Source organism: Acrocarpospora pleiomorpha (assembly GCF_009687885.1).
Taxonomy (GTDB): domain Bacteria; phylum Actinomycetota; class Actinomycetes; order Streptosporangiales; family Streptosporangiaceae; genus Acrocarpospora; species Acrocarpospora pleiomorpha.
The window spans coordinates 1-57671 of record NZ_BLAF01000050.1 but is presented as its reverse complement, the minus strand read 5'-3'; the positions used below and the strand labels follow the sequence as shown (position 1 = coordinate 57671).

The 57671-nt window shown below is 70.4% G+C and carries 40 protein-coding genes (1 of these 40 running past the window's edge); 19 read left to right on the top strand and 21 right to left on the bottom strand.

Translation table 11 applies throughout. The features are described 5' to 3' along the window. The 8 genes in view from Aple_RS35665 to Aple_RS35630 are tightly spaced (at most 47 nt apart) and all read right to left on the bottom strand, a layout consistent with a single transcriptional unit that may run on beyond the window. Nucleotides 1-495, bottom strand: the start of a protein-coding gene (locus Aple_RS35665; protein ID WP_155349157.1) for a non-ribosomal peptide synthetase. It extends 6600 nt beyond the left edge of the window; only the first 495 of its 7095 coding nucleotides appear in the window; the start codon lies at nucleotides 493-495; the stop codon falls past the left edge of the window. Beyond that, nucleotides 495-1256, bottom strand: coding sequence for a thioesterase II family protein (locus Aple_RS35660; protein ID WP_170321823.1), 762 nt, complete (start codon nucleotides 1254-1256; stop codon nucleotides 495-497). Before Aple_RS35660 ends, Aple_RS35665 begins: the two co-directional genes overlap by 1 nt. Beyond that, nucleotides 1253-8059, bottom strand: coding sequence for a non-ribosomal peptide synthetase (locus Aple_RS35655; RefSeq protein WP_155349155.1), 6807 nt, complete (start codon nucleotides 8057-8059; stop codon nucleotides 1253-1255). The genes Aple_RS35660 and Aple_RS35655 overlap by 4 nt, the downstream gene beginning before the upstream one ends. Further along, nucleotides 8056-11541, bottom strand: a complete 3486-nt coding sequence (locus tag Aple_RS35650) for a non-ribosomal peptide synthetase (RefSeq protein WP_170321822.1) — start codon at nucleotides 11539-11541, stop codon at nucleotides 8056-8058. The genes Aple_RS35655 and Aple_RS35650 overlap by 4 nt, the downstream gene beginning before the upstream one ends. Continuing rightward, complete coding sequence (locus Aple_RS35645) at nucleotides 11538-17150, bottom strand: non-ribosomal peptide synthetase (RefSeq protein WP_155349153.1); 5613 nt, start codon at nucleotides 17148-17150, stop codon at nucleotides 11538-11540. Before Aple_RS35645 ends, Aple_RS35650 begins: the two co-directional genes overlap by 4 nt. Continuing rightward, on the bottom strand, nucleotides 17147-18058 hold the full coding sequence (locus tag Aple_RS35640; protein WP_373869672.1) for an LLM class flavin-dependent oxidoreductase: 912 nt from the start codon (nucleotides 18056-18058) through the stop codon (nucleotides 17147-17149). Before Aple_RS35640 ends, Aple_RS35645 begins: the two co-directional genes overlap by 4 nt. A gap of 47 nt (nucleotides 18059-18105) precedes the next feature. Beyond that, entirely contained in the window at nucleotides 18106-18309 is a 204-nt protein-coding gene (locus tag Aple_RS35635; RefSeq protein ID WP_155349151.1) for an MbtH family protein, read from the bottom strand. 25 nt (nucleotides 18310-18334) lie between these two features. Next, a complete protein-coding gene (locus tag Aple_RS35630; protein WP_155349150.1) occupies nucleotides 18335-23779 on the bottom strand; it encodes a type I polyketide synthase in 5445 nt (1814 codons plus the stop codon). A gap of 189 nt (nucleotides 23780-23968) precedes the next feature. On the opposite strand from Aple_RS35630, the gene Aple_RS35625 reads away from it, so the two are divergent. Together Aple_RS35625 and Aple_RS35620 are read left to right on the top strand one after the other, a co-directional pair. After that, nucleotides 23969-25255, top strand: a complete 1287-nt coding sequence (locus Aple_RS35625) for an MFS transporter (protein WP_155349149.1) — start codon at nucleotides 23969-23971, stop codon at nucleotides 25253-25255. After that, entirely contained in the window at nucleotides 25236-26039 is an 804-nt protein-coding gene (locus tag Aple_RS35620) for an alpha/beta fold hydrolase (RefSeq protein WP_155349148.1), read from the top strand. Before Aple_RS35625 ends, Aple_RS35620 begins: the two co-directional genes overlap by 20 nt. Here the strand turns inward: Aple_RS35620 and Aple_RS35615 are convergent. Beyond that, the gene (locus Aple_RS35615) at nucleotides 26026-26262 is read right to left on the bottom strand and encodes a helix-turn-helix domain-containing protein (protein ID WP_155349147.1); all 237 of its coding nucleotides are present in this window, start codon (nucleotides 26260-26262) and stop codon (nucleotides 26026-26028) included. The genes Aple_RS35620 and Aple_RS35615 overlap by 14 nt on opposite strands. An 84-nt stretch (nucleotides 26263-26346) precedes the next feature. Further along, the gene (locus Aple_RS35610; RefSeq protein ID WP_155349146.1) at nucleotides 26347-28203 is read right to left on the bottom strand and encodes an AfsR/SARP family transcriptional regulator; all 1857 of its coding nucleotides are present in this window, start codon (nucleotides 28201-28203) and stop codon (nucleotides 26347-26349) included. A gap of 233 nt (nucleotides 28204-28436) precedes the next feature. Between Aple_RS35610 and Aple_RS35605 the strand changes: the two genes are divergently transcribed. The 3 genes from Aple_RS35605 to Aple_RS35595 are packed head-to-tail and all read left to right on the top strand — an operon-like array spanning nucleotide 28437 to nucleotide 31252. Further along, nucleotides 28437-29465, top strand: coding sequence for a pyridoxal-phosphate dependent enzyme (locus tag Aple_RS35605; RefSeq protein ID WP_155349145.1), 1029 nt, complete (start codon nucleotides 28437-28439; stop codon nucleotides 29463-29465). Continuing rightward, nucleotides 29462-30520 (top strand): ornithine cyclodeaminase family protein, encoded by a 1059-nt coding sequence (locus Aple_RS35600; protein WP_246264988.1) that lies wholly within the window; start codon nucleotides 29462-29464, stop codon nucleotides 30518-30520. The genes Aple_RS35605 and Aple_RS35600 overlap by 4 nt, the downstream gene beginning before the upstream one ends. A 33-nt stretch (nucleotides 30521-30553) precedes the next feature. Next, nucleotides 30554-31252 carry a rhomboid family intramembrane serine protease gene (locus Aple_RS35595; RefSeq protein WP_155349144.1) on the top strand — a complete coding sequence of 233 codons (699 nt, stop codon included), beginning with the start codon at nucleotides 30554-30556 and terminating at the stop codon, nucleotides 31250-31252. On the opposite strand, the gene Aple_RS35590 is transcribed toward Aple_RS35595, so the two are convergent. Then, nucleotides 31249-32430 carry a DUF418 domain-containing protein gene (locus Aple_RS35590; protein WP_246264987.1) on the bottom strand — a complete coding sequence of 394 codons (1182 nt, stop codon included), beginning with the start codon at nucleotides 32428-32430 and terminating at the stop codon, nucleotides 31249-31251. The two genes, Aple_RS35595 and Aple_RS35590, sit on opposite strands and share 4 nt — an antisense overlap. 214 nt (nucleotides 32431-32644) lie before the next feature. Between Aple_RS35590 and Aple_RS35585 the strand changes: the two genes are divergently transcribed. Genes Aple_RS35585 through Aple_RS35550 form a run of 8 tightly spaced genes read left to right on the top strand, consistent with a single transcriptional unit; the run spans nucleotide 32645 to nucleotide 40625 of the window. Next, nucleotides 32645-33187 carry a methylenetetrahydrofolate reductase C-terminal domain-containing protein gene (locus tag Aple_RS35585; protein ID WP_155349142.1) on the top strand — a complete coding sequence of 181 codons (543 nt, stop codon included), beginning with the start codon at nucleotides 32645-32647 and terminating at the stop codon, nucleotides 33185-33187. Further along, nucleotides 33184-34116, top strand: a complete 933-nt coding sequence (locus Aple_RS35580) for a methylenetetrahydrofolate reductase (protein ID WP_155349141.1) — start codon at nucleotides 33184-33186, stop codon at nucleotides 34114-34116. The genes Aple_RS35585 and Aple_RS35580 overlap by 4 nt, the downstream gene beginning before the upstream one ends. Further along, nucleotides 34116-35594 carry a hypothetical protein gene (locus tag Aple_RS35575; protein ID WP_155349140.1) on the top strand — a complete coding sequence of 493 codons (1479 nt, stop codon included), beginning with the start codon at nucleotides 34116-34118 and terminating at the stop codon, nucleotides 35592-35594. The genes Aple_RS35580 and Aple_RS35575 overlap by 1 nt, the downstream gene beginning before the upstream one ends. 3 nt (nucleotides 35595-35597) lie before the next feature. After that, nucleotides 35598-36644 carry a hypothetical protein gene (locus tag Aple_RS35570; protein WP_155349139.1) on the top strand — a complete coding sequence of 349 codons (1047 nt, stop codon included), beginning with the start codon at nucleotides 35598-35600 and terminating at the stop codon, nucleotides 36642-36644. Further along, on the top strand, nucleotides 36641-37864 hold the full coding sequence (gene metK, locus Aple_RS35565; RefSeq protein ID WP_155349138.1) for a methionine adenosyltransferase: 1224 nt from the start codon (nucleotides 36641-36643) through the stop codon (nucleotides 37862-37864). Before Aple_RS35570 ends, metK begins: the two co-directional genes overlap by 4 nt. A 7-nt stretch (nucleotides 37865-37871) precedes the next feature. After that, nucleotides 37872-38777: a formyltetrahydrofolate deformylase gene (purU, locus tag Aple_RS35560; protein WP_155349137.1), complete on the top strand. Its 906-nt coding sequence runs from the start codon at nucleotides 37872-37874 to the stop codon at nucleotides 38775-38777. Nucleotides 38778-38796: 19 nt separating this feature from the next. After that, nucleotides 38797-39798: a carbohydrate kinase family protein gene (locus Aple_RS35555; RefSeq protein ID WP_155349136.1), complete on the top strand. Its 1002-nt coding sequence runs from the start codon at nucleotides 38797-38799 to the stop codon at nucleotides 39796-39798. After that, the gene (locus Aple_RS35550) at nucleotides 39795-40625 is read left to right on the top strand and encodes a bifunctional 5,10-methylenetetrahydrofolate dehydrogenase/5,10-methenyltetrahydrofolate cyclohydrolase (RefSeq protein ID WP_155349135.1); all 831 of its coding nucleotides are present in this window, start codon (nucleotides 39795-39797) and stop codon (nucleotides 40623-40625) included. The genes Aple_RS35555 and Aple_RS35550 overlap by 4 nt, the downstream gene beginning before the upstream one ends. A gap of 46 nt (nucleotides 40626-40671) precedes the next feature. Here Aple_RS35550 and Aple_RS35545 read toward each other — a convergent pair whose 3' ends face one another. Next, nucleotides 40672-41103, bottom strand: coding sequence for a hypothetical protein (locus Aple_RS35545; RefSeq protein ID WP_155349134.1), 432 nt, complete (start codon nucleotides 41101-41103; stop codon nucleotides 40672-40674). A 256-nt stretch (nucleotides 41104-41359) separates the two neighbouring features. Between Aple_RS35545 and Aple_RS35540 the strand changes: the two genes are divergently transcribed. Continuing rightward, a complete protein-coding gene (locus Aple_RS35540; RefSeq protein ID WP_308805534.1) occupies nucleotides 41360-43732 on the top strand; it encodes a HelD family protein in 2373 nt (790 codons plus the stop codon). 12 nt (nucleotides 43733-43744) lie between these two features. Here Aple_RS35540 and Aple_RS35535 read toward each other — a convergent pair whose 3' ends face one another. Further along, a complete protein-coding gene (locus tag Aple_RS35535) occupies nucleotides 43745-44092 on the bottom strand; it encodes a hypothetical protein (RefSeq protein ID WP_155349133.1) in 348 nt (115 codons plus the stop codon). Nucleotides 44093-44103: 11 nt separating this feature from the next. Then, nucleotides 44104-44676 (bottom strand): DUF6232 family protein, encoded by a 573-nt coding sequence (locus Aple_RS35530; protein ID WP_155349132.1) that lies wholly within the window; start codon nucleotides 44674-44676, stop codon nucleotides 44104-44106. A gap of 621 nt (nucleotides 44677-45297) precedes the next feature. On the opposite strand from Aple_RS35530, the gene Aple_RS35525 reads away from it, so the two are divergent. Beyond that, complete coding sequence (locus Aple_RS35525; protein WP_155349131.1) at nucleotides 45298-46173, top strand: oxygenase MpaB family protein; 876 nt, start codon at nucleotides 45298-45300, stop codon at nucleotides 46171-46173. 78 nt (nucleotides 46174-46251) lie between these two features. After that, complete coding sequence (locus Aple_RS35520) at nucleotides 46252-47139, top strand: hypothetical protein (RefSeq protein ID WP_155349130.1); 888 nt, start codon at nucleotides 46252-46254, stop codon at nucleotides 47137-47139. 670 nt (nucleotides 47140-47809) lie between these two features. On the opposite strand, the gene Aple_RS35515 is transcribed toward Aple_RS35520, so the two are convergent. The 3 genes from Aple_RS35515 to Aple_RS35505 form a co-directional block, all read right to left on the bottom strand. Then, a complete protein-coding gene (locus Aple_RS35515; RefSeq protein WP_155349129.1) occupies nucleotides 47810-50827 on the bottom strand; it encodes a tetratricopeptide repeat protein in 3018 nt (1005 codons plus the stop codon). Between the two features lie 176 nt (nucleotides 50828-51003). After that, nucleotides 51004-51618, bottom strand: coding sequence for a hypothetical protein (locus Aple_RS35510; RefSeq protein ID WP_218038665.1), 615 nt, complete (start codon nucleotides 51616-51618; stop codon nucleotides 51004-51006). Between the two features lie 54 nt (nucleotides 51619-51672). After that, nucleotides 51673-52584, bottom strand: coding sequence for an alpha/beta fold hydrolase (locus Aple_RS35505; RefSeq protein WP_170321820.1), 912 nt, complete (start codon nucleotides 52582-52584; stop codon nucleotides 51673-51675). Nucleotides 52585-52630: 46 nt separating this feature from the next. Here Aple_RS35505 and Aple_RS35500 point away from each other — a divergent pair, with 46 nt between their 5' ends. Next, entirely contained in the window at nucleotides 52631-53197 is a 567-nt protein-coding gene (locus Aple_RS35500; protein ID WP_170321819.1) for a TetR/AcrR family transcriptional regulator, read from the top strand. 62 nt (nucleotides 53198-53259) lie between these two features. Here Aple_RS35500 and Aple_RS35495 read toward each other — a convergent pair whose 3' ends face one another. Both Aple_RS35495 and Aple_RS35490 read right to left on the bottom strand, forming a co-directional pair. Beyond that, nucleotides 53260-53880: a vitamin K epoxide reductase family protein gene (locus Aple_RS35495; protein WP_155349127.1), complete on the bottom strand. Its 621-nt coding sequence runs from the start codon at nucleotides 53878-53880 to the stop codon at nucleotides 53260-53262. A gap of 11 nt (nucleotides 53881-53891) precedes the next feature. Further along, nucleotides 53892-54647, bottom strand: coding sequence for a DsbA family protein (locus Aple_RS35490; protein ID WP_155349126.1), 756 nt, complete (start codon nucleotides 54645-54647; stop codon nucleotides 53892-53894). 377 nt (nucleotides 54648-55024) lie between these two features. Between Aple_RS35490 and Aple_RS55765 the strand changes: the two genes are divergently transcribed. Continuing rightward, nucleotides 55025-55153 carry a hypothetical protein gene (locus tag Aple_RS55765; protein ID WP_281361637.1) on the top strand — a complete coding sequence of 43 codons (129 nt, stop codon included), beginning with the start codon at nucleotides 55025-55027 and terminating at the stop codon, nucleotides 55151-55153. Nucleotides 55154-55170: 17 nt separating this feature from the next. Beyond that, nucleotides 55171-56643, top strand: a complete 1473-nt coding sequence (gene cysK / locus Aple_RS55760) for a cysteine synthase A (protein WP_155349125.1) — start codon at nucleotides 55171-55173, stop codon at nucleotides 56641-56643. On the opposite strand, the gene Aple_RS35480 is transcribed toward cysK, so the two are convergent. Together Aple_RS35480 and Aple_RS35475 are read right to left on the bottom strand one after the other, a co-directional pair. Beyond that, nucleotides 56633-56812, bottom strand: a complete 180-nt coding sequence (locus Aple_RS35480) for a hypothetical protein (RefSeq protein WP_155349124.1) — start codon at nucleotides 56810-56812, stop codon at nucleotides 56633-56635. The genes cysK and Aple_RS35480 overlap by 11 nt on opposite strands. After that, nucleotides 56809-57671: multicopper oxidase domain-containing protein (locus tag Aple_RS35475; protein ID WP_155349123.1), on the bottom strand; the 863-nt coding region annotated here is incomplete at its 5' end. The genes Aple_RS35475 and Aple_RS35480, both read right to left, overlap by 4 nt.

Sequence of the window (57671 nt, the reverse complement as noted above, 5' to 3'; positions counted from 1 at the left end):
CAGCACGTGGTCGCCCTCGCCGAGCCGGATCAGCTCCACCCGCCACAGCGGCCCTTGGTCGAGCCGGTAGGGGCGGGCACCGGTCTCGTACGCGCGCTGGTAGGCCAGCCGTTCCGCAGCGGCGGGCTCGGCGCGAGAAAGATCCACCAGCGGGATCTCCACCGGGACTGAGGCCGCGATCCGCATGACGGGCTCGCCGTCGCGCTCCGCCACGGTCATCCGCATCGCGTCGTGCCGGGCCACGATCGCGGCCAGCCGCCGCCGGATCTCGGCCAGGTCCACGTCCATCCGCAGCCGCCCGGCGATGACCAGGTTGAACAGCGGCACGTCGCCGGCCAGCCGGTCCATCAGCCAGACGCGTTCCTGGGCGGGCGAGAGCCGTACCGGGCCGTCGTCTTCGCGGCGGGGGACGCGGCCGCGCGGCGGGCCCGCGGAACCGGCCGCCAGGCGGGCCAGCAGGCGGCGCTTGACCTCCGACATCGGCGCTTCGATCATCAGCGGTTCACCGCCCGTACGGCGAGCAGGTCGGCGGCGATGGAGCCGGTGAGGCGGCGGCGGGACGCGGTGAAGAAGGAGTGGTCGCCGGCCAGCACCCGCAGGGTGAACTCGCCGCTCGTCTCGGCCCGCCAGGCGGCCAGCTCTGGCACGGTGACGCTCGGGTCGGCGGCGCCGCCGAAGACGGTCACGGGAACCGTCAGGGGCGGTTCGGCGCGGCGCGTCCAGGTCTCGAACACCTCGTAGTCGGCGCGTACGCCGGTCTCGAACATGGAGAAAAGACCCGGGTCGGCGAGGATCGCGTCCGGGATGACCCCCAGGCCGCGCAGGTGCGCGGTCAGCTGCTCGGTCGGCAGCCGGTGCACCAGCGTCGGCTCGACCAGGGCCGGGGCGGGGAAGGCGAAGACGGCGAGCAGTTCGGGCGGGCGCCGTCCCGACCTGGCCAGGAACGCGGCCAGCTCCCAGGCGACGAGAGCCCCCGAGCAGTAGCCGAGCAGCGCGTACGGCCGGGCGAGGTCGTCGGCCAGACCTTCGGCGAGGGCGGGAACGAGCTCGTCCATCCGCAGGTACGGCTTTTCGCGGAGGCGGCTCTCGCGCGCCGGGAATCGTACCCCGCACAGGTCGATCTCCGGGGGCAGGTCGTCGGCCCAGTCGCGGAAGGTCGCGCCGCCGCCCCCCGCGTGCGGGAAGCAGATCAGCCGGATCGCGCCGTCTCCGGCCGGGCGGAATCGGGCCAGCCAGGGGTTCCTCGGGTCGGTCACGGCTTCTCCTCCAGCGTCCGGTCCTGCGGCGTCCGGTGGGCCGCGACTTCCGGCGACCGGCTCATGGCGTGCACGGTCGGATGGTCGAAGGCCCAGCTCAGCGGCAGCTCGACGGCCAGCTCCGCGGACAGCCGCCCGACCAGTACGGGCGCGAGCAGGCTGTGCCCGCCGACATCGAAGAAGTCGTCGTGCCCACCGACGTCACGGCCGAGCACCTCGGCCCAGACGGCGGCGATCCGCCGTTCCAGCGGGGTGGCGGGGACGGCTTGGACGGGTTCCTGGGCGGGAAGGGGGTCCTCGGCCAGGGAGCGGCGGTCGATCTTGCCGGTGGCGGTGCGGGGCAACTCGTCGCGGAGCACGACCTGGGCAGGGATCAGATGCGCGGGCAGCCGAGCGGCCAGGGCCCGCCGCAGCCCGTCCGGGGTGCAGCTCCCAGCCGGCACAACATACGCGACGAGCCTGTGCCCGATGTCTTCGTGCCCGACGTTTCCGTCGCCGGCGTTTACGTGCCCGCTGCTTTCGTGCCCAGCGTCTTTGTGTCCGGCGACTTCGTGTCTGGCGGCCTCCGGCACGGCCACGACGGCGGCTTGGGCCACCTCGGGGAGTTCTTCGAGGACGGTTTCCACCTCGCCTGGTTCGACCCGCACTCCGCGGATCTTGACTTGGTGGTCGGCCCGGCCGAGCAGCTCTACCTGCCCGTCGGTACGAACCCTGGCCAGGTCGCCGGTGCGGTAGAGGCGCTGTCCCGATCCCGCCGGGTCCGGGAGGAAACGTTCGGCGGTCAGTGCGGGCCGTCCCAGGTAGCCCCGGGCCAGGCAGGCGCCGCCGACGTACAGCTCGCCGGGAACGCCCATCGGCATGGGGTTTCCCCGCCGGTCGAGCACGCAGGCCCGGACGCCCGCGATCGGCCGCCCGACCGGGACGCTGCTCGCCGTCCCCGGCTCGCCCGTGGTGCCATCCGGACAGAGGGCGTCCCAGGCTTCGGACGCGCCGTACAGGTTGACCAGGGCGCGGCCCGGCATGACCTCGCGGAACAGACGATCCAGTTCGTGCGAGAGCGGCTCGCCGCTGCTGATCCAGCTCGTCAGGTACGGCAAACGCGCGGCCAGGTCGGGGACGGTACGAACCAGCACCCGCAGCAGCGACGGCACGAGCAGGATGCGGCTGACCCGGTTGGCGGCGAGCTCGGCGACGAGTGCGTGCGGGTCGCGGGACACCTCGGGCGTGAGGACGACGGTGGGCACACCCGCCAGCGCCGGGCCGAGCAACTCCCACAGGCTGTCGACGAAGGCGATGGGAGTCTTCTGGCAGGCCACCTCGCCTGGAGCGAAGGGCAGGTCACGATGCATCCAGGCGAGACGGTTGAGCAGGGATCGCCCGGTGATCGCCACTCCCTTAGGGCGGCCAGTGGACCCAGAGGTGTAGACGATGGCCGACAGCGCCTCCGGATCGGCACCGGTGACGACCATGGTCGCGTCGCCAAGGTCACTCAGGCCGTCCAGCTCGTGCAGGTCATGCAGCTCGGGCGGGCAGTCCAGTTCGTCTTGCTTCTCCAGCTCGTGCAGCTCGCCCAGGCCGTCCAGCTCGTCTTGCTTGTCCAGCTCGCGCGGGCCGTTCAATTCGCCCTGCTCGCCCTGCTCGTCCAGGTCAGGCAGGTTGTGCAGGTCAGGCAAGTCGTGCAGGTGGTCAAGGTCGTCGATCTGGATGATGTGCCGCCGCGTGGAAGGCGTCCAGGTGCCGTCGGTGATGATCACCTGGGCGTCGGAGTCGTCGATCATGTAGTTCAGACGGTCGTCGGGGTTGCTCGGGTCGAGTGGTAAGTAGACGGCTCCGGCGTACAGGATGGCGAGGGCCGCTACGGGCAGGTCGAGCCCGAGGCTGAGGCGGACGCCGACGACGCTCTCCGGTGGGAGCCGGTGGAGTCTGACCGCTAGGGCCCGCGCGCGGCGGTCGAGTTCCGCGTATGTCAGCTCGGCTGTGGCGGTTCTGAAAGCGACGGCCTGGGGATGCTGTTCGACCCGTCTCGCGAAAAGGCATGCGATTCGTTCGTCGCTCGCGGCAGGCCCACCATCCAGGGCATACGGCTGTTCGCGGGAGATCAGGGACATTTCGTGGACAGGCAGGTCCAGGTCAGCGACGCCGACCTCCACCACCAGTTTCAACGCCGTGCCCAGCCGCTCGATGCTGCCGCGGTCCCACAGCTCGGTGGAGTACTCCAGGAACCCCTCCAACTCACCCGACTCGCCCTGCCAGGCGTGCAATGACAGGTCAAACGCGGCTGTGCTCACCTCTACTGGAACCGGCTCGACCCGCAGGCCTGGCGCGAACTCCTCCGTCGGTTCGGGCGTGTTCTGCACCACCACCGCGACCTGAACAAACGGCGTGACCCCTGGCGTGCGAGCGGGGGCCAGTTCCTCCACGATCCGGTCGAAAGGAACCTCTTGATGAGCGAAAGCCCCGACCGCAGCGTCTCGGGAACGCCGGATCACCTCGCCCAACCCCGGATCACCGCTCAGGTCGGTCCGCAGAACCAAGGTGTTGACGAAGAACCCGACCAGCTCCTCCAGCTCCGGCACCACCCGATTGGAGGAGAAGGTCCCCACCACCACATCGCCGCTCCCGCAGTACCGGGAGACCACCACGTTCATCGCGGCCAGCAACCCCATGAACAAGGTCGCGCCTTCGCTCCGGCATGCTTCGCCCAGTCGCCGGGTCACCTGCGCGTCCAACCCGAAGGGCACCCGCTCCCCCGCCCCGCTTCGGCGGGCCGGACGAGCCCGATCCAGCGGCAGGTCCAGCACCGGATCCGCCCCGCTCAACGCCTCCCGCCAAAACGCCAGACTCTCCAGCGGCACCCCGTTCTCGCGCTCCCACACCGCGAAATCCGAAAACGACACCGCCAAATCCGCTAACGCCTCGCCCCGGTACAGAGCGGCCAGATCCCGCAGAAACACCGTCCCGGACCAGCCGTCAAAGACGATGTGATGCGCCGACACCACCAGCACATGCTCTAGTGCCCCCACCCGCACCAACCGGAAAAACACCACCGGCCCAACGGCCAGATCGAAAACCCGCCGCCCCTCCGCCCGAACCAACCCCGCAACCACATCCTCCGGCGAACCAGATCCCAACGCTCCGACCCACCCCGCCTCTCCCAGCGAACCGGATTCGGTCGACGCACATGTCCGCTCCGCACCCACCGGCGAACCGGATCCCACCGACGGACCGTCCCGCTCCGCGTCCGACAAGCCGGTCCCCACCGACGCGTCCAACGACTCCGCCCAAACCGACCCCCCGACCACGCCCTCCCGCGAACCGGGCTCCACCGCCGCGTCTACCCACCCCGCGTCCACCGGCGAGTCGACCCACTGCCCGCGAACCAACCCCGCAGGCACGTCCTCCGGCGAACCAGGCGACGCGTCGATCCACTCCACCCGGACCGGAACAGGCGGATCCACCACCATCACCGGCTCGCCGTCCACCCCCACGAAACGCGACCGCAACACCTCATGACGCGCCACCAAAGCCGACAACGCCCAATTCAGGCGATCCACATCCAAAACCCCGGACAGCCGCAACGGCCACACCACCGAATAGTCACGACCCCCACCCGCCAGGCCGTCCACGAACCACAGCCGCCGCTGACCGAGGGAGGGGGGCAGGGGGCCCTCATGAGGGCCGGGGGTGATGGCGGGGCGGGTGGAGGTGGAGGGTGAGGTCAGGCGGTCCCGGAGGAGTTCGGACAGGTTGGCGATCGTGGGGGTGGCCAGGAAGTCCGCGAGGGGGACGTCGCGGCCGAAGGCGCGCCGGATTCGGGCCAGCAGGCGGCTGGCGAGCAGGCTGTGGCCGCCGAGGTCGAAGAAGTGGTCGTGCACTCCCGCCCGGTCCAGGCCGAGCAGCGTGGTCCAGATGCCGGCGACGGCTTGCTCGATGGGGTCGCGCGGCGGCTCGTACGCCCGGTCGAGGTCCGGACGCCCAGCCTCGGGTTCCGGCAGGGCGGCCCGGTCGACCTTCCCGCTGGGACTAACCGGCAGCGCGTCGAGCAGGATGAACTGCGACGGCACCATGTATTCGGGCAGCGCCAGCCGCGCGTGCCGGAACATCTCGCTCGGCCCCGGCCACGCCCCTTCCGCGACCACGTAGGCGATCACCCTGCGGTCGCCCTCGTGCTCGGGCGCGGTGACGACGGTGTCCCGTACCGACCGATGATTGCGGAGCACCGCCTCGATCTCGGCCAGTTCGACCCGGAATCCCCGGATCTTGACCTGCTGGTCGGCCCGGCCGAGGAACTCGACGAGCCCGTCGCCGCGGCGTCGCACCAGGTCCCCGGTCCGGTAGAGCCGCCGCCCCTCCGCCCCCGGGCGCGGATCGGGCACGAACCGCTCGGCCGTCAGCCCCGGCCGCCCGAGATACCCTCGGGCCAGCCCGTCGCCCCCGACGAGCAGTTCCCCGGTGACACCGTCCGGCACGCGGTGGAGACGCCGGTCCACGATGCTCACGCTGGTGTACGGCAGCGCGTCGCCGATGGGCACATGCCCCGTGTGGTCGCGCGGCACCGGGTAGCAGGTGCTGAAGATCGTGCACTCGGTCGGGCCGTACCCATTCATGACCTGGCCGTTCGGAACCAGCGCGGCGGCCCGCCCGACGTGGTCGGCGGACAGCTGATCCCCGCCCGCGATCAGCCAGCGTACGGTCGGGAACGGGCGCTCGGCGCAGTCGACGACGGCGTGGAAGAGCGCCGCGGTCAGCCAGGTCACGGTGACGGGTTCGGTCGCCAGGAACGCGGCGACCCGCTCGGGCAGCGCCTTTCCCGGCGGCAGGATCGCCAGGGTGTGCCCGTTGACCAGGCAGCCGAACACCTCCAGGACCGACACGTCGAACGAGAGCGGAGTGGCGAACAGGAACACCTCGTGCCCGTCCAGCGGCAGCCAGCCCGGCTCGCTGACCCGCCGCGTGACAGCGCCGTGCGGAACCCCGACTCCTTTGGGCCGTCCGGTGCTGCCGGAGGTGTAGATAACGTACGCGAGGCTGTCCGGCCCATATCCGGCCACACTCAAGGAACCCGGCGCGACGCCATCCGCGACCCGGACGAGCCGGAGCCCTTCCGGGAGGCGAGCGGCGGAGGCATCGTCGGTGATGATCACCGTCGTCCCCGAGTCCTCGATCATGTACGTCAGGCGTTCCCGCGGGTATTCGGGTTCCAACGGCAGGTACGCGGCTCCGGCCAGGAGCACAGCCAGCAGCGCGACCGGCACGTCAAGCGATCGTTCGAGACAGACGCCGACAGTCGTCCCCGGTGAGACGCCGAGCTCGTTCAGACGGGCTGCGAGCCGACGCGCGCGATGTTCGAGCTCGCCGTAGGTCAGCTCGGCTCCGGCACAAGTCGCGGCGACCGCACCGGGACACCGAGCCGCCTGCTCAACGATCAACTCGTGCAGCAGTCGCGCCGGGCTCGACTGCTCCACTTCCTGCGCTAAGGGCGGAACAAGAGGCAGTTCGTAAACAGACAGGTCCAGATCGGCGAGCCCCGCCTCCAGCACCAGCCGCAACGCATCTCCCAGCCGCTCGGCACTCCCCCGATCCCACAACTCGGTGGAGTACTCCAGGAACCCCTCCAACTCACCCGACTCGCTCTGCCAGGCATGCAGCGACAAGTCGAACGCGGCCGTGCTCACCTCCACCGGGACCGGCTCGACCCGCAGGCCTGGCGCGAACTCCTCCGTCGGTTCAGGCGTGTTCTGCACCACCACCGCAACTTGAACAAATGGCGTGACTCCCGGCGTGCGAGCCGGAGCCAACTCCTCCACGACCCGGTCGAAAGGAACCTCCTGATGGGCGAAAGCGTTCACGGCGGTATCCCGGGAGCGCCGGATCACCTCGCCCAACCCCGGATCACCACTCAGATCAGTCCGCAGAACCAAGGTGTTGACGAAGAACCCGACCAGCTCCTCCAGCTCCGGCACCACCCGATTGGAGGAGAAGGTCCCCACCACCACGTCGCCGCTCCCGCAGTACCGGGAGACCACCACGTTCATCGCGGCCAGCAAACCCATGAACAAGGTCGCGCCCTCACCCCGGCACACCTCACCCAGCCGCCGCGTCACCTGCGCGTCCAACCCGAAGGGCACCCGCTCCCCCGCACCACTCCGGCGCACCGGACGAGCCCGATCCAACGGCAGATCCAACACCGGATCCACCCCGCTCAACGCCTCCCGCCAAAACGCCAGACTCTCCAGCGGCACCCCGTTCTCGCGCTCCCACACCGCAAAATCCGAAAACGACACCACCAAATCCGCTAACGCCTCACCCCGATACAAAGCGGCCAGATCCCGCAGGAAAACCGTCCCGGACCAGCCGTCAAAAACGATGTGATGCGCCGACACCACCAGCACATGCTCTAGGGCCCCCACCCGCACCAACCGGAAAAACACCACCGGCCCCACGGCAAGATCAAAAACCCGCCGCCCCTCCGCCCGAACCAACCCCGCAACCACATCCGCAGGCGAATCGGGTCCTACCGCCGCGTCGATCCACTCCACCCGGACCGGAGCAGGCGGATCCACCACCATCACTGGCTCGCCGTCCACCCCCACGAAACGCGACCGCAACACCTCATGACGCGTCACCAAAGCCGACAACGCCCAATTCAGGCGATCCACATCCAAAACCCCGGACAGCCGCAACGGCCACACCACCGAATAGTCCCGGCCACCACCCGCCAGGCCGTCCACGAACCACAACCGCCGCTGGCCCAGGGAGACCGGTGCGACGAGGGTTTCCGTTGGTGCGGCGAGTTCGGTCATCGGGGGTCACCTCCGAGTCCGCGTAGGAGTTCGGCCAGTTCCGGGGTGTCGCCGACGGCTGCGGCCAAGGCGCGGCCGGCGCGGAGCCGGGTCGCGGTGGCGATCTCCGGTCCGGGTGAAGCTGTCGCGCGGTCGACGGCGTCGGCTACATCGGCCAGGCGGGGGTGCTGGAAGATCAGGCGGACGCCCGCGCCCACCCCGAGGCGACGGCGCATCCGGGCCGCGGCCTGGGCGGCTAGGAGCGAGTGGCCGCCGAGCTCGAAGAAGTCGTCGTCGGGGCCGACTTCGGCGACTCCGAGCACTTCGCACCAGATCTCGGCCAGCGCGTGCTGGGTCTGTCCGGACAGTTCCGCCCGGTCGGCGCGGGCTGGAACGGGGTCGGGCAGCGCGTGCGGGTCGATCTTCCCGCTGCCGGTTCTGGGCAGGGCGGGCAGCCACACGTACGCGGCGGGGACCAGGTGACCCGGCAGCAGCCGGGCTGCGTGCGCCCGGATCTCGCGTGCGCTGATCTCCCCGTCCTCGCTCGGGACGAGGTAAGCGACCAGATTCCCGCCGCGTACGGTCACCGCCGCGTCCCGCACGGACCGATGGCGGCGCAGGATCGACTCGGGTTCGGCTGGCTCGATCCGGTAGCCGCGCAGGCTGATCTGGTTGTCGGCGCGGCGTACGAACTCCAGGGAGCCGTCGGCGAAACGCCGACCGATGTCGCCCGTCCGGTAGAGGCGGCGGCCGGTGGCGAAGGGGTGCGGGATGAAACGGTCGGCCGTTGCGCCGGGCGCGCGGAGATAGCCCCGGGCCAGCCCGAGCCCGCCGATGTGGATCTCGCCCGGGACACCGTCGGGCACGGGTTCCAGCTCCCGGTCCAGGAGGTGGATCTCGGTTCCCGGAATGGCCCGGCCGATCGTGACCCTGGCCCGGTCGGCGCTCGCGTCCAGGTGGGCGATGGCGGAGACCATGCTCGCCTCCGTGACGCCGTAGGCGTGCGCGAGCCGTACCGAGGGGGCGACCTGGCGCCAGCGCGCGAGCTGGGCCGGGTCGGCGGGCTCACTGCCGATCACGACCAGCCGCAGCAACTCGGGCACCGGCGCGCCGTCCTCGGCTATGGCGGCGCACAGAAGGTTCAGGTAGGACGTGGGAAGATGCGCGACGGTGACACCGAGCCGGGCCACCGTCTCCAGGAAGATCTGCGGGCTGTCCAGCATGTCGTCGGATCGCAGGACCAGGGCAGCCCCGGCGGCCAGGCAAGGGAAGATCTCCTCCGCACTGAGGTCAAACCCCAGCGACCCGAACTGGAGCACCCGATCCTCCGAGTTCAGCCCGTACGCCACAAGATCGGCCGCCACATAAGCCTCAAGCCCGCCCCGGGTGACCTCGACCCCCTTGGGCCGCCCGGTCGACCCCGACGTGAACATCACGTAGGCGAGATCATCGGGACCTACCTCGGACCACACCTGCGCCGCTTCCCCTGGAGCCCAGGTCTCCGTGGGAGTTACGACGAGTGCGTTCTCCGCCGCGGTGCCGGAGTTCCTGACCTGGTGCGAGGTCTCCGCGAGAGCCACAACGAGCGCATCCGGCGGGAGGCCGGTCGCGTGCTGGGCGATCGCCTGCCGGGCAGTGGTGAGTACGGCGGCCGGGGCTGCGTGGCCGAGGAGATCGGCGATTCGCTCCGCGGGCTGGTCCAGCTCGATCGCCAGGTAGGCCGCCCCAGCCCGCAGCACACCCTGGATCGCGATGATCGCCTCCGGCGACCGGTCGCAGCAGACCGCGACCAGTGACCCCGCCCCCACACCACGCTGCCCAAGCTGCCTGGCCAGCCGATCAGCGGCCAGGCCCAGCTCGGCATAGGTGAGCCGCTCCGGCCCCGACGCCGACATCACCGCAACCGGACTGGGTGTGGAGAGTTCAGGATCAGGCCGGGGTGCGCTGGACGTGCGCGGTTCAGGGGCGAGCGGGGATGCGCTGGACGTCCTTGGTTCGGGGGTGAACCGGGGAACGCTGGACGTGCGCGGTTCGGGAGTGAGCCGGAAAGCGCCGGACGTGGGCGGTTCAAAAGCCGGCTGCGGTGCGCTGGTCGTGCCCGGTTCGCAAGTGAGCGGGGATGCGCCGGACGCGCCTAGTTCGGGAGTGAGCCCGAGGGCGCTGGTAGAGCGCGGTTCGGGAGTGGACTGGGGGGCGCTGGGCGGTGGTGTGGCGAGGGTTTTGGCTCGGTCGTGGGCGTTGAGCAGTGGGAGTTCGGTGATCGGGCGGTTGGGGTGGGTGACGGCCGCTGAGAGGAGGGGGCGCAGGCAGGCGAGTAGGGAAGTGGCGGTGGGGGTCTCGAAGAGTTCGGTGCTGTATTCGGCGAGCAGGTGGTTGTCGCCGGTGACGGTGAGGCTGAGGTCGAATAGGGAGATCCGTCTGTCCAGCACGGTCAGCGGGGTGATCTCGACGCCGTCGAGGTGGAGTCGTCCCGATGAGAGGGGTTCGGCGTCCAGCATGACCTGGAACAGGGGGTTGTGGCCTGGTGTGCGGGTGGGGTTGACGGCGTGGACGATTCGGTCGAAGGGCACCGAGGCGTGCTCGTGGGCGGCCAGTACCGTTTCCCGCACCCGGGCGAGTAGATCGCGGAATCCCTCTCGGGGCCGTACCTGGACTCGGAGCGGGAGCGTGTTCGCGAAGCACCCGATCAGTGCCTCTGTCTCGGGGCGGTCGCGGCCCGCGTGCGTGGTCCCGATCACGAGATCCTCAGCCCCGCTCACCCGGTGCAGCAGCAGCGCGAAGGCCGCCAGCATCGCGGTGTACGGCGTCGCCCGCAGCTCCCTCGCCAGCACGGCCAGCGCGGCAGGTGGCGGATCCACGGCGAGGAGCGCGCCCTGGTATCCCCGCACGCTGGGTCGGCGCCGGTCCACCGGCAGCTCCAGCAGCGGTGGCGCTCCGGCCAGCGACTCCGCCCAGTAAGCGATCCCTCGATCCAGCTCGCCGCGTTCGACCAGCGCACGCTGCCACAGGGCGTGATCGGCATACTGCAGCTGAATCGGCGGCAGTTCCACGCCCCGGTAGGCGGCGCTCAACTCGTCCAGCAGCACCCCCACCGACCATCCATCGCAGATCGCGTGGTGCACGGCCAGCAGCCAGACGTGCCGATCCGGGGCGATCCGCAGCATCTCGCTGCGCAGCAGTGGGCCATCGAACGCCCGCCGCGCGTGCTCGGCGGCGTGCGCCTCCACCTGGCCCGGCGCGATGTCGATCACCGGCAGGGCGACTACGAGTTCGTCCGCGATCACCTGATGGGGTCGGCCACCAACCGGCCGCAGCGTGGTCCGCAGCGACTCGTGTCGCGCGACAACCCGCTGCAGCGCCGCGCGAAAGGCCGGAACGTCCAGCGAACCGCTGAATTCCAGCGCCAGGTGCATCGTGTGCGGCGGCGGACCCCCGGCGAGCTGTTCCAGGAACCAGAACCGCTCCTGCGCGTAGGAGGCGGGAACCGCGACAACTGAGTTCACCGGGCCACCTCCGCACCGAATCCGCCGAATCCGCCGGGCTCGTCGAATCCATCGATTCCGTCGGGGTCGTCGAAGAGGTCGGCGTCCATCCGGTACGCCTCCCGGCCAGCGGCCACCACCGGAAGGGTGAGTGCGAGCTCCCTCGCCGCGATCCGCTGGGCGATGGCCGCGACGGTCGGTGCGGCGAGCAGGTCCCGTACGGACACCTCGCGGTCGAGCCGAGCGCGTAGTTGGATGGCGGCGCGGGCGGCCAGGAGGCTGTGCCCGCCGAGGGCGAAGAAGTCGTCGAAGGCGCCCACCCGTGGCACGCGCAGGACCTCGCCGAGCACCGTGGCCACCGTCAGTTCCAGTTCGTCCCGAGGCGCCACATATGGCAGGTCGGACACGGGCGGCGCGGTCTCGGCCAGTGCCCTCCGGTCCACCTTGCCGGAGCTGGTCCTCGGAAAGGCGGGCACCTCGGTGAACGACCCGGGGATCATGTAGTCCGGCAGCCGCGACCCGAGCCATTCCCGCAGATCGGCGACCCTCCCGGGGGTGGCGATCAGGTACGCGGCGAGCCGGTCGGACCGCCCCGTGGCCTGACCAGCGGGGTCGGTGCCCGCATCGCGGCAGGCGACCACGACCGCGTCACGGACGCCGGGGCAGGTGCGGAGAACGGCTTCGATCTCGCCGGGTTCGACGCGGAAGCCGCGGACCTTGACCTGGTCGTCGGCGCGGCCCAGGAACTCGATGGCTCCGTCGGGGCGCACCCGGCCGCGGTCTCCAGTGGCATAGGAGCGGGCGCCGGGCGGGCCGGTCGGGCAAGGCACGAACCGTTCGGCGGTGCGGGCGGGCTCACCGTGATACCCGCGCGCGAGGGTGGGTCCGGAGAGGTGGATCTGCCCGGCCGTCCCGATGGCGGCGGGTCGCCCGGCCTGATCCAGGACGCGGGCAGTAACGCCGGGCAGTCCGCGCCCAATGGGCAGCCACAGCGCACCGCCGACCTCGTCCCGAGAAGCCCCATCCCGGAAGATCTCGTCCTGTAAGGGCTTATCCCGGAAGATCTCGTCCCGCAAAACCCCGTCCCGTAAGGCCCCATCCCCCACAAGCTCGTCCGGCAAGATCCCATCCCTCAAGACCTCGTCCCGCGAGGCCCCGTGCCGCAAGACCCCGTCCTGCAAGACCCCGTCCCACAGGGTGCTGCCGACTGTGGCCTCGGTTACGCCGTACACGTTGAGGATGCGTGGGCCAGGGCCGGTCACGTGGCGCAGCGCGCGGTATTCGGCTGGGGTCCACGGTTCGCCGCCGACGGCGATGAGCCGCAGGAATGACAGGGTCTCGCCGGTGGCGGCGCAATGGTCGACCAGCAGCCGTACGACCGAGGGCAGGAACTCGCCGTAGCGCACGTCGTTGTCGCGCAGCGCCTGGTAGAGCGCGGCCGGGTCGAGGACGGTCTCGCGGGGGCAGATCACCAGCGTGCCGCCGCTGGCCAGCGCCCGGACCAGATCGCCGGTGCAGACGTCGAACGGGAACGCGGCGAGCTGCGCGTGCGCGCCGGGGCGCAGCCGGTAGGCCTCCGCCCAGGCCCGGTACTCCGCCGCCAGCCCGCCGTGGGTCAGTACGACCCGCTTGGGCCGTCCGGTGGATCCCGATGTCGTGATCAGGTAGGCGGCGTTCTCCGGATCGGCGGCGGGCGGCCGGTTCCCCTCGTCCGGCCCGGCGAGGGCGTCCACGGCGACGACGGTGGCGGAACCGCCGGCAGCGAGGGCGAGGGCGGGCTTGAGCCGCGCGGTAGTCAGGATGATCGTCGCCGAAGTGTCGAGGAGGGCGTGGCGGAGGCGTTCCGGCGGCCAGGAAGGGTCCAGAGGGAGGTAGGCCGCGCCCGCTTTGAGTACCCCCAGCACGGCGGGCGGCATGGCGAGGTCCCGGTCCAGGCACAGGGCGACGACCTGCTCAGAACCCGCTCCCTCGCGCCGCAGGAAGGCCGCGACCTGGTTGGCCCACCGATTCAGCTCCCCGTAGGCAAGTGAGCCACCGCCGCAGAGCCGGACCGCGACCGCACCAGGATGGGCAGCAGCGTGCCGCTCGACCAGGACCTGGACCGGGTCTGGGCGACTCAGGACCAGTCCGCCAACCGACAGACCCGGCTCCACCAAGGCCTGGACGGGGTCGGGGCAATCCAAAACCAACTCGCCACCCGACACATCCGACTCGATGAGCACCTCAACGGCATCAGCGCGATCCGAAGCCAACTCGCCGACCGGCACATCCGGCTCGACCAGGGCCTGGGCAGGATCTCGGGAATTCAGAGTCAGTTCGCCGACCGGCGAATCCGGCCCAACGAGCACCTGAACGAGATCCGCACGATCCAAAGCCAACTCACCGGCCGGCACATCCCGCTCGGGCAGGGTCTGGGTGGGGTCTGGGGAATCCAGAGGCAGTTCGCCGACCGGCAGGGTTGGGTCGTTGAGGGCGGCGGTGAGGAGGTGTTCGTACTGGTAGGCGAGGCGGGTGATCGTGGTGGGGGCGAACAGGTCGGCCCGGTACTCCCAGATCATGGTGATTCGGGGGTCGCGCTCGTCGGTGGGGAGAGCTGTCTGGCGTTCCGCGCGGGGGACCGCCAGGACGGAGAGGTCTACCTTGGCGGTGCCGTTCTGGCGTTCTAGGTAGGTTCCGTGGACGTCGCCGAGGTTGATGGGGGCGAGTGGTGCGTCGTCCATGTTGAACATTGCCGCGAACAGCGGGTTGCGGCCGGGGGTGCGGGCCGGAGCCAGTGCCTCTACCACTCGGGTGAACGGGAGTTCCTGATTGGCCTGGGCGCCGAGGGCGACCTCCATGGCCTGGCTGAGCATGTCGGTGAAGCTGGGGTTTCCGGTCAGGTCGAAGCGGAGGGTCACCGGGTTGACGAACATTCCGAGGACGTTCTCGCTGCCCGGGACGCGGCGGTTGGCGAAGGCCGAGCCGACGCACAGGTCTCGTTGGCCGCCGACCCGGTGCAGGAGCGTCGCGTAGGCCGCCAGCAGCGTGGCGAACAGTGTCACTCCCCGTGCGCGGGCGCAGGCGCGGATCCGCTGCGACAGCTCGGCGGGCAGTTCCACCCGGTGGGCCGCGCCCGCGAACGCCGGTCCCGGCGGCCGGGGCCGGTCGTAGGGCAGGTCCAGGGAGTCGTCGGCGCCGCTGAGCCGCCGCGTCCAGTACTCCCTCTGTTCCGACAGATCCGCCTGCCGTTGCCAGCGCGCGAAGTCGCCGTACTGGACCGGCGGTTCCGGCATGTCCGGCCGCCGTTGCCCTTCCGCAGAGTCGCCGTATCGGGCCTGGGTTTCCGGCAAATCCGCCCGCCGTCGCCCTTCCGCGAAGTCGCCGTGCGGTTCCGGCCGCTGCCGCCCTTGCGTGGGGTCGCCGGACTGAGGCCGCATATCCGGCCCTTGCGCGAAGTCGCGCGGCTGCGGTTCCTCTCCCCGGTAGAGGGCCGACAGCTCTCGTACCAGCAGGGCGAACGACCACCCGTCGTGGACGAGATGGTGTTCGACGAGTACGAGTTCGTGCAGTAGGGGGTTCAGTCGTAGCAGTGTCCAGCGCACCAGCGGTAGCCGTGTCAGGTCGAACGGGACGCGCGTTTCGGCGAGCACGGCCGCCTCGTGCCCGGCCTCGTCCACCTCCAGCAGGGGGATCTCCACCAGGTATGGCGGATGCACCCGCTGCACCGGTCCCCCGTCGGCGCCGGTCGCCACTGTCGTTCTGAGTACTTCGTGACGTTCGACCAGCCGGGTGACCGCGTCCTCCAGGCGGGCGTGGTCGAGCGGCCCGGCCAGCCGGAATGTCGTGGGCGCGTTGTAGGCGATGTTGCCGGGCTGGAGCTCCTCCAGGAACCAGATCTGCTCTTGGGCGAGCGAAAGCGGCACCTCCCCCGGCCCGCCGCCGGCGGCGGTGAGTGGCGGCCAGGTCGAGCGGGACCGGCCGGAACCGGCGAGCGCCGCGAGCCCGGCGACGGTCGGGGCCGCGAACACCTCGCGAAGCTCCAGTTCCACGCCGGTCGAGGCGCGCAGCGCGCCCAGCACCCGCATCGCGCCGATCGAGGTGCCGCCCAGCTGGAAGAAGTCGTCGTCCACGCCAACCGAGGGCAGCCCGAGCACCCGCCGCCAGATCCCGGCCAGCTCATGCTCCAACGGGGTCCTGGGCGGGCCGGAAGTCCCCGTCTCCATCGGCCGCCTCGGCAGCGCCGCCCGGTCGAGCTTGCCCGCCGCCGTGACGGGCAGCCGGTCGTGCAGGTGCCAGGCCCCCGGAATCATCCACGGCGGCAGCCGCTCGGCCAGCCACGCCCGCAGTTCCCCAGGAGACGGCAGGCTGCCGGCGGCGACAATATGAGCATCGAGCCGATCGTGCCCGGCCACCACGCAGCACCGCGCCACCGCCGGATGCGCGCCCAGCGCCGCCTCCACCTCGCCGGGCTCCACCCGATGCCCATGAATCTTGACCTGCTCGTCCACCCGCCCGAGAAACTCCAGCCCGTACGGCTTCCGCGCCGCCCGGTCACCCGTGCGATACATCCGCGACCCCGGCGGCCCATACGGATCGGGCACGAACCGCTCCGCCGTCTCAGCCGGACGCCCCAGGTATCCACGAGCCAAAGCACCGCCGATATAAAGCTCCCCGCCCCCACCACCACGGACCCGCCGAAGCTCCCCATCCAGAACCGCCAGCCGCCGAACCCCGACCCGCCGCCCGATCGGCACCTGCTCCGCCTCAGCCGAAACCACCTCATGCAGGCTGGCGGTGATCACGGCCTCCGTCGGCCCGTACGCGTTGACCAGCGGCACCCGATGCGCCCCCAGATACCGGCGCGCGGCCTGAACCGGAAGCCGCTCCCCACCCGCCAGCAGCAACCGCAACGACCCTGCGGGCAGCGGACGATCCTCGGCCATGAGCTCCGCGAACAGCGCGGCGGGCAGATCGGCCACGGTCACGCCGTCACCGAGAGCACGCCGCAACTCGGCGGTCCCCCACGGATCGGGCCCGCGCATGAGCACGGTCGCCCCGCTGCTCAGCGCCACGAACAGCTGCTCGATCGCGACGTCCACCGACTCCCCGGCCACCTGCAGAACGGTGTCCCTCGGCCCGACCCCCAGCCGTATGGCCATGGCCCGCACATGCGCCGCCACCGCGCCATGCTCGACGACGACCCCTTTGGGCGTCCCAGTGGACCCGGAGGTGTAGACGACGTAGGCCGCCCCCTCCGGCGGAACCTCCGGCCAGGACGCGAGGGCGGGCCCACCGGGCTGATCCACGTCCACGTTCGTAAGCCCCGCAAAAGCCCCGATCACCATGGTCGCCCCGGCATCAGCGAGGATGGCCCGCGCGCGCCGATCCGGGAACCCCACCGGCACCACCACGAACGCGCTCCCCGCCTCCAGCACGGCCAGCAACGCCACCACCAGCCGTACCCCGCGCGGCACGCGGACCGCGACCACCCGCTCGGGTCCCGCGCCGAGCGCCCGCAACCGCCCCGCCAGCGCCGAGGAACGCTCGGCGAGCTCCCCATACGTCAGCTGTTCCGCCCCGCACACGACGGCGACCGCCCGCGGCCTCCGCGCCGCCGCCGCCAGCACCGCTCCATGCAGGGTCGCGGTCATCGGCAGGCCAGCGCTTCGACCGTACGGGTGAACAGCGTGCGATCGTGGTGCGCGGAGGCCATCGGCGTGATGACGACCTGGGTCGCCCCCGCCCGCTCGTACCGGTCCGCCATGGCGCGGATGTCGTCCTCGACGCCCAGCACGGCGATGGCGGCGAGCATCTCGTCCCCGACCACCCCACGCCCGAGGTCGCCCCCGAACCCGCTCCGCTCATACATCCGCCGGTAGGAAGGCACCCGAGCGTACGCGGCGAGGTAACGCCGCAGCAGCTCCCGATCCTGATCCAGGTCGTCGCAGACCGCGCCGGGAACCATCGCGACGACAGGGAACCCCTCCAGCGAACGCCCGGCGGCACGCAAGCCCCGCCGCAGCGCGGGCATGACCACCTCGCGCAGGTGATCGGCCGTGCACATCCACACCAGCAGCCCGTCCGCGGCCTCCCCGGCCAGCTCCGCCAGCGCCGGCCCGAACGCGCCCACGTACACGGGCAACCCGGCGCGGCGCGGCGAGACGTAGACGGCGTTGGCGCGGAACCGGGAGCCGGTGGTGTGCACCTCGCCGTCCCGGACCAGAGCGGTGACGACCTCCAGATACTCGCGCATGGACGGCACCGGCGCGTCCGCCGGTCGGCCGAGCATCCAGTCGGCGGTGAGCCGGTGCCCGGTGCCGACCCCGAGCGCGAACCGCCCGCCGGACAGCTCGTCGATCGTCAGCGCGGTCTGGGCCATGGTGACCGGAGGCCGGGTGTAGTAGGGCAGCACGCCGGCGCCCAGGGTGACCCGGTCGGTGACGCCGCACATCGCGGCCAGCACGGCGGCGCTGTCGCGCAGGCTGGGCAGCTGCACCAGCCACACGGCGTCGGCGCCGAGCTTCTCGGCGAGCCGGGCCCGCTCGAGCATCTCGGCCACGGGCAGGTCCTGCCCGTGTATCACCACTCCGGTCGTGGCGGGCAACCTCAGCCGCCCATCCGCTCGCGCAGGCTGCGGGGCCGCATGTCCGTCCAGACCTCTTCGATGTAGGCCAGGCAGTCGGCCTTCAGCCCCGACTTCCCGACCTCCGACCAGCCGTCCGGGATGACCCGGCGGGTGGGCCAGATGGAGTACTGCTCCTCGTGGTTGATCACGACCGTGTACTCCCGATCGTCGTCGTCCTCGAACACGGGTTCCCCTCTCGTTCTCGATGGGCTATTCCAGGGCGGCGAGCAGCGCGGCCGCGTCCTCCTCGGACATCGCCGCGACCTGCTCGGCGAGCACGTTCTCGATGTCGGCGGACAGGTTGCGCACCGTGCGGCACTCGAACAGCACGGCCACGGCCAGCTCGGTCCTGAAGTGCTCCCTGATCCGGGCGACCAACTGGACCGCGATCAGCGAGTTGCCGCCGAGGTCGAAGAAGTCGTCGTCCACGCCGACCCGGTCCACGCCGAGCGAGTCCTCCCAGAACCCGGCCAGCGCCCGCTGCGCCGTGTTCTCCGGTTCGACGTAGGGGTTGGTGAGGGTCCGGGTGGTGACGGTCGCGGCCCGCTGCGGCGCCTGCGCCATCTGCGCGCGCAGCGCCTCGCGGGTGACGCCCGCGGCCCGGCGCAGCCGCTCCCCCAGCCCGTCGGGGCACATGATGAGCTGCGGCGCCACCCCGCTGGCGAGGATCTGCCAGAGCGCGGCGGACCCGGCCTCCGGGTGGATGCCGAACTCCAGGTCGGCCTCCCGCAGCAGCCGCAACTCCAGGTCGGCGGCCGCGGAGGGTTCGGCGACGGCGCTGGCGGCGATCGGGGCTTCGGGCGGCATGACGTCGGCGTTGCCCTCGGTGTCGTACGCGAGGAGGGTGAACCCCTCGATGGCGACCAGCTCGGTCCCCGCCTCGTCCATGATCGTGATGTCGCTGCGGGTGATGTCGCCGGTGGTGTCGTCGCGGTGCCGGATGTGGCTGTAGACGCGGGCGGGCAGCTTGCCCCGGACCACCACCCGGTCGTAGCCGAAGGGCAGGAATCGGGCGTCGGCGGCGATGCTCTGGCCGAGCGCGTTGGCGCTGTCCAGCACCGAGGGGTGCAGGCCGTACCTGGCGATGTCGTCCAGGTACGCCTCGGGCAGTTCGACCAGGACGAGTTCGGCGTCCTGGCCCCGCCAGCGGCCGCGGATGTTGTCCCAGCGCGGCCCGACGGTCAGGCCGCCGATGCTCGGCTCGTACGCGGGGGTGTCCTCCTGGTCGCAGACCGCGCGCAACGTGCCCAGATCGTGGGTGGGAACCGGCTCCGCGGGGGCGTGCCTGACCCGGGCCCGGGTGTATTCGGCGATCTCCTGGCCGGAGCCGTCGTCGGCGTCCAGGATCGACACCTGGTAGCCGCCCTCGCCGTCCGGCCGGTACTGCACCCGGATGTTGCGGCTCTGCTCGAAGGAGAGCGGCCGCATGAACACCAGGTCCCTGATCTCGGCGCCCGGCTCGCCGGTGGCCAGCTCGAACCCGGCCCTGACGATCTCCACCAGGCTGGTGCCCGGCATCGTCGGCAGCCCTTGCAGGCGGTGCTCGGAGGCCTCCCAGTCCTGTTCCGACAGGCGCTTCACGAAGACCACGTCGTCGGAGTAGAGCTGGTAGAGGCGGCTGTCCAGCAGCGGATGCTCGACCGGCTCGTAGCGGTCGCCGCGCTCGAAGTCGGTGAGGACGGCGGGAGCGTACGTGTCGTGCGCCATGCCGATGTTGAACCAGATCGGCCAGTTGATGGACAGCACCCGGGTGCGCCCGCCGGCGCGGGACTGGGCGTAGGCGTCCATGACGGCGTTGGCCGCGCAGTAGTCGCCGAGGCCGAAGTCGCCGGAGATGACGGCGATCGAGGAGTACAGGACGAGCAGGTCGAGCTCGTCGCCGAAGACCTCCTCCAGCGCGTACAGGCCGCCGACCTTGGGGGCGAACACCTGCGCGGCGGCCTCGGGCGAGCGGGTCTCCAGCATGCCGCCGCCGGAGATCCCGGCCGCGTGGAAGACGCCCTCGACCGGCCCGAACGCCTCCTCGGCCCGCTGCCGGACCGCGCGCATCGCGGTCACGTCGGCGACGTCGGCGGCGATCACCAGGACGTGCTCGCCGAGCGCGCGGACGCGGCGGATCTTGCGGGCGATCGGGTCGGCGGGGTCGTGCGCGGCCAGGTAGGCGTCCCACTGGTCGCGGTCGGGCAGGCCGGTCCTGCCGACGAGCACCAGGCGGGCGTTCACCCGCGCGGCCAGGTCCTCGGCGAGCACCAGGCCCAGGCCGCCCAGGCCGCCGGTGATCAGGTAGACGCCGCCCTCGCGCAGCGGCTCCCCGGTCGGCCGGTCCAGGTCCACCTGGTCGTAGCCCCAGATCCAGCGCTTGCGCCCGCGGTAGGCGACCTGGTCGTCCGGGGAGACGGCCGAGATCTCCGCGGCCAGCCGCGCCGCGTCCGCCACCGGGTCGCCGGTGCCGCTGAAGTCGACGCCGCGGCAACCGATCCCGGAGAGCTCCTTGGGCACCAGCTTGATCAGGCCGAGCAGCGCGGCCTTGGCCGGGACCACGGGGTCGTCGCCGGAGACGTCGTTCATGTCGGTGGAGACCACGACCAGGTCGGCGTCGGGGGCGCTGCGCTGGCGGGCGAGCGCCTGCAGCAGGTTGAGCACGCTGTAGAAGCCCAGGTCAAGCCAGCCGTCCGGGCCATCGGCGGTGTCGGCGGCCGACCAGCCGTGCACGATGGTGAGCCGTTCCTCGCCGCCCGCCCGGGCGAACACCGCGCCGTAGTCCGCCGGCTCACCCGGCCGTATGGTGAACCGCTCGCCTTCGGCGAATTCGGACCCGGGAACCACGGCCAGGACCGGCAGCCCTTCGGCCCTGCGGCGGCGGACGAGCTCCTCCACCAGGCCGTGCCCGGGCGAGAACACCACCCACAGGCCGCTGTCGGGGGTCGCCGGCGGCCGCGCCGAGGTCTCGCGCCAGACCGGCACGTAGTAGGGACCGGTGTCGCGCGGCCCGGCGACGGGAGCCTGCTCCGACTCCGGGTCCGGCTCGGCCCAGCAGCGCTGCCGCTCGTACGGGTAGGTCGGCAGCGGAATCCGCGACCGCTCCTCCTCCCGCCAGAACGCCTCCCAGTCGATCCGCCCCGCGGCCTGCCACACCTGCCCGACCGCGGTGAGCAGCGCCACCACGTCCGACTGCCGCCGCTGCGGATGCCGCATCGTCGGCACCGCGAGGCCGGCCTGCCCGGCGTCCAGCTGGCGGCGGGCCAGCGTGGTGAGCGTCTGCCCGGGCCCGACCTCCACCAGCACCCGGCGTCGCCCGTCGGCCAGCAGCCGCACCGCGTCGCCGAACCGCACGCAGCGGCGCAGATGCTCGCTCCAGTACGCCGGGTCGGTCGCCTGCGCCCCGGTGATCCACGTCCCGGTCACGTTCGACACGTACGGCAGCGCGGGCTCGCGCAGCTCCACCGCGGCCACCCTGGCGGTGAACTCGGCCAGGATCGGCTCCATCATCGCCGAGTGGAACGCGTGCGAGGTGTGCAGCGGACGTCCCGCCACACCCTGCACCTCCAGGGTCTCCCGCAGCTCCGCCACGGCCTCCGCCGGTCCGGACACCACGCACAGGTCGGGGGCGTTGACGGCGGCCAGGTCGAGCCCGGGGCCGAGCATCGGAACCAGCTGCTCCTCGGCCAGCGGCACCGACAGCATGTCGCCGCGCGGCAGGCCCTGCATGAGCGCTCCGCGCGCCGCGACCAGGGCCAGGGCGTCGTCGCGGTTAAGGACTCCGGCCAGGCAGGCGGCGACGTACTCGCCGATGCTGTGCCCGGCCATCGCGGCCGGTTCCATCCCCCACGAGCGCAGCAGCGCCGCCAGCGCGTACTCCACCGCGAAGACGGCGGGCTGGGTGACGGCCGTCTCGTTCAGGTCACCGCCCTGGTAGAGCCGCTCGCGCAGGTCCCAGCCGGTGAGCGGGAGCAGGGTTTCGGCGCAGGCGTCGATCTCGGCGCGGAAGACCGGCTCGGTGTCGTACAGGTCGCGGCCCATGTCCGCGTGCTGGGCGCCCTGGCCGGGGAAGACGAAGACGACCTCGCGCTCGCCGCCGCGCGGCGGGGCCAGCGCCGGATGCCCGGCCGGGACGCCGCCGATCAGCCGCTCGGCCGCCTCCGCAAAGCCCTCAGCGACCACGAACCCGCGCGACGCGCGAGCCGTGCGGCCCAGAGCGAGGGTGTAGGCGGCGTCGGCCAGGTCACCGGGCCGCTCCTCCAGATGCCCGCCCACCAGCGTGCCGAGACTCTCCAGCGCGGTCGGCGTGCGGGCCGCGAGCGGGATCAGCTGGTACGGCCTGCCGGTGGGCCCCGCCTCCCGGGCGGGCGCCTCCTCGACGATCATGTGGGCGTTGGTGCCGCCGACGCCGAAGGAGCTGACCCCGGCCAGCAGCGGGTGCCCGTTGACCTTCCACGGCGTGAGCTGGGTGTTGACGTGGAACGGCGAGGAGGCGAAGTCGATGCCCGGGTTGGGCTCCTCGAAGTTGAGGCTGGCCGGCAGCGCCCGGTGCGACAGGCACAGCACGGTCTTGATCAGCCCGGTGATGCCGGCCGCCGCGCCCAGATGGCCGACGTTGGACTTGACCGACGCGATCGGCACATCCCCCACCCGGTCGGTGTGCGCGCGGAACGCCTGGGTCAGCGCGGCCACCTCGATCGGGTCGCCGACCAGGGTGCCGGTGCCGTGCGCCTCCACGTAGCCGATGTCGCCGGCGCTCACGCCCGCGCTCGCCAGCGCGGCCAGGATGACGGCCACCTGCCCCGGCACGCTCGGCGCGGCGAACGCGCCCTTGGCCGAGCCGTCGTTGTTGATGGCCGAACCCCGGATGACGGCGTGGATGGTGTCGCGGTCGGCGAGGGCGTCCTCCAGCCGCTTGAGCACGACCACGCCGGCCCCGCTGCCGAAGATCGTGCCCTTGGCCCTGGCGTCGAAGACGCGGGCGTGGCCGTCTTCGGAGAAGATCCCGCCGTCCTCGTAGAAGTAGCCGGACACGCGCGGCAGCGGCTCGTCCACGCCGCCGGCGAGGGCGATCTCGCACTCGCCGGTGAACAGCGCCCGGCACGCGGTGTGCACCGCGACCAGCGAGGTCGAGCAGGCCGACAGCGTGGTCGTGGCGGGCCCGCGCAGGTTCAGCCGGTAGGCCGTCTGGGTGGCCACGTAGTCGCTGGTGTTGGACAGGTCGATGGCGAAGTGGCCCATCAGCCGGATCGCGTCGCTGTTGCGGATCACGTTCAGCTCGCGGTACCTGTTGATGCCGACGCCGCCGAAGACCCCGATCCTGGCCGGGTAGCGGGCCGGGTCGTACCCGGCGTGCTGGAGCGCGGTGTCGGACACCTCGAGGAAGGCGCGGTGCTGCGGGTCGAGGATCTCCGCCTCGCGCGTCGACATGCCGAAGTAGGCGGGTTCGAAGAACTCCGTGTCGGGCGCGATCGGCGCGGCGCGGACGTAGTTGGGGAACGCGAGCAGGTCCTCCGGCGTGCCGGCGGCGCGCAGCTCCTCGTCGGTGAAGAACGTGATCGACTCGACCCCGTTCACCAGGTTCTGCCAGAACTCTCCGATGTCGTGCGCCCCGGGGAATCGACCGGCCATGCCGATGATCGCCACTTGCCCGCTGGCCGCGCTCTCCGCCGTCATCTGCGCTCCTGAAGTGATCACCGGTCCTCGGCAAGCTCAAGGCTGCGAGACAACACGCGGCCCGGCAAGGACGAAACAGCTGGTTGGCGACAAGTCGCCAGCGGAGTTGACGGGCCTTCCCCCCGCTTGGTGCGCTGACCGCATCACTGGGCGTGTCGCCGGTGCCGCCGGAGGAAGGAGCGTCGCCGCGTGGTGCTGCGACCGAGCCAGACCCTGCCCCTGCCGCCCAGCCGAGGGCTGGGGCGCCGCTTCTGGATGCTCTGGGCGGCGTTCCTCATCGCCAACCTCGGCACCGGCATCAGCGCGGTCGGCTTCCCCTGGCTGGCCACCTCGCTGACCAGGGACCCGCTGCTGATCGCGCTGATCGGGGTGGCCGCCGAGCTGCCGTGGCTGCTGCTCAGCCTGCCGATCGGCGCGATCGTGGACCGCGCCGACCACCGCCGGGTGCTGGCCGCGACCCACTGGGGCCGCGCCGTCCTGGTCGGCGGCATCGCGCTCGCGCTCTACCTGGACCTGATGGCCCTGGCCATCCTGTACGTCGTCGCCTTCACCCTGGGCACGCTCACCGTGGCCAACGAGAACGCCGCCCAGACGATCCTGCCGCGGCTGGTCCCCCGGGAGCGGCTGCAAGTGGCCAACGCCCGGCTGACCATCGCCGACACCGTCGCCGGGGTCTTCGTCGGCCCCTGGGTCGGCGGCCTGCTGGTGGGGGTCGCGCTGGCGGTCCCGTTCACCGTGGACGCCGTCCTGTTCGTCGCCTCCGGCCTGCTGGTGATGTCGCTTCCGGCAGCGGAACCGCAGGTCAGCGAGGCGTCGGCGTCGATGCGCGCCGACCTGGTCGCCGGGCTGAAGTTCTTCTGGGGACACCGCCCGCTGCGCGACCTGGGGCTGCTGCTGGGCGTGCTCAACATGGCGGGCGCGGTCGCCATCGCCACCCAGGTGCTGTTCGCCCAGGAGATCCTGGGCCTCACCGCCGTGCAGTACGGCCTGCTGTTCATGGTCGGCGCCATCGGCGGCATGATCGGCGCCCAGGGCACCCCGTGGCTGGAGCGCCGGATCGGCCCCCGCCGGGTGCTGCTGGCGTCCCTGGCCGGCAGCGCCGCGGCGCTGGTCATCGTCGGCCTGACCAGCAGCGGCATCGTGGTCGCCCTGGCCCTGTCGGCCAGCGCGGGCCTGGGCCTGTCCTGGAACATCATCACGATCAGCTACCGGCAGCGGATCGTGCCCGAGGGCCTGCTCGGCCGGGTCAACAGCATCTACCGGCTGATCTCGTGGGGCCCGCTGCCGCTCGGCTCGGCCATCGGCGGGCTGCTGGTGACGCTCGGCCAGTTCTTCGGCGGCCGGGAGATCGGGTTGCGCACACCGGTCCTGGTGGCCGCCGCGGTGATCGCCATACTGTTCGTGATCGCGCTGACCCGGTACTCCACCGGGCTGTGGAGCAGGACCGGGAGCGTGGATGCCGACGATCAGGAGTAACGGGGTCGAGCTCAGCTACACCGACACGGGGTCGGGGCCTCCTGTGCTGCTGGTCTCCCCCGCGGCGTCCAAGGCCGGGATCTGGGACCTGCACCAGGTGCCCGCCCTGCTCGCGGCCGGGCACCGGGTGATCACCTTCGACAACCGGGGCACCGCGCCGTCGTCCTGCCCGCCGGGGCCGTACCCGCTCGCCGAGCTGGTGGCCGACGCGGCGGGCCTGATCCGCGCCGTCGTGGGCGGTCCCGTCCGGGTGGTTGGGGCCTCGCTCGGGGCGATGATCGGGCAGGAGCTCGCGCTCGCCTGCCCCGAGCTGGTCGCCTCGGCGGTGCTGCTGGGCACCCGGGCCCGCGCCGACTACTTCCGCGCCGCGATGACCAGGGCCAGCGCCGACCGGGTCAGGCGGGCCGACACCGGGTCTGCGGAGCACGCGGCCGTCGCGATGATGTGCCAGCTCTTCTCGCCCCGCACGCTCGCCGACGACCGGGCCGCCGCCGACTGGCTCGACGTGCTGACCGCCTTCCCCACCACGGGCGAGGGCCCGGCCCTGCAGTACGAGGCGACCCTCGCGGGCGACCGGCGCGAGGCGCTCGGCGAGGTACGGCGGCCGGTGCTGGTGGTGGCGTTCTCCGACGACCTGGTGATGCCCCCCGCCCTGGGCAAGGAGGTGGCCGACGCCATCCCCGGCGCCAAGTACGCCGAGGTTCCCGGCTGCGGGCACTTCGGCTTCATGGAGCGCCCGCAGGTCGTCAACCGGATCCTGGCGGACTTCCTCAGCCGGACCTGAGCCAGCCGCGCCGGGCGACCTCCGCGCCGGCCTGGAAGCGGCTCTCCACTCCCAGGTGCTCCAGCAGCTCCGACACGCGCCGGCTGTAGGTGCGGGGAGAGATGCCCAGGCGGTTGCTCGCCGTCTGGTCGGTGGCTCCGCTCAGCAGCTGGAGCAGCACGGCGTGCAGGTGATCTGGAAGGGTACGGCGCGTAGCCTCGGGCCGGGAGACGACATCATCCATGACCACGGTTCCTCTCCGCAGGTCCCCGAGGATCTGGCCGGATCGAACATGAGCCACGCTATGCTTTCGCGCCTGGGTTGTCCTCTACACCCACTCTTCACCCTCTCTCACAGCTCTTCCCGCCAACCGGCGCAGGGCGGCGTCCCGCTCTCCGGGGGGTTCCTCCGCCTCGGCGCGCTCCCGGGCGTACAGGCGGAACAGCACGTGCATGCGGTAGCGGACGGTGCCGCAGTCCTCGACGCCGGCGACGTCGATCAGGCGGGCCTCGGCCAGGGTCTCCATCAGCTCCTCCGGGTGCGCGCCGCTCTCGCCGAGGAGTGGTCCGGCGACCCAGCCCGCGAAGGTGGGCGTCTCCAGCGTGCCGAGCAGGCGGAACAGCCGGGCGGCCGGAGCGTCCAGGCTCTCGTAGCTCAGCGCCAGGCTGGCGCGGACCTTCAGACCTCCCGCTGACAGGGCGTCCAGCCGCCCGCGCTCGGGCTCCAGCAGGTCGGCCAGGCGGCTCAGCCGCCAGTGCGGGCGGCCGCTCAGCCGGGCTCCGGCCACCCGCAGCGCCAGCGGCAGCCGCCCGCACAGGTCGGCGATCCGGCGGGCGTCGGCGCGGGCCGCGGCGCGTTCCGGGCCCGCGGCGCGGCTCAGCAGGTCCACCGCCTCGCTCTCGGCGAGCACGTCGAGGTCGAAGGCGCGGGCGTTGGGCACCCCGCAGACCCGGCGGCGGCTGGTGACGATCACGGCGGAGCCGTACCCGGCGGGGAGCAGGGGGCGGATCTGGGCCTCGCCGCGGATGTTGTCGAGCACGAGCAGGACGCGGCGGCCGGCCATTCTGGCGCGGTAGAGGGCGCACCGCTCCTCCTCGTCGGCGGGGACGTCGCCGTCTTCGACGCCGAGCCGGTGCAGCAGCCGGGCCAGGACGGTGGCCGGGGCTACCGGCCGTTGGTCCAGGCCGCGCAGGTCCACGAAGAACTGGCCGTCGGTGAACGCGTCGGCGAGCAGGTGGGCCACGTGCACGGCCAGCGCCGTCTTGCCGGTGCCCGCGCGGCCCGTGATGGCGGCGACCGCGAGCCCGGCGTGGGTCGCCGAGCCGGACAGGAACCGGGTGAGCGCGTCGATCGTGGCGGCCCTGCCGGTGAAGTCGGCGAGGTCGGGTGGCAGCTCGCGCCGCCCCTGCGGGCGCGGGGGCGGGGCCGGCCGGGTGGCAGCGGGGGCGGAGCGTGGCGGGTCGAGTTGCGGAGCGGAGGTGAGAATGGCCTGGTGCAGGTCCTGCAGCTGGGCGCGTGGCTCCACGCCGAGCTCGACCAGCCGACGGTGGCCGTCCCGGTAGATCTCCAGCGCCTCAGCTTGGCGCTGCGAGCGGTACAGGGCGAGCATGAGCTGGCCGCGCAGCCGCTCGTTCAGCGGGTGCCGCTCGACCAGCACCTGGAGCTCGGGGACGAGCCTCCTGTGCCGCCCCAGGGTCAGGCCCGCCTCCACCTGCTCCTCGATCGCCGCCAGCCGCAGCTCCTCCAGGGTGGCCGCGGCGGTTCGCACGGTGGCCAGGTCCACGTCGCTGAAGGCGGGGCCGCGCCACAGGGTCAGCGCGTCCTCCAGCACCCGGACGGCCGCCTCCACCCGCCCGGAGGCGAGCATGGCGCGGGCGCTGTCGACCCCCGCCCCGAACCGGGCGAAGTCGAGCGCCTCCTGGTCGGCCCTGAGCATGTAGCCGCCGGGGCGGGTGACCAGCGGCGAGCCGTCGGTCTTGCCGCCGGAGCCGTTGAGCAGGACGCGCAGCCGCCACACCCGCGTCTGGATCTGGCCGAGCGCGGTTTCCGGAGGCTCGTCCCAGAGCTCGTCGATGATCTCCCTGACCGGGACGACCTGGTTGGCGTTGAGCAGCAGGATCGCGAGCAGACCCCGCTGGGTGTTGCCGCCAGGCGAGCACGCCCTGCCGTCAACGGAGATCTCCAACGGTCCGAGTGTGTGGAACTCAAGTTGCCGCACGCCCTGATCTTCACAAATTGTCTACGTCTGTGAACCCCTACAGTCCACATGTTCATCGGGTATTCCAGGGCATTACTCGCCAACCTGGCAGGTCGTAACATCACCTGTCCAGCTGGCGACAACTCGCCAACGCCCTTCCCGATAATCGGCGCGGACTCGATCCTGCAGGGGAATCGTCAAGCAGCCGTGAGGTACCGCTGATGCTGTCCCCGCTGGAGGTACTCCACTCGGCCATCACCGGCACCCCTGTGGTGCGCCTCGACATCTCCCTGCGCGGGCGCGCGCACGGCGTGCTGCTCAAGCTGGAGAGCGGCAACCCGACCGGCTCGATCAAGGACAGGACCGCCGCGGGCCTGCTGATGGCGCTGGACCGGGAACGCCCGCTGACCCCGGGCACGGTGGTGGTCGAGTCCACCTCCGGCAACCTCGGCCTCGGCCTGGCCCGGCTGCTGGCGGCCCTCGGCTGCCGGTTCATCGCCGTCCTGGACCCCGGCACCCCCCGGGCCACCCGACAGCGGCTCGTCGCGACCGGCGCGGAACTCCACGAGGTGCACGAACCCGACGGCTACGGCGGCTACCTCCTGACCCGGCTCCGCGCCGTGGACCGGCTGCTCGCCGACAACCCGCACTACCGCTGGACCGACCAGTACGGCAACCCCGCCAACCCGCGCATCCACGAGCGCACCACCGGCCCCGAGATCGCCGCCCAGGGCGGGCCGGGCCTGGACGCCGTCTACATCGCCGTCTCCACCGGCGGCACCCTGTCCGGGGTCGCCGCCCACCTGCACGCGCTGGACCGGGGGGTCAGGGTGGTCGCGGTGGACGCCGAGGGCTCGCTCGCCACCGGCCCCGCCACCGGGCCGCGCCTGATCAACGGCCTGGGCGCGAGCCGCCGCTCCGCGTTCCTGCCGCCGGGCACCTACGACCGGGCCTATCGCGTCCCCGACTCGGAGGCCGTCGCCGTCTGCCGCCTGTTCCGCGCCGACACCGGCGTGGCGCTGGGCGGTTCCAGCGGCAGCGTGGTCGCCGCCTGCCTGCGCGACCTGGCCGCCCCCGGCGCGCCGCGCCGCCCGCTCTGCCTGTGCGCCGACACCGGCCTGACCTACGCCGACACCGTCTACGACGACGGCTGGCTGGCCCGCCACCGGCTGACCGCCGCCGTCGCCGAGGCCGCGGCGCGGCTGCGGGCCGACGGCGTCCGCTTCCACCTGGAGGATCAGCGCCCGTGAACTTCACCGAGTATCCGGCGAGCGAGTTGCGCTACCTGCCGAGGGCGGCCGTGATCGAGTGCTGCGTGGAGATCGACGTCCTGGCCGTGGTGGAGGACGCGCTGGTCCGCCACGGCCGGGGGCAGACGATGCTGCCGGAGGAGGCGTACCTGGGCTGGGAGACCTCGGCGGGCACGGCCGCGCGGTCGCTGGCCATGCCCGGCGGGCTGCGGCTGGCCGGCGGCCTCGCGCTCGGGGTGAAGACGATCAACGGGAACCTGGGCAACCCCGATCGGGGCCTGGCGCGCTCGCAGGGCCTGCTGATGATGTTCGACCCGGAGATCGCCTGGCCCAGGACCATCATGGAGTCGGCCTACCTGAGCGCCACCAGGACCGCCGCCGTCACCGCCCTCACCGCCCGGCTGCTCGGCCGCCCGGGCATGCGAAGCGCGGCGGTCATCGGCTGCGGCACGCTCGCCAAGGCGCACCTGGCCCTGCTGCCCGCCGGGATCACCGAGGTCTGCCTCTACGACCGCGATCCGCTCCGCGCACGGGCCCTGGCGGAAGCGGTGAGCGACCGGGTCGAGGTGCGTGTGGCGGCCGACGCGGAGTCGTGCGTGCGCGGGCGCGACCTGGTGATCACGGTCACCACGGTGACCGAGGGCTACCTGCCGTTCGAGTGGCTGGCGCCCGGGGCGCTCGTCGCGCATGTGTCCCTCGACGACGTGCTCCCCGACGTCGTACGGCGAGCCGGGCTCGTCGTGGTCGACGACTGGGACCTGGTCAGGCACGACCACCGGCGGCTGCTCGGGCGGCTCCACCGCGACGGGCTGCTGCTCGGCCCCGACGGCGACAGCCACCCGGGGGTCACGCCCGGCCCTTCGGCGCGGCGGGTGGACACCACGCTCGCCGAGATCATCACCGGCGCCCACCCCGGCCGCCGGAGCGAGCACGACAGCGAGCACGACGTGGTGCTCAGCAACCCGTTCGGGATGTCCATCCTCGACATCGCCCTCGGCCAGGCCGTGGAGGAGGTGGCCGCCCGGCGTGACGCCGGCGTCCGCCTGGCGATGTGACCCCCCCCGTGACCCCCCGCGAAGGAGACCGCCATGAGCAACGACCAGATCCGAGCCGCCGCACCGCCCGCCCCGCCGGGGGTCCAAGCGGGGCGGCGTTACGCGCTCACCGCCCTGATCGCCGTCAACGTCGCCGTCGCGGTGATCGCCAGCGTCATGATCGTCGTCAGGGACGGGTTCGACCTCGCCGCCGTGTTCTACGACGGCGTCAGCCCGCTGCACGAGTGGGGTGAGCTGAACGGGCCTTCCATCGAGGACGGCGCGTACTGGCGGCTGCTCACGAGCATGTTCCTGCACTACGGCGTGCTGCACCTGCTGGCCAACCTGCTGCTGCTCTGGCTGGCCGCGCGCCGCCTGGAACCCCTGGCCGGATCGGGGACCGTGCTGACCGTCTACCTGCTGTCGGGGCTGGGCGCGGCGGTGGCCGTCTACTACTTCGACCCCGAGGTGCTCACCGCGGGCGCGTCCGGCGCGGTGTTCGGCCTGATCGCGGCGCTGCTGGTGGTCAGCCTGCGGGCGCGGGCGAACACGACCCTGCCGCTGGTCCTGCTCGGCGTCGGGCTGGTGGCCACGTTCGCGGTCCCGGGCATGTCCATCGCCGCGCACGCGGGCGGCCTGCTGGTGGGCTCGATCCTCGCGCTCGGGTTCAGCCGGGCGAACATCCGGCTCGCGGTCACCGCGGCCACGGCCGTGCTGCTGGTGGCGCTGGCCGTGGCGCGGCAGTTCCTCTAGCGACCGTACGTGAGAGTGCGGAGCCACCATTCGGCCGGGCCGTACCGGTGGCTCCGCGTCCACCAGGCGCTGAGGAGCAGCTGGCCGGCGAACACGGCGGCGGCGATGCCGAGCAGCAGCGGCGGCGAGACCTTCGCGAACAGGGCCAGGCCGTAGCCGGTGAACAGCAGGGCCATCAGCGCCGACTGGCCGAGGTAGTTGCTGGCCGACAGGCGCCCGGCCGGAGCCAGGGCCCGGCCGATCCCCGGGCGGGCGGTGTTGAGCCGCAGCAGGGTGGCCGCGTAGGCGGCGGCCAGCAGGGGCGCGGTGGCGGTCGTCACCGCCAGGTCGAGCGCCAGCAGGGCGCCGCTGCCGCTGTGGTCCACCAGGTGGGTGAGGCCGACCGCGAGGGAACCGGCCAGCCCGGCGGTGAACCCCAGCCACTGCGCCTGGACGAGCCACCGCCGGGGCACGTCCTCCAGCAACCGGGTCTGCCCGGCGGCGAAGCCGAGCAGGAACATGGCCATCGCGCTGCCGGCCTGCATGAACCAGATCCCGCTGAGCATCCCCGGCAGCAGGGCCAGGTTCTCGCCGATCACGTCCAGCGGCCCGCCCCGGTAGGCGGCGATCATCTGGCTGGGATCGTCGAACACGTTGATCGAAGTGTTCCGGCCCACCGACTCCGCCCAGAAGCTGAACCCCGCCAGCAGCGCGTAGAACACCACGAGCACGGCCAGCACGATGACGGCCGCCTTCACCGCGGTGCGCGGCCTGGCCCGGCGCGCCGCCAGCAGGACCAGGCCCAGCACGGCGTACACGGTCAGGATGTCGCCGCGCCACAGCACCACCGCGTGAAAGGCGCCCAGCAGGAACAGCGCCCCGTACCGGCGCAGCGACCGCCGCACCACCGACGCGCCAGCCCGTTCCGCCTGGAAGGTGAAGGAGTAGCCGAACAGGAAGGCGAACAGCACGTAGAACTTGTCGACGAACAGCGTCTCGCCGATCAGCCGGGCGGCGTCGTCCACCGCTCGGGTGAAGTCGGGGTCGGGCAGGCCGAACGTGCCGTACGGCGAGGCCATGTAGGAGATGTTGACGACGAGGATGCCGAAGAGCGCGAACCCGCGAAGCATGTCCACTTCGACGACGCGCCGCACGAGAGGCGACAGGGACGGGGAAGGATCCCGAGGCAGCGTGGTCACGCTAACAAGCATGATCCGCACGTTCCACTTTCCTATGGTTTTGGCGTGAATACGCCATTTGTGCGGCAATCAACGCCGTCCTGATGTCGCCGACGGCCCGGAGCGGTCTTGTGGCGGGACACAAAGACGACGGCCGGAAAGTTGCGGTGCCACCCGAAGACGCGCTTGCCGCGGTCCTGCGACCTTTGGGGACATACCGGCGTGAGGAGTGCGGATGGCCGTGGAACAGGCTCGAGATCGGGGCGCGAGACGGCCGCTGCCCTTCCGGCCGAGGATCTCGGCGGCCCTCGCGTACGCGCTGCACGCGGTCCTCGCCGCCAACCCGGTCTACCGGTGGCTGGCCGCGTTCGTCGAGCGCCGTCCGAGGCTCTACCGCTGGTTCACGGCCGGTGAGCGGGTCACCAAGGAGCGGCTGTTCGGCTGCCGGATGTGCGGCCAGTGCGCGCTGCCGGCGACCGGCTACGCGTGCCCGATGACCTGTCCCAAGCAGCTGCGCAACGGGCCGTGCGGCGGCGTCTCGCCGGACGGCGCCTGCGAGGTCGACCGTTCGCTGCGGTGCGTGTGGGTCACGGCCTGGGATCGCGCGGAGAGCGCGGGGCGCGGCGCGGACCTCGACCTGCTCCAGCGGCCGGTCGACAACCGGCAGTGGTCGCGGAGCTCGTGGGTGAACTACTGGCAGGGCCGCGACGAGGGCATCGCGGTCGCGTTCACCGGCAGCGATCCGCGGCCGGCCATAGCGGTCCGGGCGAGCCGATGAGCGGGCTGCGGGCCGCGCTCGCGTCGGACCGGGTCGTGGTGACGGCCGAGATCGGGCCGCCGCGCGACGCCGACCCGGACGCGATCGCCCGCAAGGCCGCCGCGCTGCGCGGCTGGGTGGACGCCGCGAACGTGACCGACAACCAGGGCGCCAGCGTGCGCATGTCGAGCCTGGCCGGCAGCGTCCTCGTCCAGCGCGCCGGAGTCGACCCGGTCATGCAGCTGACCTGCCGGGACCGCAATCGCATCGCGCTGCAGTCGGACCTGATCGGGGCCGCGGCCCTCGGCATCCGCAACGTGCTGCTGCTCACCGGCGACCACCCTGCGCTCGGCGACCACCCGGACGCCAAGCCCGTCTTCGACCTCGACGGCGTCCAGCTCGTCTGGACCGCGCGCACGCTGCGCGACGACGGCACGCTGCTGTCCGGCAAGCCGCTCGCGACCCGGCCCTCGTGGCTGATCGGCACGGTCGAGAACCCGTTCGCCGCGCCGATGGCGCTGCGCGCCCGGCGGCTCGCGAAGAAGGTCGCCGCGGGCGCCGAGTTCGTGCAGACGCAGTACGTCTTCGACGTGGACGCCTTCGCCCGCTGGGTCGCCCAGCTGCGCGAGGAGGGCGTCACCGAGCGCTGCGCGGTGATCGCGGGCGTCGGCCCCATCCGGTCCCTGCGCATGCTGGCGTTCCTGACCGGCTCGGTGCCCGGCGTGCACGTGCCCGCGGAGCTGGAGCGCCGCCTGCGCGGGGTGCCGGAGCGCCGGGTCGCGGAGGAGGGCCTCAACGCCTGTGTCGAGACGATCCAGGCCCTGGTCGGGATTCCCGGCGTACGCGGCGTTCACCTGATGGTCTTCGGCCACGACGACGAGGTTCCCGACCTCGTGCGCCGGGCCGGCATCCGCCCGGCAGTCGCGGCTCTCCAGGAAGGGCGACAGTGATGTTGATTGATTTCCGGCCGCACGCGAGGTTGCGGGCCGACAAGCCGGTCGACCTGATGGCCTCGGTGGCCCCGGTCGTCGCGGCGCTGGTCGACTCCGGGCGGGACCTCGCCCGGGTGCGGGTGGTGTGCGACTGGGTGCAGTACCGGGACAACTTCCGCGACGTCGTCGACGCGAGGCCCATCCTGTCCGCCCCGGGCCGGGGAACCGTGCCGACTCCGGCGGGGATCCGCCAGGAGGACCTGGAGGTGGCCGTCGACGTGCGGCGCGGCGGCGAGGTCGCGCTGGGCGGGCTGGCCGCCGCCTGCCTGCGGGACGGGTCCGGCGAGCGGGCCTACCTGGAGGACTGGGGGCTCGGCTCGGCCGGCTGCGTCTGGGCCTTCAACGCCCTCTACTGGACCGCGCTGGAGCTGTGGGAGAAGGCGTCGGGACGCGGCTACGAGCAGGCGCTGCCGGGCGGCGAGAGCGACGCGCGCAACCTGGACTCCGCCCGCGGCGTGATAAACGACCTCTTCGACGTCTGGGACTCGCTGGCGAGCTCGGCGGCGCTGCCGGAGGAACTGGTGGTCGTCGAGCTGGGCGTCGGCAACGGGCACCAGGCCAAGGTCTTCCTCGACGAGTTCCGCCGCGCCGACCAGGCCCGCGGCGGGGACTACTACCGGCGCCTGCACTACCTCATGTGCGACTACTCCCAGCACGTCCTCGACCTGGCCGGGGAGACCGTCGCCGACCACGCCGGCCGCGTCAGCTCCGTCACGCTCGACGCGACGCGCCCGCTGACCTCGCTGGGCTTCCTGAAGTACAAGGTGTTCCTCGTCTACGTGTCCAACGTGTACGACAACCTGCCGACGGACGAGGTGGCCCAGATCGGCGGCCGCACCTACGGCGTCGAGACCCGCGCCTACCTGCCCGCGGCCGCGGCGGCCACGCTGGCGGACTCGGTCTCCGCCACGCCCGACCAGGTCCCCGCCCTGGTCCACAAGCTGCTCCGGCTCGGCCCCCAGCTGCTCACCGACGCCGCCCCGGCCCACTTCCCCGACGTGGACACCGCGGTCACGTTCTGGCGGCAGGCCTGGTCGATGCTGCGCCTGGAGGAGCGGTACGCGCCGCTGGCCGGTCTCGACCAGTACGCCGTCACCGGACAGTTCACCGGCGAGGCGCTCCGGCCGCTGCTCGAGTCGGGGGCGGACGTCCGCATGCACGTCAGCAACGGCGCGGTGGCCAGCTTCGCCGACAGCCTCATGCTGCTCCACCCGTACGGCCGGCTGATCTGCCACGACATCTTCGTCACCGGCGTCGAGGGGTACCGCAGCCAGTTCCGCGGCCCCGGCAAGTACGACGGGTCGGTCGTGAACTGGGTCAACGGCCCCCTGCTCGCGCACGTCGGGCGGCGCAAGGGCTTCGACGTGCACTACGAGCCCTTCCGGCACAAGTCGGCGGGCAACATCATCACGATGACCGCGCAGGCGAGGGACTGACCCATGGCGAGAGGAACGGTCCGCACCCGCGTCCCGCTGCTGCCCACGACGGTCGTCGGCAGCTACCCCGTGCCGGACTGGCTGGAGCGGCTCAAGACCGACTACTTCCGGGGCCGGATGAGCTACAGCCAGCTGCAGGACGTGCACGACATGGCCATCAAGGCCGCCCTGCGCGACCAGGAGCTCGCCGGGATCGACATCGTCTCCGACGGCGAGCTGCGCCGGGACAACGACATCGACTACACGCTGGCCCGGATGCCCGGCGTCGAGATCCCGGAGACGGCCAAGGACTTCTACTTCGACTACTACGAGGCGAAGGTCGCCGCGCTCCCCGAGCCGGCCGGGCCGTCGCCGCTGGGCCTGGCCGCGGACTACGCGTTCACCTCGGCCCAGACCGCGGCGCCGATCAAGTTCTCGTTCACCGGCCCGTTCTCGCTCTCATGCCGGGCGCAAGGTCGGGTCGGCCGGCGGGACCTCGTCATGGCGATGGCCGCCGTACTCAACGCCGAAGCGCACGCGCTGGCGGAGCTGGGCGCGGAGCTGCTCCAGATCGACGAGCCGTTCCTCGCCGGCCACACCGGCCAGGCCGGGCTGGCGGTGGACGCCATCAACGTGGTCACCGCCGGGGTGGACGTCACCTGGGCGCTGCATGTCTGCTACGGCAACCGATACGCCCGCCCGTCCTGGGAAGGGCACTACGACTTCCTCTTCCCCGAGGTCCTGCGCGCCGACATCGACCAGCTGGTCCTGGAGTTCGCCCGCAAGGGCGACGACGACCTGGCCATCATCGAGAAGTTCGGCTGGCCGGGCGACCTGGGGCTGGGCGTCGTGGACGTGAAGACCGACGACGTGGAGTCGCCCGACCTCGTCGCGACCCGCATCCGCCGCGCCCTGCGGCACATCCCGGCCGACCGGTTGATGATCAACCCCGACTGCGGCCTGCGCAACGTGACCGGCGCGATCGCCCGGGCGAAGCTGGCCGCGATGGCCCGCGGGGCGCGGATCGTCCGGGACGAACTGATCACACCCTCCGAAGGAGCCACGCTGTGAAGGACTTCCTGTTCACCTCGGAATCGGTGACCGAGGGTCACCCGGACAAGGTCGCCGACGCGATCTCCGACGCGGTGCTGGACGCCGCGCTGGCCGCCGACCCCCTGTCGCGGGTGGCCTGCGAGACCCTGGTCACCACCGGCATGGTCGTGCTCGCCGGTGAGATCACCACGCCGACGCAGCTCGACTACGCGCGCATCGTCCGCGACACGGTCAACCGCATCGGCTACGACGACGGCGCCTACGGGTTCGACGGCGAGCACTGCGCCGTGCTGGTCGCGCTGGACCGGCAGTCCCCGGACATCGCCCAGGGCGTCGACCGGGCCCACGAGCACCGCGAAGGCCTGTCCGACGACGCGTTCGACCGGGTGGGCGCCGGCGACCAGGGGATGATGTTCGGCTACGCCTGCGACGACACGCCCGAGCTCATGCCGATGCCGATCACCCTCGCCCACCGCCTGGCCCGCCGGCTGGCGCACACCCGCACCACGCGGGCGGTCGATTACCTCCGGCCGGACGGCAAGACGCAGGTCACGATCCGCTACCGCGACGGCGTCCCCGTGGGGATCGAGCGGGTCCTCGTCTCCACCCAGCACGCCGAGCACGCGACGGCCGACCGGATCCGCGAGGACATGTGGAACCACGTCGTCGTGCCCGTCCTGCCCGCCGATCTGTACGACGCCGGCGAGCTGCACCGGGGCCTCCTGGTCAACCCGACCGGCCGGTTCGTCATCGGCGGACCGGTGGGCGACGCCGGCCTGACCGGCCGCAAGATCATCATCGACACGTACGGCGGTTTCGCCCGCCACGGCGGGGGCGCGTTCTCCGGCAAGGATCCGTCCAAGGTGGACCGCTCCGCCGCGTACGCCGCCCGGTACGTCGCCAAGAACGTCGTCGCCGCCGGACTCGCGCGGCGCGCCGAGGTGCAGGTCGCCTACGCGATCGGGGTGGCCAGGCCGGTCTCCCTGCTGATCGACACCTTCGGCACGGAGCGCGTGGACCCCGCCCTGATCGACAACCTGGTCACCGACTGCTTCGACCTGCGTCCCGCCGCATTCCGCAGCTACCTCGACCTGCACCGGCCCATCTACCAGGCGACCTCCTCCTACGGCCACTTCGGCCGTACCGACGTGGACCTCCCCTGGGAGCGCACCGACCGCGCCGACGAGCTGCGGGTGGCCGCCGGGCTGACCGCCGACGCCACCCCGTCGATGGTCTGAGCCCGGCATGTCGATCACTGTCTCCGAGCAGCCCCTCGCCCCGGCCGGATCCGCCGTCGCCGACGACATCGGGCGCCTGGTCGTCTCGTGCCAGGACGGGCCCGGCATCGTGGCCCTCGTCAGCGCGTTCCTCTACCGGCACGGCGCGAACATCCTCCAGTCGGACCAGTTCTCCACCGGGTCCAGGGGCGGGCGGTTCATGCTGCGCACCGAGTTCCACCTGGACCGCGTCAGCGAGCGCCTGCCCCTGCTGGAGCGCCAGTTCGAGTTCGAGGTGGCGCGGCGCCTGCGCGCCAGGTTCCGGGTGCGCTCGGCGGCGACGCCCACCCGGGTCGCGATCTTCGTCTCCCGGCACGACCACTGCCTGCTCGACCTGCTGTGGCGGGCCCGCCGCGGCGAGCTGCCGATCGAGGTCGTCACCGTGGTCTCCAACCATCCCGACCTGGAGCGGGACGTGGCCGGCTTCGGCACGCCGTTCACGCACATCCCGGTCACGCCGCGGACGAAACCGGAAGCCGAGCAGGCCCAGCTCGACGCCATCGCGGGGAAGGTCGACCTGGTGGTGCTCGCCCGGTACATGCAGATCCTGTCCGCGGACTTCCTCGACGAGGTCGGCGTGCCGGTGATCAACATCCACCACTCGTTCCTGCCCGCGTTCGCCGGCGCCAGCCCGTACGAGCGGGCCAAGCAGCGGGGGGTCAAGCTCATCGGCGCGACGGCCCACTACGCCACAGAGGACCTGGACGAGGGCCCGATCATCGAGCAGGACGTCGTCCGCGTGTCGCACCGGGCCGGCGTGGGCGACCTGGTCCGCCGCGGCGCCGACATCGAAAGGGCCGTGCTCGCCCGGGCGGTCGACTGGCACTGCGCCGACCGCGTGTTCGTCGACGGATCTACCACCATCGTCTTCTGACCGCCATCCAGGAGGATCCATGGCCATCGGCCCCACCGGCCCCATCGCGGTCACCGGTTCGATCGCGACCGACCACCTCATGCACTTCCCCGGCCGGTTCAGAGACCACCTCATCGCCGAGCAGCTCGACCGGCTCTCGCTGAGCTTCCTCGTCGACGACCTGGAGATCCGGCGCGGCGGCGTCGCCGCGAACATCGCCTTCTCCCTGGGCGTCCTGGGCAAGCGCCCCGTGCTCGTGGGGGCCGTGGGCGCCGACTTCGCCGACTACCGCTCCTGGCTGGAACGGCACGGCGTGGACTGCGGCGGCGTGCTGACCGTCGGCGGCGCGCACACCCCGCGGTTCACCTGCACGACCGACGACGACCAGTGCCAGATCGCCTCGTTCTATCCGGGCGCGATGGCCTCGTCCGGCTCCATCGACCTGGCGCCGATCCTGGCCGCCCGCGGGGTCGCCCTGGTGCTCGTCGGGGCCAGCGCGCCGGAGGCCATGCTGGCCCACACCGCCCAGGCCCACCGGCTCGGCGTGGCGGTCGCCGCGGACCCGTCGCAGCAGCTGCCCCGCCTCGGCCGCGACGACTGCCGGGCGCTGGTGGAGGGGGCGGCGTACCTGTTCACGAACGAGTACGAGTGGGAGCTGCTCGTTCGCCGTACCGGATGGTCGGAGCGCGAGATCACCGAGCGGGTGGGGCTGCGGATCACCACGCTCGGCGACAAGGGCGCGCGCATCATGGGGCGCGACGGCGCCGAGATCCGGGTGGACGCCGTGCCGGCCCGGGAGATCCTCGATCCGACCGGCGTGGGCGACGCCTTCCGGGCCGGGTTCCTGGCCGGCGTCGACAGCGGGCTCGCCGTCGAGCACGCGGCCCAGCTGGCCTCGCTGATCGCCACCGCCGTGCTGGAGAGCGTCGGCTGCCAGGAATGGCGGCTGGCCGCGCGGGACGGGGAGGAACGGCTGTCCGACGCGTACGGCCCGGCGTCGGCGGCGGCCATCGGGCCCTACCTGCGGGCCGTGCTCGCATGACCGCGACCGTCCTGGACGGCCGGCGCGTCGCCGAGAAGGTCGTCGCGGCGGCGGCCGGCGACGTCGCCGCGCTCGCTCGCGCGCCGGGGCTCGCCACGGTGCTCGTCGGGGACGACCCCGCCTCCGAGATCTACGTGCGGAACAAGCGGCGGCGCTGCGTGGCGGCGGGCATCCGCGACCTGCATCGCCGGTTCGGCGCGGACGTCACGCAGGACGAGCTCGCCGGCGCGATCCGCGCGCTCGGCGGCGACCCCGGCGTGACCGGCATCCTGCTCCAGCTGCCGCTGCCGCCGCACCTGGACGCCGACGCGCTGGTGTCGCTGATCCCGCCGGACAAGGACGTGGACGGGCTGACCGAAATCAACGCCGGGCGGCTCGCGCTCGGCCGTCCCGGGCTGAGCCCGTGCACCCCGCTCGGCGTCCTGGAGCTCCTCGACGCCCACGGGATCGCGCTCGCCGGCGCCGAGGCCGTCGTCGTCGGGCGGTCCAACCTGGTCGGCAAGCCCATGGCGCAGCTGCTGCTGCGGCGCCACGCGACGGTGACCGTCTGCCACTCCCGCACGCGTGACCTCGCGGCGGTCTGCCGGCGAGCGGACGTCCTCGTCGTCGCGGCCGGGATACCCGGGCTGATCAGCGCCGACGCGGTGAAACCCGGCGCGACCGTGGTCGACGTCGGCATCCATCGCACCCCGGACGGCCTGCGGGGCGACGTCGACTTCGACGCCGTCCGCGTGGTGGCAGGCGCCATCACGCCCGTTCCGGGCGGCGTCGGGCCGATGACGATCGCGATGCTGCTGGCCAACACCGTCGCGGCCGCCGGACGATGACGGCCCGGCCGCGCGCGGGCGAGACCGGGCCGACGCGGCGGGCAGATCAGGGAATGAGCAGATAGAACGGCAGGTCGGAGCGGCCGACCGCGGCGGTGCCGGTGTAGACGGACAGGGTGTCGGCGCGGTTGCCGCACTCCACGCTCGGCGTGGTGCGCGCCATCACGATGCCCCAGGGCGTAGAACCGGTGGCCACCAGCGTGGCCACCGGCGTGAGCTCGTCCACCTTCAGCAGCGGGTCCAGGAACCTCACGCAGTACACGCCGGCCGCGGGCTTGGTGAGGGACTTGATGCCCTTGGACTGCACCAGCGTGCCGTCGGCGGCCACCTTGGCCGACGCCTGAGCGCTGGACACGGCGGCCAGGCCCGGCCTGTCATGCGCGGCCGGCCCGCCATCGGCCAGCGCGACGCCGGGCGCACCGGCCAGCCCCAGCACCGCCATACCCGCGACCACGCCGGACTTCAAGATCTCGATCATAACTCTCCCGAATGTCGTGAACCGAGGGTCCGCGACCGAACCCGAACATCCGCAACCTATCGTGATCATGTCACTCCGAAGCGTGACACGCCTGATCGAGATCGATACTTGGCTCTTTCATGTGACAGGAAACCGAAAACCTCATGTAGTGCGGTGACGCGGGGCGGCTGACGCGTGCCGCAAGAACAAGACTGTTTTTCCGGTAATCTCCGCCGCACTCTTGACTGGCCTCAGACCAGCGACAAGAGGGCGGAACGTGACATTGCCAGACCCGGAGGCCGGGAATCCGATCAGGCGCGAGGACGCGTACGTGTCGATGCTCTACCGGCGGCTCGACGCGCTTCGCGCGGATACGGCGGCCCGGCTGGGCGAAGTGTCGCGGGGCGTCGGGGGTACGGCGCAGGCCCGGGCGGAAAGGGACGCCGCCTTCAGCGAGTACTCCGGCAGGCTCGCGCGGCTCGACGCGGCGGAGAACAGCCTGTGCTTCGGGCGCCTGGACCTCAGCGGCGGCGGGCGGCACTACATCGGCCGCATCGGGCTGCCCTCCCCTGAGGGCGATCCGCTGCTCGTGGACTGGCGAGCGCCCGCGGCCCGGCCGTTCTACGTGGCGACCACCGCCGTCCCGGAGGGCGTGCACCGGCGGCGGCATATCGTGACCCGCGGCCGCCGCGTGGTGAGCGTGGACGACGAGGTCCTCGACGGCGGCGCGGCACCCAGCGAGGCGCCCGGCGCGGAGACGCTGGCGGGGGAGGCCGCGTTGCTGGCGGCGCTGAACGCCGGGCGGACCGGGCGGATGCACGATGTCGTGGCGACCCTGCAAGCCGAGCAGGACGCGATCATCCGGTCCGACCATCGGGGGGTGCTGGTGGTGCAGGGCGGGCCGGGCACCGGCAAGACCGCGGTCGCCCTGCATCGTGCCGCGTATCTGCTCTACAACCGTCCCCGGCTGGCGGCCCAGGGCGTGCTGGTCGTCGGGCCGAACACCACCTTCCTCAGCTACATCGGGCAGGTGCTGCCCGGCCTGGGCGAGACGGGCGTGCTGCTCGCCACCGTCGCCGAACTGTTCCCCGGCGTCACCGCGGACCGCGCGGAGCCTGCGCCCGCGGCGGAGGTCAAGGGCCGGGCGGTGATGGCGGAGGTGCTGGCCGCCGCCGTACGCGAGCGGCAGGCTCCGCCCGGCGTCCCGTCTCGCTTGGACCGCGATGCCCGCGCTCAGGCGGTGGCACGGGCGCGGGCCTCGGGCCTGCCGCACAACCGGGCGCGAGCGGTGTTCGCCGACGCGATCGTCGATCATCTCGCGCGTGGTCTGGCCGAACAGACCCGCGTGCTGGCCGACCGCCTCGAAGCCGAGATAGCCGATGTCCTGGCCGAGGCGGACGTGGACAGAGCCGTGCGGGAGGACCTCGCGGGCCTGGAGGGTGTGCTCCCCCAGGAGATCGTCGACGACGAAGACGATCTGCGTCGGGAACTGGCCTCGGATCCCGACGTGTGGGCGGAGATCGACGCGCTGTGGCCGGCGCTGACACCGCAGCGGCTGCTCGAAGATCTGTTCGCCGACCCGTGCCGGCTCGCCGCCTGCGCCTCCCAGCTGAGCGAGCCCGAGCGGGCGTCGCTGGTCCGGGCGCCGGGCGGCTGGAGCGCGGCCGACGTGCCGCTGCTGGACGAGGCCGCCGAGCTGCTCGGCGTGGACGACCGGGCCGTCCGGGCGCGAGCGGCACGGGAACGTGCCCGGCGCGTCGAGTACGCCCAGGGGGTTCTGGACATCGCGCGGTCCGGCGACGACGAGGCCCGGGAGACGCTGGCTGCCGGGGATCTGCTGGACGCGCGCGGCCTCGCCGACCGCCACCACGAGGCCGAGCGGGCCACGGTGGCCGAGCGGGCGGCCGCCGACCGGACCTGGACCTTCGGGCACGTGATCGTGGACGAGGCGCAGGAGCTGTCCCAGATGGCCTGGCGGCAGTTGATGCGGCGCTGCCCCAGCAGGTCGATGACCCTCGTCGGGGACGTGGCCCAGACCTCGGACGCGGCCGGAACCACGTCCTGGGGCCTGGCTCTTCACCCCTACGTCGGCGACCGGTGGCGGCTGGCCCGGCTGTCCGTCAACTACCGCACCCCCGCCGAGATCATGGCGGCGACCGTCGACCTGCTGGCCGGTCTCGATCCCGAGATGGCGCCGCCGAAGTCCGTACGGGAGATCGGAATGCCTCCATGGCGGATGAGCACCTCCGCACGCGCGCTGCCCGAACGGCTCGCCCACCACACCGCTCAGGAAGCGGCGCTGCTGGGCGACGGACGGCTCGCCGTGATCGTCCCCGACGCCCGGACCACCGAACTGGCCGCCGCGATCCAGACCACACTCCCCGACGCCGCCTCCGGCCCGCACCCCGATCTGACGGCCCCGATCGTGGTCCTGAGCGTCAAACAGGCCAAGGGCCTCGAATTCGACTCGGTACTGATCGCCGACCCGGCCGCGATCCTGAACGCTTCACCCCGCGGACGCAACGACCTGTACGTAGCCTTGACCAGGGCCACCCAACGCCTCGGCATCCTGCACCCAGGACCAGCACCCGCCGAAATAGCCGGCACTGTGCACGAACGCGGAAGTTCCCCGCCTACGCATGGCGGCTGACCCGCGCGGGGATCACGTCCTCCCGACCAGGGCCACGATGAGCGCCGCGACCCCGCTCTGCACCGCCGACAGCACCGCTTCCTTGGCGCCGCCCGCGATCGCCGTACCCAGCGCGCGCAGGCGGCCCGGCTCGGACTCCACCGCCGCCACCACCGCGCCCGGATCGCTCACCGCGCCCTCCGGGGTCACCAGACCTGCACGGGTCAGCGCAGCGATGAAGACCCGCAACTCCGCCACCGCCGCGTCCACCTCGGCCCGCGACGTCCCCTCCCCCGCGTTGTTGACCGTGAAGCTGCTCCCCGCACCGGTCTGCACGTAGCTGTCCCGGCCGATCTTGTTGCCGTACACGTAATCCGACATGCCATACCCCCTCATCCGTTGACGGTCATCCGGCTACCGGCGCCGCTCTGCTCGTACTTGTCCCGGCCCACCTTGTCGCCCATCACCAGATCGCCCCGGACCTGCACGATCCGCTCCTGTTCCGGCGGATCCTCAATGGCGTCCACGATCTCGCCCTTGATCCGATGGATCTCGTCCCTGTCGGTGCCCGACAACGCGGCGAACTGCGTGCCCGCCGTCTCGATCGTCAGCGCGTACCTGGGCCGCCGAAACAGCAGCCGATAGAGCAGCACCACCAGCAGGTACGCGACCCGCAGCCCGCCCACCACCGCCGCCGCCACCGCGAACTGCGCCGCCGCCTCCACCAGGTTGAACCCGGCGTCCACATCCAGCTCCGGCAGCACCCCGAACGCCACCCCCGCGACCGCCCCGACCATCACCAGCGCGACCGCGATCCCTTTCAACGGATAGAACGTCGCCAACCGCCCGCCCCACACCAGCCGCAGACTCTGCACCCGGGAGATGTTCGCCAGCGGATACACCTCATGCCCGATCCGGACGACCCGCTTACTGATCCGGATCTCCCCTACCTGCTGCTTTCCCATGTCGCCCTCACCTTCACGCTCACGCGAAGAACGGCTCCATGCTCACCCGATCACGACCGGGACGTGAGAGTACCCCCCTACCCAAACCGCCGACCGGCCTGGTCCCGCCCCAAAGATCTTGATCCTCGGGTCTTAACGATTACTCCAAGAACTGCCCTGATATTCAAATGGGCTACTATTCGGGCAGGTCAGGTGTGCCCTCTTGAGAAGAGTTGGCAAATGCGTGCAGCTCAGGCCACCAATTGGGCCATTGTTGCACGATCATGGTGAGCGTGGGACTGTGTGCCAGCATGTACCGGCAGTACTGCGGCCATCCATGCAACAGCAACACACGCTCCAATATGAATCGATCTTCAAACCCGTGGCGAAAGGAGGATACTTTCCCTGCTGGTCCTGTTAGCATTGTGCGGACGGGTGTCTGGATTCAGGTGAAGGCAACGGTGTGGTCGGGATGAATCGCCGGCTGGAGCGTCAACGTTCGCGGAGCGTAGGATCGATCGTTTGTGACCAGATCTGGGCCTACCAGCCGTCAAAGTCTCTCGACGTAGAACTATCGTCCTCCTCGACCGCGAACCGCCGCCCGGATATTCCGGAACGTATATTAGACGATCGGTTCACGAGATGTCGGTTCCAGACGACCAGCACCATCATGAATACGTGCCACTTGATGCAACGTCCCTCTTTTGGAGCCTCGGCTACCCACGAACCAATCTGCTGGCAACCGGCAGAGCGCTCTTGATGCAGGTTTCGCATCCCACAATCGCGGCTGGGATTCTGAAACACTCAAAATATTTGGCGGATCCATGGGGCCGGATGCGCCGAAGCCGCGAGTCTACCCTGCTTAGGCTATTCGGAGGATGTCTCGGCGTCTCCGAAGGGGTCCGATTGCAAAGAATGCATTCCAGCATCGAAGGGACCGATCTCGTCGGCAATCCTTACAGCGCTCTTGACCTCGAGCCCTGGCAGTGGACCTACTCGGCGTCGTTTGATTCCATCCTTTACTATTATCGAAACTATAGTCGCCGCCTCAAAGTCGACGATGAGAGTCGCCTCTATTCTGAGTGGCGTTACGCGGGCGCCCAAATAGGCATTCGACCATCATCAATGCCGACAACGCTTTCACAGTTCGAGGAATATGTGCAGGAGATGATTGTCGCCCGCCTGGACAACAACGATGCGAGCCGATCACTCCTTCACGCCTTTACTTTCGGTGAGGTCGAACGACCCTGGAAGTTCCTGCCACACTCGTTATGGCCAGTAGGCCGGCACATTGCGAGACAAGTACTCAAGACAGGCGCCATCGGCTCTCTTCCCGCCCTACTGCGCGAGAAGCTCAATATCGATTGGACCCAGCAAGACGAGCGGTTGCTGCTGCGACTCAAGCTCGCGATCCGCACTATTGATCACTACACCCCCTCAAAGCTCCTCCACGATCAGATGGCATACGCGGCGGTGCGTGCATCTCGCGCGCCTTTACGGATCCGGTCGCTGCCGTGACAATGGACGTGTTGGACGGAGCCGCCGCCAGGAAGCAGCTGCGGCGCCAAACGCGATGTAGGGCTCGGTGGGTTGCTCGTGCAGGAGCTTGAGGGCTCAGCCCGAGAAATTCGGATTGACCTTAGGCCTCCTTATGGCATTCAACCTGTTATGTTTCGTGCGTGGCAGCCGGGGTGCTCGGCCCTCTTTGGATATTTCAAACATGAGCATGCCTATTACGCCCTCAAGATTCTTAAGACTCCCGAGACACGCGCCTGGGCAAAGGAAGCTGCCATTCTTGACGAGCCGGCCTACGTCAGAGGCCTTCGCTCATTGCCGCTTCGAGACAGTACCTTTGCGCCGACTCGCGACCTGGCCCATCGCATTGCCCATGACCATGAAATAAGCTACGAGTGGCTAAGGGCCGTGCCGATGGAGCGCGCCGCAGCAGCCCTTTATTCGGCCAATCAAGGTCGATTTGATGTCTTCGATGCGACAGTTCTAGCAACCGCCTACGGCGACCGTCGGTTCCTCGCACTCGCGCCCAAGATCTCCAAGCTGACCGACTTGCTTCTACCGGGCAGGGAGCGCAGGCGGATTCCAGCCCTCATACAGGAATATATCGGGGATCACTTAACCACCCCAAACTCGTACAGGGAATCTCTAAGCTCGGGCACAAAAACTAGTTCGCACTCTCGCGCCCAAATGCTCGTCCTGGTAGCGCTTGCGCTGCACCTGGTACAGGCTCGTGGCATAGGCCTTGATCCCTCGCCACGCCTCACCCTCGATCGGCATCCTGTCCTCCGAGTCGACAACGTACTCGTACGTGCCGATCAGTCGATTTCGTATATAGATTTCTTCGGGTTCTTTAACTTGCGCGGCAATCTTGCAGAGAAGATCGGCTACCACATGTTGTACGGACCCGCAGGCGCGGTGCGGCGCTACGCGATATGGCTACGTCGGCGACTCCGAAGAGACTTGTCGTGAGACACACGCCCTGTTAGCGCACGCGTAGATGCCCGATTGGTCTGGCACCCGCAGCAAGCCATGCTTCGACACTGGCGGTGTAGGCATCCACTAGTTGCGCCTCTTCGCGGTGCTGTGAAATAAGGGTGGCCGCTCGCTCGGATGTGTGTCCACGGAGCCGCAGCACGGCGTACGCCAGCATGATCGAGCGCCGTCGACCTTCATGGCAATGAATAAGGATGCCGGCGGCAGGGTCATTGGTAAGGACATCAACCGCAAAGTGCGCCGCCGCGGACCAACGGATGGGTGACTGTGGGCGGCCGAAGTCCCACATCGGTGCGTGGACTACGTGGGAGGGACCGAACATTGCGCGTTCGACAGCGAGGTCCTGGGAGATCCAGGTCTGAAACGTCGACCGACAGTTGATCAGGTGAGTGATTCCATGTTCAGGCAGGCGGTGCAAGGTAACAGCAGTAGGCACGCTACCCACGGCAAGGCGTTGGTCGCCAATCCAGCTCAGCCAAGTGGTATGGGGTCCATAGAGGCGAGTGCTGTAGCAGTGATAGCGGTGCCGCCAGCCGCTCATGACGCGCTCATCATTTCGCCATAGTACGGCAGCCGGCAGCGGACGCGCGTTGGTGCAGTGAGCGCCTGTTGGAGTTCGACCGCGCGGGGGTGACCCCTCTCATGGTCATGGAGTAACGAGGCGGACCGGTGGGGCCGGAGAGGCACCCGAATCTGCGACTGCGGTGAGAAGATCTCGGAACGGTGAGGGGGACAGCGGGTGATTGATACGGCGACACGCGTCGGAAGCGAGATCGATCCAGATAGCGCGGTCATTCGGGTCTAGCTGTGAAAGCTCTATAGCGGCATGAAAGATAATCCATGGATAGTCGCTCTGCACCCCGTCACTGAGTGCGCGGTGGGCGAGGCTCACCGCAGTTCCCCTTGATTCCGAGTCGTCGACAAATCGTAGGAGGTCGGCGAGAGCGATGCGCGCAGAGGCTGCCTCTGCTCGTCCGCCGATTTTTTCACAGGACGCGATTGCCGCTTCATATTCTGCTTGAGCATCGGCAGTATACTCGCCGCGTTCCTCAGGATCCCGTGTCGCATTGGCCCGCCAACGTGCAATCTCTCCGAGCGCGAAGCGGCCCCAAATAGGCGCATATGGATCCACCAGCCTATCATCATTTAGACTTATCAGGCGTCGAGCTTCTGCCTCATTGCGCCGCAATGCCTGTCTGATTAAGAGCGGCGATGGAGGAACGTCTGGTCGCGGACCTGGCCACTCGACGCCGATGTCCTCTGCTAAATGGGCCAGTAGGAGAAGCTGCATGACCTTGAAAACACCAACGGCATCTGGATCACCGTGCCGGTTCATCGTGCTGCCTGCGGTGAGGCTCTGCTCGAATATCGCCGATGCAGTCTCCCCAGCTCGAATGGCAGACGCAAAATCCCCTTGAGCCCTAGACGCGTGCCCGAGCGCAAGCAGGGCGTAGGCGGCGTGGTATTCGTCGTTGAGGGAGCGATAGATCTCAAGCGCGTTCTGTGCGTGGCGATATGCTCCGACATAGTCCCCTGTAAACCGGCAGATTCGGGAGAACTGCCTCTCTAGGTGGCCCCGGCGCAATAACAGCGTCTCAGACAGATACGGATAAACTCGCGATCCGCCCCGGTTCTCTAGGCCGTCCAGCAGCCTCACCGTTCGATCGACGAGTGCTGCGGCCTCTCGTAATTCGTCATGATCGATTCGGCTTCGCAGTTGCCCTTCCGCTGCCACGAATTGAACCCCGGGGTCATTGAGCAGAGTTCCGGCCTCCCACAGCTCATCCCAAGCAGCATAGGCGTTGTGCGGTTCTCCACACAGGCGATAGCACTCAGCCAGATTCCGCATTATATCCACTGAAACGGGTGTCGGGGCTGCCAGGGACACGACCCGCGACCGTGCATCGCTCAGCGATTCAATGGCCTCCCTGTACTCGTGTCTGGCACGGCGACGCCTGCTATCGAGCACCAGCAACTGGGCGCGTGTCTCGGGGTCGACCAGAGGAGCGTCATACAGGGCTTCGATTATATAGTCGCACTGGGTCAGGTCGTGCATGTCAATGAATCTTCTAAACGCATCCTCACACCGCCTCAATCCGGCATCGGGATTGAGGCAGGTCTCGTGATAGTAGACGCTGGCCAGGGCATATCGCTGCACGTCGGAATCTGTAGCGGGATCGTCGGTCAGCATGGCGAAGTGTTCACGTGCACGACGATGACCGGCTCGCACGCCGTCCTGATATAGCTCGCTGAGCGCGACGGCCTGCCTGACAAGGCCATGTATTCGATAGCGGCGCTGCCGCAAAGGCACTCGTCCTGCGGTAGACGTTGCCAGTTCTTCAAGGAACGAGTAGCGACCTATAGCATCGAGCGCGGGAATCGGCTCCATTGTCGTCAGCACGATACCCAATAGTGCAGGGTCGAACGAACGCAAGACAGAACCCGCAACCACGAGATCAAAGTATCGGTCGTCCCGAGCGGATAGCGTAGCTCGCAGCCGCCGTACATACCAGCTGAAGAAGACGCCTCGGCCCTCCTCGCTAGCCGGGTTTAACCTGCCCAGGTCGTCACGTAATTCGTCCAGGCTTTGCCATGCAGCCGTCATATCTTCATCTTGAATCAGATCCAGCGCGGCAGCCAAGAGCGCCGGGCAGCCGCGGCTGATCAGATGTAATCGCTCGGTGAGCCTTTCGTCCCGGATGCCGCGGGCTTCGATATAACCGATCGATTCACCCGAGTCAAAGGGAAGCAGCTCGTGTTCCTCAAATAGATCTTGCCAGACTTCGCCGGCTGAACCGTCGGACCATCGAAGCGAGTGTTGGCCGCTGATCACGAAAAGAGCGTTGGCATTTACTACCCGCAGCCGGTCAGCCAATCGATATATAAACGTGCTTCGGTCGACATGTGACACCCGCCCGATGGTGACGGCATCATACCGATCGCTGATCACAAGTAACCCGGACGACTCATCAGCTGACTCCTGACGTTCAAGGAGGTCGGCTGCCAGTGCTTCGGGGATCAGGGCCTCCAGCTTCTCAGGAGGCGTTGCCAAAAGAGCCTCACGGAGGTTGGCTCCCGCTTTGGCTTGGAGGTGGTCTGCGAACCACTCGCGTATGATTTCCAGCCGTCGGCGGTCGCCGAGAGTCGAGACAACGCGAGCGCCCAATTTCAGTACTGGGGGCACCAAGCCGACGAACGGCACGTGTCCCACCGCATCGAGCACGCCAGCGGCGAGGTCTGCCAGATCGCCACCGGAGTCTGGCAGGGCGGATTTCCCGTGAAAGTCAATCGAAGCCATTTGGCCTCGCGCATGAAACATGCTCGCCCACACCAACTCAAAGCGGTGAAGCCGCGTCTTCACGAGGCTGTGGTACTGTCGGTAAAATTCCACCGCTGTGTCGAGTGGGCTACCGGACAGGTCAGCGAAATCTAGCACTACAGCGTGGAACTTCTTACGTTCCGACTGCGGAAGTAGCTCCAACCTGGTCCGAAACTGCTTGAGGAGCGTCGTTTTCCCCATGCCGCTCGGACCCCAAAAGCCCAGCACTCTCGTCCCGCCGGCTTCAGCAAAAAGATGCTGATCGAGAAGGATCAGTTGATCAGTGCGCCTAACGTGGAATGGGTCCGAGTCGCCGGCGGACGGTTCCAGCCGCCTCCTACTCATAGTGTCAGTGTATGAGTTCAGTCGATCCCATCAAAGTGTGGAGACGGTGGTATTTCGTCTTCCGTTCGTCTCCAGATTTGAAGATCGAAACAGGTTGAGGCCCGTACTGCGCGGGGTGTATCTCGGTCTGACGCTGATGAAAGGTGCGGGCCCCACCGGGTAGGTCTTTGGCCAGGCTAGAAACTGCGGCACTGATCTTCTTTGTTACCGCCGACGGAGTTTCTGCTTCCGGTTGGCTTTGGGTGGTTTTCCTTGCACTGGAGGTTGCCCTTGACTGAGTTGCGGTGGATCTGGGCGCCGTTGTGGTTGCCGATCACCTGGATGCTGCCGCCGACACGGTTGTTGTTGACGCGCAGGTAGCGGCGGTTGGCGTCGAGTTGGATGTCGGCGTTGATTCTGGACGAGGTCACTGTGGCGGCGCCGCCCTGCTTCACCTGGACGCTGCCGCGGACGATCGAGCCGGCGAGCACCGACACGGCGCGGGCGCCCTCGGCCTGGACGTTGCCCTCGACGTTGACCTTGCGGGCCAGCAGGGTCGCGTTCCGCTCGACCTTGACGGTGCCCTTCACGCGGGTGCCGAGGAGGGTGCAGGTCGCGCCCGGCGGGACGCGGACGTTGTCGAGGGTCGCGGTGCGGATGGTGCCCCGGCAGGTACGTTCCTCCGCGAATGCCGGGGTGGCCACGAGCAGGCCGCCGGCGATGGCGCCGATGGCGGTTCCGGCCAGAGTCAGCTTGAGCTTGTTCATGTCGTGCCCTTCGTCGGCTTCGGCCGAGGCTGCCTGCCTGGCCATACGAAGGATTTCGGCACGCGGTGAGGGCTCCGTGAGCCGTACATTAACGACTTCTCACCCAGATGCGTGCTTGGCCAGGAAGGTGTTGACCGTGGTTTCGATGCGGTCGGGGAATTCGCCGTTGATGGCGTGTGATGCCTCCGGCCAGAGTTCGACGGTGCCGTGGCGGAGGAGGCGGCGTGCGCGTGCGACGGCCTTGCGGGGGTCATGGATGATGCTGCGGCCGCCGATGATCACCAGGGTGGGCAGGTCGATTCCGGCGATCTGGTCGTCGGTGGGGTAGGCGGGACGGGGAAGGCTGGTGGTGAAGTCGCGCATGCCGGCGGCGATCAGGGCGGCGACAGGGTCGTCTTCGGAGGCGTCGGCGCCGCCGGAGATCCAGCTCAGCAGGCGCCGCCGTACGGCCCTGGGCATGGGAAGCACCGACCCCAGCGAGACGATGACGACCTTCCAGGTGATGCCGCCGAAGGTGGCGGCCGGTTCGAGCAGGATGAGGGAGCGAACTCCGGCCGGCCGGTGTACGGCGAGGTTGAGCGCGGACCAGCCACCGATCGACAGGCCCAGCACGTCGAGCGCCGGTTCGGGCAGGCCGTCGAGCAGCGACGCGAGCCAGGCCGCCTGGTCCTCGGCGGAGGTCAGCCGGCGGGTCTGCACGGACAGGCCCGGCTCTCCGATGAGATCCACCGCATACACCGGGCGGGTTCTCGCCAAGCCGGCCAGGTTGGCCTCCCACATGGGCGCGGCCGCCGTACGACCGGGCAGCAGTAGCAGCGGCACCCCGTCGGCGGGTCCGAACCGGTAGACGCGAACGCTGCCGAAGCCGGTCGGCACGTCCAGCGTCGCGCTCGGCGCGGGCAGGGCCGCCATCGCACGGTCGTAAATCTTCCGATATCGGGCGTAGGCGGCGGCGTCCCGGAAGTGGCCGAGCTTCCCCGCCCGGAATGCCGCCCCGATGTTCGGTTCCATGGCTTTACTATACGTTCGTATTGTAAAACTCCGCTGGGAGATGACGATGCCAAAGCGCGTGGACCACGACGTGCGTCGTGGGGAGATCGCCAGAGCCGCACTTCGGCTGTGCGTGGGCGAGGGCCTGGCATCGGTGACCATCGGGCGCGTGGCGGCGGAGGCGGCCATCTCCAAGGGCCTGGTCCAGCACTATTTCCCCACCAAGGAAGCGCTGCTCCAACTCGCCGCGACCCTGCAGCGGCGCGACATCGAGAGCGCCGTCGCGGCGGCCGTACAACCGGATGTTCCACCACGCACTGCGCTACGTCAGGTCCTGCTGGCGCTGGTGGGTCTCGGTACTGAGCAGATCCTGGCAGGTCACGCGTTTCTCGCTTCCACCGCCGCGAACCCCCAGCTTCACCGGCTCTACCGGGAGGGGTCGTCCGCCGCGACCGCCGCCATAGCGCGGCTTGTCACCGAGGCCCGCAGTTCGGCTGCCGACGCCGAGGCGGAGGCGCGCATCCTGCTCGGCGTGGCGGGATCACTCGCCGACGCGCGCATGCTGGGCGAGATCAGCCACGACTCGGCCATCGCGGTGCTCGATCTACAGCTGAACCGTCTCCTCAAGGGTTGAGCTTCAGGAATGGTCGGTGTCGAGGGTGGTCGGCGGGCCTGGCCGGGTGGGCGTGCCGACCGTTACCCGAACAATGTCCAGCCGTACTTGAGCACGACGGCCAGGACCACGACCAGGATCCAGATCGTGACGGCGATGGCGTCCAGGTCGGCATCGATGGCTTTGGCCAGCGCTGCCTGCACGCGCCGGGGCAGGAACATGTTGCCGTCGCGAACGTTCACGTGCGTCAGGGTCGACCACACCAGCGTCGTGGACACGGTCACCAGCAGGCACCACGGGCACAACGCGCCGATCACGTACATGGACTGATAGAACAGCCAGTACGCGAAGGCCAGGCCGAGCGTGTAGACCACCTGCGCGGCGAACATGAACCAGCGCGGGAACCGCACCCGGCCCAGGCTCGCCACCGCGATGGTGATCACCACCGGCTCGGCCACCAGCCCCAGGAAAGCGTTCGGGAAGCCGAACAAGTGCGCCTGCCAGGAGCTGCCGACCGTTCCGCAGCTGATGACACTGTTGATGTTGCAGGACAGATCCGCGCCCGGGTCGGCCGCCAGGCGCACCGCGTCGATCGACAGCACGAAGGACGCGGTCAGGCTCAGGCACGCCGACAACAGCATGGTCCCGAAGATCCAGGCGTCGGAGTGCCGGAGCGCATGCAGGCGAGGCAGGACCGTGGTCACGACTGGCACCGCTACTGGCCCTTGGCCGCGGTCACGGCCGCCGTCAGCGGGCCCGCCGTGTAGAGGTCGCCCTCGAACACCTTGCCATTGATCTTCACTGTCGGCGTGCCCGAGATCCCCTTGTCGAACACGGCCTGCGTCGAGGTCGCGATCCACGGCTCGAAGCCGCGGGCGGTGAAGTCGTCCACCACGTTCGCCGGGACCCCGGCGTTACGGGCCAGGGTGGCGATCTCGTCGTCGGACAGGCCGCGGCTGCCCTCCTCGGGCTGGTTGGCGAACAGCGCCGCGTTGAGAGCCAGGACCTTGTCGGGCGCACGGTCGGCGACGGCGGCGACGGCGTTGGCCGCCCGCGTGGAGTACTTGGCGCCGCTGGAGGCCCTGTCCAGGAACGCCAGCGGGTACAGCTCCAGCCGCACCGTTCCGTCGGCGACCAGCTTGTCCAGCTCGCCGCTGTTGGCCTGCTCGAAGCGCCCGCAGTACGGGCACATGTAGTCGAGGTAGACCTCGAGCTTCACGGGCGCGGCCGCGTTGCCCAGGGCCAGCGCCCCGCCGGCCGTGGCGATCGCCGGGGCCTTGCCGCTCCGCGCTGCCGGGGAGCTGTCGTCGCTCGCCGCGTTGATCAAGCTGATCACGATGGCGGCCAGCAGGCCCACAATGATCAGCCCGCCGCCGGAGGCGGCCAGCCGGACGCGCTTCGTCCTGCGCCGCTCGGCGGCGGCCCGGGCGTTGCGTAGCTCGCGCAACTTGATTCGTGCCTCGGTGCTCATGATCTCGTTTCCTCGCTGGACGAAAGATCGAGCGCCACGCGACCAGCGCGTCGTCACCATTCCTGAACGACGCTCAGCCCTGGCCGGGATGCCCCGCCGACGCTCGCCGTCCACCGTGGAGCACACCGCCGCACCCAGACCCGGGCCAAAGGTCCCAACCCTGTGGACCTTGGTCCTGTATCGGATGTCGCCGCGGCGATCAGCGATCCTTTCCGGCTGGTGGGCACGCCAGGGCTCCTATGAGTGATCGGAGCACACAGTCCTCAGCCGGACTTCCTTGAGGGCCGGACAGCCCTGGAAGACAGGTCCAAAGTCCCTCCGGGGAGGTGACCTGTGGCTGTGACGGCGGGTCCGGCTTCGGATCTACCGTTTCGGTCATGTCCGATGAGCGCCACCTGATCTGCCGCCTGCCTGGCACGCGGTCGGTGGCGTCCACCGGCTTCGTGACCCCCATGACCGGCTTCCACGTCCGACGTGTCTTCGACGAGTACTGTCCCCCGGCCTGATCCGCTCACAGCGGCACATGTCACCGACGACACGGACGGACAACACCCCCATGCTCGAAGACCTGCACGCGGCCACCCACCGCGACCCCGCCCTGTACGGCCACCGCAAGCTGGAAGCCATCCTCTACCCGGGCGTATGGGCGGTATGGATCCACCGCCTGGCCAACCGGCTGCACCGCCGCCGCATACCGTTCCTCCCCCGCCTGATCTCACAGCTCGCCCGCACCCTCACCGGGATCGAGATCCACCCGGGCGCCCGCATCGGGCGGCGGCTGTTCATCGACCATGGAGCGGGCGTCGTCATCGGGGAGACGGCCGTCATCGGCGACGACGTCACTCTTTACCACCGGGTCACGCTCGGCGGCCGCGGCTTCCAGTCCGACGCCAAGGGAACGCCCCGCCACCCGGTGCTCGGCAACCGAGTCACCGTCGGCGTCGGCGCCTCGATCCTCGGCCACGTCCACGTCAGCGACGACGCCTCGATCGGCGCCCACGCCCTCGTACTCGCCGACGTGCCCGCGGGCGCCCGCGTACACGTCACCCCCAGCATCGTCAGGAGAGAACCCGTGCCCTCCATCCACCCCAACGTCCTGTCCCTCATCGGCTCGACCCCGCTCGTGAGCCTGTCACGCTTCGGCGCGGCACTGCCCGCCCGGCTGACCGCCAAGCTGGAGTCCGCCAACCCGGGCGGCAGCGTCAAGGACCGCATCGCCCGCGCGATGATCGAGGCCGCGGAAGACGCCGGCCTGCTGCGTCCTGGCGCCCACATCATCGAGCCCACCAGCGGCAACACCGGCATCGGGCTGGCCATGGTGGCAGCCGCGAAAGGATACCGGCTCACACTCACCATGCCGGAGAGCATGAGCGCCGAGCGGCGGGCGCTGCTGGCCGCCTACGGCGCCGAGCTCGTCCTGACGCCCGCCGCACTCGGCATGAAGGGCGCGATCGCCGAGGCGGAGCGGCTGGCCGCGGAACACGGCTGGTTCATGCCCCAGCAGTTCGCCAACCCCGCCAACCCCGACATCCACCTGCGCACCACCGCCCAGGAGATCTGGGATGACACCGCCGGCGAGATCGACATGCTCGTCTGCGGCGTCGGCACCGGCGGCACGATCACCGGTGTGGGCCGCTTCCTGCGGGACAAGAAGCCGCACGTACGCGTGATCGCCGTCGAGCCCACCGAGTCAGCGGTGCTGTCGGGCCAGGCGCCGGGGCCGCACGGGATCCAGGGCATCGGCGCCGGCTTCGTCCCGGAGGTCCTGGACACCGGGGTCTACGACGAGGTGATGCGGGTGACCGTGGACCAGGCCCGGGACGCGGCTCGGCGGCTGGCCCGTACAGAGGGCATTCTCGCCGGCGTCTCCGCAGGCGCGGCCCTGCACGCCGCATCCACGGCCGCCGCCCGACCGGAGAACGACGGCCGGCTCGTCGTGGTGGTCCTCCCCGACACCGGCGAACGCTACCTCAGCACCCCGCTCTTCACGCAGTAGAGACAACAGGAGAAATCCTCTTCATGACCATCCACGCAGACACCCGCCGCTGCTCGTCCGGCAGCCGCCGGGCCAGAGGCAGCACCACCAGCGACACCGTTAGCTGCCCGCCGACCCACAGCTCCGCCCCGAGCACGTGCAGGAAACGCACCACCGACCACCACGTCATCGCACACTCACCTTGAACAGGCCGTGCGCGCCTGCCTCGGCCTGGCGCATCGTGTGGTCCACCACCGGGTACGTCCCCGCCTCCGGGAAGACGACCTCGGCGAAACCGCCCTGCGCGGGGGCCAGGTCGAGCACCTGCGCACCGCCCGGATCCTGGGCGCGGAGCCGGTAGGCGCCCTCCTGGTAGACGGTGTCGAACGGCGCGCCCACCACGTGCAGGGCGGTGCCCGAGCTGGGCCCGGCGGCCACGGCCCAGAGGCGTACCCGCTCGCCGGCCTCGGCCCGCAGCGGGGCGTGGTCGTAGCCGGCGGCGGCGCCGTTGAACATCCACCCGTCCGGGTCGCCTTCCCGGATCTTGGCGACCTGGGTCTCGCCGCCCGGCTCGCCGAGATACAGCTCGCCCTGGACCAGGAGGTACTCGCGGTCCACCTTCGGCAGGCCGGGCGGGTCGATGATGACGGCGCCGTACATGCCGTTGGCGATGTGCTGGGTCATCGGCATGGTCGAGCAGTGGTAGAGCCACGCCCCGGCGAAGTCCGCGCGGAAGCGGTAGGTCAGCCGCTCGCCCGGCTGGATGGTGCGCATCGGGCCGTCCGGCGCGGTCGACCCGGCGTGGAAGTCGATGCCGTGGCCCATGCTGCCGCCGTTGACGAACGTCACGACGAACACGTCGCCGACCTTGCCTCGCAGCACCGGCCCGGGCATGGTCCCGTTGAACGTCCACACGCGCTGCCGCACTCCGGGCGCGACCTCCTGGACGAGGGTGTCGTCGGCGCGGATCTCGACGTGGTGCTCGGTGCCGGCGGGTGCGGGCTTCAGCGTCGCGTCGTAGGGTTTCCAGCCTGGTGACATGGGCGCGG

Excerpts from the sequence above, each read along its gene's own strand:
- Aple_RS35655 (WP_155349155.1), bottom strand. The coding sequence starts at position 8,059 with ATGACCGAACTCGCCGCACCAACGGAAACCCTCGTCGCACCGGTCTCC.
- Aple_RS35645 (WP_155349153.1), bottom strand. The coding sequence starts at position 17,150 with ATGACCGCGACCCTGCATGGAGCGGTGCTGGCGGCGGCGGCGCGGAGG.
- Aple_RS35630 (WP_155349150.1), bottom strand. The coding sequence starts at position 23,779 with ATGACGGCGGAGAGCGCGGCCAGCGGGCAAGTGGCGATCATCGGCATG.
- Aple_RS35620 (WP_155349148.1), top strand. The coding sequence starts at position 25,236 with ATGCCGACGATCAGGAGTAACGGGGTCGAGCTCAGCTACACCGACACG.
- Aple_RS35615 (WP_155349147.1), bottom strand. The coding sequence starts at position 26,262 with ATGGATGATGTCGTCTCCCGGCCCGAGGCTACGCGCCGTACCCTTCCA.
- Aple_RS35605 (WP_155349145.1), top strand. The coding sequence starts at position 28,437 with ATGCTGTCCCCGCTGGAGGTACTCCACTCGGCCATCACCGGCACCCCT.
- Aple_RS35595 (WP_155349144.1), top strand. The coding sequence starts at position 30,554 with ATGAGCAACGACCAGATCCGAGCCGCCGCACCGCCCGCCCCGCCGGGG.
- Aple_RS35585 (WP_155349142.1), top strand. The coding sequence starts at position 32,645 with ATGGCCGTGGAACAGGCTCGAGATCGGGGCGCGAGACGGCCGCTGCCC.
- Aple_RS35580 (WP_155349141.1), top strand. The coding sequence starts at position 33,184 with ATGAGCGGGCTGCGGGCCGCGCTCGCGTCGGACCGGGTCGTGGTGACG.
- Aple_RS35575 (WP_155349140.1), top strand. The coding sequence starts at position 34,116 with ATGTTGATTGATTTCCGGCCGCACGCGAGGTTGCGGGCCGACAAGCCG.
- Aple_RS35570 (WP_155349139.1), top strand. The coding sequence starts at position 35,598 with ATGGCGAGAGGAACGGTCCGCACCCGCGTCCCGCTGCTGCCCACGACG.
- purU (WP_155349137.1), top strand. The coding sequence starts at position 37,872 with ATGTCGATCACTGTCTCCGAGCAGCCCCTCGCCCCGGCCGGATCCGCC.
- Aple_RS35555 (WP_155349136.1), top strand. The coding sequence starts at position 38,797 with ATGGCCATCGGCCCCACCGGCCCCATCGCGGTCACCGGTTCGATCGCG.
- Aple_RS35550 (WP_155349135.1), top strand. The coding sequence starts at position 39,795 with ATGACCGCGACCGTCCTGGACGGCCGGCGCGTCGCCGAGAAGGTCGTC.
- Aple_RS35545 (WP_155349134.1), bottom strand. The coding sequence starts at position 41,103 with ATGATCGAGATCTTGAAGTCCGGCGTGGTCGCGGGTATGGCGGTGCTG.
- Aple_RS35535 (WP_155349133.1), bottom strand. The coding sequence starts at position 44,092 with ATGTCGGATTACGTGTACGGCAACAAGATCGGCCGGGACAGCTACGTG.
- Aple_RS35530 (WP_155349132.1), bottom strand. The coding sequence starts at position 44,676 with ATGGGAAAGCAGCAGGTAGGGGAGATCCGGATCAGTAAGCGGGTCGTC.
- Aple_RS35525 (WP_155349131.1), top strand. The coding sequence starts at position 45,298 with ATGTCGGTTCCAGACGACCAGCACCATCATGAATACGTGCCACTTGAT.
- Aple_RS35515 (WP_155349129.1), bottom strand. The coding sequence starts at position 50,827 with ATGAGTAGGAGGCGGCTGGAACCGTCCGCCGGCGACTCGGACCCATTC.
- Aple_RS35510 (WP_218038665.1), bottom strand. The coding sequence starts at position 51,618 with ATGGCCAGGCAGGCAGCCTCGGCCGAAGCCGACGAAGGGCACGACATG.
- Aple_RS35505 (WP_170321820.1), bottom strand. The coding sequence starts at position 52,584 with ATGGAACCGAACATCGGGGCGGCATTCCGGGCGGGGAAGCTCGGCCAC.
- Aple_RS35500 (WP_170321819.1), top strand. The coding sequence starts at position 52,631 with ATGCCAAAGCGCGTGGACCACGACGTGCGTCGTGGGGAGATCGCCAGA.
- Aple_RS35490 (WP_155349126.1), bottom strand. The coding sequence starts at position 54,647 with ATGAGCACCGAGGCACGAATCAAGTTGCGCGAGCTACGCAACGCCCGG.
- Aple_RS55765 (WP_281361637.1), top strand. The coding sequence starts at position 55,025 with ATGTCCGATGAGCGCCACCTGATCTGCCGCCTGCCTGGCACGCGGTCG.
- cysK (WP_155349125.1), top strand. The coding sequence starts at position 55,171 with ATGTCACCGACGACACGGACGGACAACACCCCCATGCTCGAAGACCTG.
- Aple_RS35480 (WP_155349124.1), bottom strand. The coding sequence starts at position 56,812 with ATGACGTGGTGGTCGGTGGTGCGTTTCCTGCACGTGCTCGGGGCGGAG.